60 protein-coding genes and 1 pseudogene (1 of these 61 cut by a window edge) are annotated in these 53,914 nt (G+C 71.5%); 41 read left to right on the top strand and 20 right to left on the bottom strand.

Going from position 1 to position 53,914, the window contains the following annotated elements; genetic code table 11:
- Positions 1-473, top strand: partial view of a bifunctional metallophosphatase/5'-nucleotidase gene (locus Mam01_RS05720; RefSeq protein ID WP_204284378.1) — the final stretch only. The gene continues 1,351 nt to the left of window position 1, outside the view; only the last 473 of its 1,824 coding nucleotides appear in the window; its start codon lies off the left edge, out of view; its stop codon occupies positions 471-473.
- A 57-nt stretch (positions 474-530) separates the two neighbouring features.
- On the opposite strand, the gene Mam01_RS05715 is transcribed toward Mam01_RS05720, so the two are convergent.
- Entirely contained in the window at positions 531-1,244 is a 714-nt protein-coding gene (locus Mam01_RS05715; protein ID WP_182888052.1) for a winged helix-turn-helix transcriptional regulator, read from the bottom strand.
- Between the two features lie 273 nt (positions 1,245-1,517).
- Here Mam01_RS05715 and Mam01_RS05710 point away from each other — a divergent pair, with 273 nt between their 5' ends.
- The 10 genes from Mam01_RS05710 to Mam01_RS05665 all read left to right on the top strand — a co-directional run bounded on the left by Mam01_RS05710 (position 1,518) and on the right by Mam01_RS05665 (position 8,417).
- A complete protein-coding gene (locus tag Mam01_RS05710) occupies positions 1,518-1,766 on the top strand; it encodes a MoaD/ThiS family protein (protein ID WP_204284377.1) in 249 nt (82 codons plus the stop codon).
- 142 nt (positions 1,767-1,908) lie between these two features.
- Positions 1,909-2,589 carry an LmeA family phospholipid-binding protein gene (locus tag Mam01_RS05705; protein ID WP_204284376.1) on the top strand — a complete coding sequence of 227 codons (681 nt, stop codon included), beginning with the start codon at positions 1,909-1,911 and terminating at the stop codon, positions 2,587-2,589.
- 73 nt (positions 2,590-2,662) lie between these two features.
- Complete coding sequence (locus Mam01_RS05700; protein ID WP_225311128.1) at positions 2,663-3,175, top strand: sigma-70 family RNA polymerase sigma factor; 513 nt, start codon at positions 2,663-2,665, stop codon at positions 3,173-3,175.
- Entirely contained in the window at positions 3,172-4,041 is an 870-nt protein-coding gene (locus Mam01_RS05695) for a zf-HC2 domain-containing protein (protein ID WP_204284375.1), read from the top strand. Before Mam01_RS05700 ends, Mam01_RS05695 begins: the two co-directional genes overlap by 4 nt.
- Positions 4,042-4,238: 197 nt before the next feature.
- Positions 4,239-4,580 carry a thioredoxin family protein gene (locus Mam01_RS05690; RefSeq protein ID WP_225311153.1) on the top strand — a complete coding sequence of 114 codons (342 nt, stop codon included), beginning with the start codon at positions 4,239-4,241 and terminating at the stop codon, positions 4,578-4,580.
- A gap of 435 nt (positions 4,581-5,015) precedes the next feature.
- On the top strand, positions 5,016-5,855 hold the full coding sequence (locus Mam01_RS05685) for a sulfurtransferase (RefSeq protein WP_150931070.1): 840 nt from the start codon (positions 5,016-5,018) through the stop codon (positions 5,853-5,855).
- Positions 5,855-6,157: a DUF1416 domain-containing protein gene (locus tag Mam01_RS05680; RefSeq protein WP_150931067.1), complete on the top strand. Its 303-nt coding sequence runs from the start codon at positions 5,855-5,857 to the stop codon at positions 6,155-6,157. Before Mam01_RS05685 ends, Mam01_RS05680 begins: the two co-directional genes overlap by 1 nt.
- A 112-nt stretch (positions 6,158-6,269) precedes the next feature.
- The gene (locus Mam01_RS05675; protein WP_204284374.1) at positions 6,270-6,542 is read left to right on the top strand and encodes a hypothetical protein; all 273 of its coding nucleotides are present in this window, start codon (positions 6,270-6,272) and stop codon (positions 6,540-6,542) included.
- A 1-nt stretch (position 6,543) separates the two neighbouring features.
- Complete coding sequence (locus tag Mam01_RS05670) at positions 6,544-6,813, top strand: ribbon-helix-helix domain-containing protein (protein WP_204284373.1); 270 nt, start codon at positions 6,544-6,546, stop codon at positions 6,811-6,813.
- A 269-nt stretch (positions 6,814-7,082) separates the two neighbouring features.
- The gene (locus tag Mam01_RS05665) at positions 7,083-8,417 is read left to right on the top strand and encodes a hypothetical protein (RefSeq protein WP_204284372.1); all 1,335 of its coding nucleotides are present in this window, start codon (positions 7,083-7,085) and stop codon (positions 8,415-8,417) included.
- Here Mam01_RS05665 and Mam01_RS05660 read toward each other — a convergent pair.
- From Mam01_RS05660 to Mam01_RS05650, 3 genes are read right to left on the bottom strand one after another with little or no spacing between them, the layout of a single operon-like run.
- Positions 8,371-9,393, bottom strand: coding sequence for a hypothetical protein (locus tag Mam01_RS05660; RefSeq protein WP_204284371.1), 1,023 nt, complete (start codon positions 9,391-9,393; stop codon positions 8,371-8,373). The genes Mam01_RS05665 and Mam01_RS05660 overlap by 47 nt on opposite strands.
- Complete coding sequence (locus Mam01_RS05655) at positions 9,390-10,067, bottom strand: DUF4352 domain-containing protein (protein ID WP_204284370.1); 678 nt, start codon at positions 10,065-10,067, stop codon at positions 9,390-9,392. The genes Mam01_RS05660 and Mam01_RS05655 overlap by 4 nt, the downstream gene beginning before the upstream one ends.
- Complete coding sequence (locus tag Mam01_RS05650; protein ID WP_204284369.1) at positions 10,067-10,726, bottom strand: hypothetical protein; 660 nt, start codon at positions 10,724-10,726, stop codon at positions 10,067-10,069. Before Mam01_RS05650 ends, Mam01_RS05655 begins: the two co-directional genes overlap by 1 nt.
- Positions 10,727-10,872: 146 nt before the next feature.
- Here Mam01_RS05650 and Mam01_RS05645 point away from each other — a divergent pair, with 146 nt between their 5' ends.
- The 4 genes from Mam01_RS05645 to Mam01_RS05630 all read left to right on the top strand — a co-directional run bounded on the left by Mam01_RS05645 (position 10,873) and on the right by Mam01_RS05630 (position 18,009).
- On the top strand, positions 10,873-12,810 hold the full coding sequence (locus Mam01_RS05645; RefSeq protein ID WP_204284368.1) for a hypothetical protein: 1,938 nt from the start codon (positions 10,873-10,875) through the stop codon (positions 12,808-12,810).
- Between the two features lie 97 nt (positions 12,811-12,907).
- Positions 12,908-16,009, top strand: a complete 3,102-nt coding sequence (locus Mam01_RS05640; RefSeq protein ID WP_239101055.1) for an ATP-binding protein — start codon at positions 12,908-12,910, stop codon at positions 16,007-16,009.
- A 28-nt stretch (positions 16,010-16,037) separates the two neighbouring features.
- Entirely contained in the window at positions 16,038-17,312 is a 1,275-nt protein-coding gene (locus tag Mam01_RS05635) for a MurT ligase domain-containing protein (RefSeq protein ID WP_150931051.1), read from the top strand.
- Positions 17,302-18,009: a type 1 glutamine amidotransferase gene (locus Mam01_RS05630; protein ID WP_204284367.1), complete on the top strand. Its 708-nt coding sequence runs from the start codon at positions 17,302-17,304 to the stop codon at positions 18,007-18,009. Before Mam01_RS05635 ends, Mam01_RS05630 begins: the two co-directional genes overlap by 11 nt.
- Positions 18,010-18,069: 60 nt before the next feature.
- On the opposite strand, the gene Mam01_RS05625 is transcribed toward Mam01_RS05630, so the two are convergent.
- A complete protein-coding gene (locus Mam01_RS05625; protein WP_150931047.1) occupies positions 18,070-18,432 on the bottom strand; it encodes a DsrE family protein in 363 nt (120 codons plus the stop codon).
- Between the two features lie 37 nt (positions 18,433-18,469).
- Positions 18,470-19,114 carry a hypothetical protein gene (locus tag Mam01_RS05620; protein WP_204284366.1) on the bottom strand — a complete coding sequence of 215 codons (645 nt, stop codon included), beginning with the start codon at positions 19,112-19,114 and terminating at the stop codon, positions 18,470-18,472.
- 185 nt (positions 19,115-19,299) lie between these two features.
- Between Mam01_RS05620 and Mam01_RS05615 the strand changes: the two are divergent.
- The 14 genes and pseudogenes from Mam01_RS05615 to ygfZ form a co-directional block, all read left to right on the top strand.
- Positions 19,300-19,413: pseudogene (locus tag Mam01_RS05615) on the top strand (IS5/IS1182 family transposase); the annotation flags it as partial.
- A 154-nt stretch (positions 19,414-19,567) separates the two neighbouring features.
- On the top strand, positions 19,568-19,699 hold the full coding sequence (locus Mam01_RS37220; protein WP_275408903.1) for a hypothetical protein: 132 nt from the start codon (positions 19,568-19,570) through the stop codon (positions 19,697-19,699).
- Between the two features lie 93 nt (positions 19,700-19,792).
- The gene (locus Mam01_RS05610) at positions 19,793-20,770 is read left to right on the top strand and encodes an AraC-like ligand-binding domain-containing protein (RefSeq protein WP_204284365.1); all 978 of its coding nucleotides are present in this window, start codon (positions 19,793-19,795) and stop codon (positions 20,768-20,770) included.
- An 844-nt stretch (positions 20,771-21,614) separates the two neighbouring features.
- A complete protein-coding gene (locus Mam01_RS05605; RefSeq protein WP_204284364.1) occupies positions 21,615-23,735 on the top strand; it encodes a sensor histidine kinase in 2,121 nt (706 codons plus the stop codon).
- Positions 23,732-24,391, top strand: coding sequence for a response regulator (locus Mam01_RS05600; protein ID WP_204284363.1), 660 nt, complete (start codon positions 23,732-23,734; stop codon positions 24,389-24,391). The genes Mam01_RS05605 and Mam01_RS05600 overlap by 4 nt, the downstream gene beginning before the upstream one ends.
- A 28-nt stretch (positions 24,392-24,419) precedes the next feature.
- Positions 24,420-24,917 (top strand): heme-binding beta-barrel domain-containing protein, encoded by a 498-nt coding sequence (locus Mam01_RS05595; protein ID WP_150931033.1) that lies wholly within the window; start codon positions 24,420-24,422, stop codon positions 24,915-24,917.
- 363 nt (positions 24,918-25,280) lie between these two features.
- On the top strand, positions 25,281-25,691 hold the full coding sequence (locus Mam01_RS05590; RefSeq protein WP_111697701.1) for a Fur family transcriptional regulator: 411 nt from the start codon (positions 25,281-25,283) through the stop codon (positions 25,689-25,691).
- A gap of 98 nt (positions 25,692-25,789) precedes the next feature.
- The gene (locus Mam01_RS05585; protein WP_239101054.1) at positions 25,790-26,623 is read left to right on the top strand and encodes an STAS domain-containing protein; all 834 of its coding nucleotides are present in this window, start codon (positions 25,790-25,792) and stop codon (positions 26,621-26,623) included.
- Positions 26,623-26,988 carry an STAS domain-containing protein gene (locus tag Mam01_RS05580; protein WP_191909924.1) on the top strand — a complete coding sequence of 122 codons (366 nt, stop codon included), beginning with the start codon at positions 26,623-26,625 and terminating at the stop codon, positions 26,986-26,988. Before Mam01_RS05585 ends, Mam01_RS05580 begins: the two co-directional genes overlap by 1 nt.
- A 14-nt stretch (positions 26,989-27,002) precedes the next feature.
- Complete coding sequence (locus Mam01_RS05575) at positions 27,003-27,386, top strand: anti-sigma regulatory factor (RefSeq protein WP_150931307.1); 384 nt, start codon at positions 27,003-27,005, stop codon at positions 27,384-27,386.
- 44 nt (positions 27,387-27,430) lie between these two features.
- Positions 27,431-28,426: an ATP-binding SpoIIE family protein phosphatase gene (locus Mam01_RS05570; protein WP_204284362.1), complete on the top strand. Its 996-nt coding sequence runs from the start codon at positions 27,431-27,433 to the stop codon at positions 28,424-28,426.
- The gene (locus tag Mam01_RS05565; RefSeq protein ID WP_239101053.1) at positions 28,423-30,120 is read left to right on the top strand and encodes an ATP-binding response regulator; all 1,698 of its coding nucleotides are present in this window, start codon (positions 28,423-28,425) and stop codon (positions 30,118-30,120) included. Before Mam01_RS05570 ends, Mam01_RS05565 begins: the two co-directional genes overlap by 4 nt.
- Positions 30,113-31,687, top strand: a complete 1,575-nt coding sequence (locus Mam01_RS05560; RefSeq protein WP_204284361.1) for a fused response regulator/phosphatase — start codon at positions 30,113-30,115, stop codon at positions 31,685-31,687. The genes Mam01_RS05565 and Mam01_RS05560 overlap by 8 nt, the downstream gene beginning before the upstream one ends.
- Before the next feature lie 116 nt (positions 31,688-31,803).
- On the top strand, positions 31,804-32,880 hold the full coding sequence (gene ygfZ / locus Mam01_RS05555) for a CAF17-like 4Fe-4S cluster assembly/insertion protein YgfZ (RefSeq protein ID WP_204284360.1): 1,077 nt from the start codon (positions 31,804-31,806) through the stop codon (positions 32,878-32,880).
- A gap of 140 nt (positions 32,881-33,020) precedes the next feature.
- Here ygfZ and dtd read toward each other — a convergent pair whose 3' ends face one another.
- Positions 33,021-33,446 (bottom strand): D-aminoacyl-tRNA deacylase, encoded by a 426-nt coding sequence (gene dtd / locus Mam01_RS05550; protein ID WP_150931022.1) that lies wholly within the window; start codon positions 33,444-33,446, stop codon positions 33,021-33,023.
- 45 nt (positions 33,447-33,491) lie between these two features.
- Between dtd and Mam01_RS05545 the strand changes: the two genes are divergently transcribed.
- Positions 33,492-34,433, top strand: coding sequence for an asparaginase (locus Mam01_RS05545; protein WP_204284359.1), 942 nt, complete (start codon positions 33,492-33,494; stop codon positions 34,431-34,433).
- Positions 34,434-34,493: 60 nt separating this feature from the next.
- On the opposite strand, the gene Mam01_RS05540 is transcribed toward Mam01_RS05545, so the two are convergent.
- Positions 34,494-35,369, bottom strand: a complete 876-nt coding sequence (locus Mam01_RS05540) for an alpha/beta fold hydrolase (RefSeq protein ID WP_204284358.1) — start codon at positions 35,367-35,369, stop codon at positions 34,494-34,496.
- A gap of 91 nt (positions 35,370-35,460) precedes the next feature.
- Here Mam01_RS05540 and Mam01_RS05535 point away from each other — a divergent pair, with 91 nt between their 5' ends.
- Entirely contained in the window at positions 35,461-36,045 is a 585-nt protein-coding gene (locus Mam01_RS05535) for a CGNR zinc finger domain-containing protein (RefSeq protein WP_204284357.1), read from the top strand.
- A 12-nt stretch (positions 36,046-36,057) separates the two neighbouring features.
- Here the strand turns inward: Mam01_RS05535 and Mam01_RS05530 are convergent, their stop codons facing one another.
- Positions 36,058-37,749 (bottom strand): DUF2207 domain-containing protein, encoded by a 1,692-nt coding sequence (locus Mam01_RS05530; RefSeq protein WP_204284356.1) that lies wholly within the window; start codon positions 37,747-37,749, stop codon positions 36,058-36,060.
- Between the two features lie 60 nt (positions 37,750-37,809).
- Here Mam01_RS05530 and Mam01_RS05525 point away from each other — a divergent pair, with 60 nt between their 5' ends.
- Complete coding sequence (locus Mam01_RS05525; RefSeq protein ID WP_204284355.1) at positions 37,810-38,781, top strand: magnesium transporter CorA family protein; 972 nt, start codon at positions 37,810-37,812, stop codon at positions 38,779-38,781.
- Between the two features lie 35 nt (positions 38,782-38,816).
- Here the strand turns inward: Mam01_RS05525 and Mam01_RS05520 are convergent, their stop codons facing one another.
- The 5 genes from Mam01_RS05520 to Mam01_RS05500 all read right to left on the bottom strand — a co-directional run bounded on the left by Mam01_RS05520 (position 38,817) and on the right by Mam01_RS05500 (position 41,558).
- Positions 38,817-39,143 (bottom strand): DUF2516 family protein, encoded by a 327-nt coding sequence (locus tag Mam01_RS05520; RefSeq protein WP_204284354.1) that lies wholly within the window; start codon positions 39,141-39,143, stop codon positions 38,817-38,819.
- A gap of 131 nt (positions 39,144-39,274) precedes the next feature.
- Positions 39,275-39,739, bottom strand: a complete 465-nt coding sequence (locus Mam01_RS05515) for a hypothetical protein (protein ID WP_204284353.1) — start codon at positions 39,737-39,739, stop codon at positions 39,275-39,277.
- Positions 39,740-39,742: 3 nt separating this feature from the next.
- Positions 39,743-40,177: a helix-turn-helix domain-containing protein gene (locus Mam01_RS05510; RefSeq protein WP_204284352.1), complete on the bottom strand. Its 435-nt coding sequence runs from the start codon at positions 40,175-40,177 to the stop codon at positions 39,743-39,745.
- Between the two features lie 101 nt (positions 40,178-40,278).
- Complete coding sequence (locus Mam01_RS05505; protein WP_150931006.1) at positions 40,279-41,205, bottom strand: M56 family metallopeptidase; 927 nt, start codon at positions 41,203-41,205, stop codon at positions 40,279-40,281.
- Positions 41,202-41,558, bottom strand: a complete 357-nt coding sequence (locus tag Mam01_RS05500; protein WP_150931004.1) for a BlaI/MecI/CopY family transcriptional regulator — start codon at positions 41,556-41,558, stop codon at positions 41,202-41,204. Before Mam01_RS05500 ends, Mam01_RS05505 begins: the two co-directional genes overlap by 4 nt.
- A gap of 51 nt (positions 41,559-41,609) precedes the next feature.
- Here Mam01_RS05500 and Mam01_RS05495 point away from each other — a divergent pair, with 51 nt between their 5' ends.
- Positions 41,610-42,140 carry an O-acetyl-ADP-ribose deacetylase gene (locus Mam01_RS05495; protein ID WP_150931002.1) on the top strand — a complete coding sequence of 177 codons (531 nt, stop codon included), beginning with the start codon at positions 41,610-41,612 and terminating at the stop codon, positions 42,138-42,140.
- A gap of 15 nt (positions 42,141-42,155) precedes the next feature.
- On the opposite strand, the gene Mam01_RS05490 is transcribed toward Mam01_RS05495, so the two are convergent.
- Genes Mam01_RS05490 through Mam01_RS05480 form a run of 3 tightly spaced genes read right to left on the bottom strand, consistent with a single transcriptional unit; the run spans position 42,156 to position 44,297 of the window.
- Positions 42,156-42,683: a GNAT family N-acetyltransferase gene (locus Mam01_RS05490; protein WP_204284351.1), complete on the bottom strand. Its 528-nt coding sequence runs from the start codon at positions 42,681-42,683 to the stop codon at positions 42,156-42,158.
- A gap of 10 nt (positions 42,684-42,693) precedes the next feature.
- Positions 42,694-43,539 (bottom strand): class I SAM-dependent methyltransferase, encoded by an 846-nt coding sequence (locus Mam01_RS05485; protein ID WP_204284350.1) that lies wholly within the window; start codon positions 43,537-43,539, stop codon positions 42,694-42,696.
- Positions 43,536-44,297, bottom strand: coding sequence for an SDR family NAD(P)-dependent oxidoreductase (locus Mam01_RS05480; protein ID WP_204284349.1), 762 nt, complete (start codon positions 44,295-44,297; stop codon positions 43,536-43,538). Before Mam01_RS05480 ends, Mam01_RS05485 begins: the two co-directional genes overlap by 4 nt.
- Positions 44,298-44,449: 152 nt before the next feature.
- Between Mam01_RS05480 and mshA the strand changes: the two genes are divergently transcribed.
- The 3 genes from mshA to Mam01_RS05465 are packed head-to-tail and all read left to right on the top strand — an operon-like array spanning position 44,450 to position 47,011.
- Positions 44,450-45,733: a D-inositol-3-phosphate glycosyltransferase gene (gene mshA, locus Mam01_RS05475; protein WP_239101052.1), complete on the top strand. Its 1,284-nt coding sequence runs from the start codon at positions 44,450-44,452 to the stop codon at positions 45,731-45,733.
- 9 nt (positions 45,734-45,742) lie between these two features.
- Positions 45,743-46,228 (top strand): type III secretion system chaperone family protein, encoded by a 486-nt coding sequence (locus tag Mam01_RS05470; RefSeq protein ID WP_204284347.1) that lies wholly within the window; start codon positions 45,743-45,745, stop codon positions 46,226-46,228.
- 39 nt (positions 46,229-46,267) lie between these two features.
- On the top strand, positions 46,268-47,011 hold the full coding sequence (locus tag Mam01_RS05465) for a phosphoglyceromutase (RefSeq protein WP_204284346.1): 744 nt from the start codon (positions 46,268-46,270) through the stop codon (positions 47,009-47,011).
- Between the two features lie 129 nt (positions 47,012-47,140).
- Here Mam01_RS05465 and Mam01_RS05460 read toward each other — a convergent pair whose 3' ends face one another.
- Both Mam01_RS05460 and phoU read right to left on the bottom strand, forming a co-directional pair.
- Positions 47,141-48,586, bottom strand: coding sequence for a hypothetical protein (locus Mam01_RS05460; protein WP_204284345.1), 1,446 nt, complete (start codon positions 48,584-48,586; stop codon positions 47,141-47,143).
- A 111-nt stretch (positions 48,587-48,697) separates the two neighbouring features.
- The gene (gene phoU / locus Mam01_RS05455; RefSeq protein WP_204284344.1) at positions 48,698-49,357 is read right to left on the bottom strand and encodes a phosphate signaling complex protein PhoU; all 660 of its coding nucleotides are present in this window, start codon (positions 49,355-49,357) and stop codon (positions 48,698-48,700) included.
- Between the two features lie 104 nt (positions 49,358-49,461).
- On the opposite strand from phoU, the gene Mam01_RS05450 reads away from it, so the two are divergent.
- Both Mam01_RS05450 and Mam01_RS05445 read left to right on the top strand, forming a co-directional pair.
- Positions 49,462-50,652, top strand: a complete 1,191-nt coding sequence (locus Mam01_RS05450; protein ID WP_150930989.1) for a sensor histidine kinase — start codon at positions 49,462-49,464, stop codon at positions 50,650-50,652.
- Positions 50,649-51,338: a response regulator gene (locus tag Mam01_RS05445; protein WP_111697679.1), complete on the top strand. Its 690-nt coding sequence runs from the start codon at positions 50,649-50,651 to the stop codon at positions 51,336-51,338. The genes Mam01_RS05450 and Mam01_RS05445 overlap by 4 nt, the downstream gene beginning before the upstream one ends.
- 76 nt (positions 51,339-51,414) lie before the next feature.
- Here the strand turns inward: Mam01_RS05445 and Mam01_RS05440 are convergent, their stop codons facing one another.
- Positions 51,415-52,071 (bottom strand): copper chaperone PCu(A)C domain-containing protein, encoded by a 657-nt coding sequence (locus Mam01_RS05440; RefSeq protein ID WP_204284343.1) that lies wholly within the window; start codon positions 52,069-52,071, stop codon positions 51,415-51,417.
- 256 nt (positions 52,072-52,327) lie between these two features.
- Between Mam01_RS05440 and Mam01_RS05435 the strand changes: the two genes are divergently transcribed.
- The 3 genes from Mam01_RS05435 (at position 52,328) to Mam01_RS05425 (ending at position 53,749) form a co-directional block, all read left to right on the top strand.
- A complete protein-coding gene (locus tag Mam01_RS05435; protein ID WP_030510364.1) occupies positions 52,328-52,810 on the top strand; it encodes a CarD family transcriptional regulator in 483 nt (160 codons plus the stop codon).
- Positions 52,811-52,812: 2 nt separating this feature from the next.
- Entirely contained in the window at positions 52,813-53,286 is a 474-nt protein-coding gene (gene ispF, locus Mam01_RS05430) for a 2-C-methyl-D-erythritol 2,4-cyclodiphosphate synthase (RefSeq protein WP_204284342.1), read from the top strand.
- Between the two features lie 193 nt (positions 53,287-53,479).
- The gene (locus Mam01_RS05425; RefSeq protein ID WP_204284341.1) at positions 53,480-53,749 is read left to right on the top strand and encodes a GlsB/YeaQ/YmgE family stress response membrane protein; all 270 of its coding nucleotides are present in this window, start codon (positions 53,480-53,482) and stop codon (positions 53,747-53,749) included.
- Positions 53,750-53,914 lie beyond the last annotated feature (165 nt).

Raw genomic sequence — 53,914 nt, 5'->3', positions numbered from 1 at the left:
GCGCCGACCTGACCTTCCCGCAGAGCGGCGCGGAGGGCGACGGGGTCGTGACGTACGGCGAGGCCTTCACGGTGCAGCCGTTCAACAACCTCATGCAGGTGGTCACGCTCACCGGGGCCCAGTTCAAGGCGCTGCTTGAGCAGCAGATCTGGAAGGTCGACCCGACCACGGGCGGCATCACCCAGCGGATCCTGCAGCCGTCCTCGTCGCTGACCTACACCTTCGACACCACCAAGCCGGAGGGCTCGCGGGTCTCCGACATCAAGATCAACGGAACCGCGGTGACCGACGCCCAGCAGATCCGGGTGGCCGCCAACAACTTCCTCGTCGGCGGCGGCGACGGCTTCACCGTCTTCACCCAGGGCACCAACCTGTGGAGCGGCCCGCTGGACATCGACGCGTTCGTCGCCTACATGGGCGCGCACTCGCCGATCGCCCCGCCGGCCACCGGACGGATCAACCTCGTCCGGTAGGAAGCGGACGCCAGAAGGCCCGCCCCCCGCCGCGGGGGCGGGCCTTCAGGCCCGGAGTCAGCGTCTGGCGGGCTCGGCCTCGGCCTGCTGCTCGCCGCCGCGGTCGGGCACGAACCGGTAGCCGACGTTGCGGACCGTGCCGATGAGCGCCTCGTACTCCGCTCCCAGCTTCGCCCGCAGCCGCCGTACGTGGACGTCCACGGTCCGGGTGCCGCCGAAGTAGTCGTAGCCCCAGACCTCCTGGAGCAGCTGGGCCCGGGTGAAGACCCGGCCCGGGTGCTGGGCGAGATACTTGAGCAGCTCGAACTCCTTGAACGTGAGGTCGAGCGCGCGGCCGCGCAGCCTGGCCGTGTAGGTGGCCTCGTCGATCGACAGGTCACCGCTGCGGATCTCGTCGGGGACGTCCTCCGTGGCGGCCAGGGACAGCCGCCCGACGGACATCCGCAGCCGGGCCTCCACCTCCGCGGGGCCGGCGGTGTCGAGGATGACGTCGTCCACGCCCCACTCCGCCGTCATCGCCGCCAGGCCGCCCTCGGTCACGATCGCCATCAGCGGACAGGTGACACCGGTCGTGCGCAGCAGCCGGCACAGGCTCTTGGCCTGCACGAGCTCACGGCGCGCGTCGACCAGGATGGCGTCCGCGGGCGGCGCGTCGATCAGAGCGGAGGCCTCGGCCGGGGCGACCCGCACCGAGTGGAGAAGCAGTCCGAGGGCCGGGAGCACCTCCGCCGACGGCTCCAGAGCGTTGGTCAGCAGGAGCAGATTGCTCACATGAGCCTCCTCGCACCATGTCGGCTCGGCGCCGTTTGCAGCACTGGAAACCGCGACAGCCGTACAAACATGTAAGGACCCGGGGGCCACATCGCCCGAGTCCATTAATTCGTAGGGTAGCCCACACGAACTTTGCGTCCAATCCGCGTCACCCGTGTGAACAACACGTCACGTGGTTTAAGACCGTAACGTGACGGTGACGGAGAGCTTTCATGGAGGTGACATGGATCGGACGCCTGCCGAGACACGGCGTACGAGGGGAGCGGGCTGACCATGGCCACGGGGACGATTCGCTACTGGGCGGCGGCCAAGGAGGCCGCCGGTGTGCCGGAGGAGGCCGCCGCCGCGGACACGCTGGCGGACCTGCTCGCGGGGATCGGGCGGAACGCGGCCCTGGAACGCGTGCTGCGCCGGTCGTCCTTCCTGGTCGACGGCGCCCCGGCGGGCACCCGCGACCCTGCCGCGATCATGTTGCCCGAGGGATTTGTGGTAGAGGTTTTGCCCCCATTCGCCGGGGGATGAGCGGCACGTGCCTCTCCCGTCAAGCTTTACCCCTCGCGGCGTACGCAGCGAATGGGCGCGACTCCGGACATTGTCCGTTCTCGGGCAAATCTCGCGGGCAGGGGCACTACGCTGATCGTACGGGCGCTTTCGGAGGAGTCGGATGCGCAAGCTGGTCGTGGCCGTGGTTCTGCTCGCCATCCTGCTCGTCGTGCTCGACCGGGTGGCCGTCGTCGGCGTGCAGCGGGAGATCGCCCGCCAGATCGAGGCGCAGTACGACCTGGCGCAGCCGCCCTCGGTGCAGGTGAAGGGCCTTCCGTTCCTCACGCAGGCGTTCTCCGGGCGCTACGAGGAGATCGCCATCGGCATCGGCCAGGTGGAGCGGGAGGGTGTCCGGCTCGAACGCATCGACGCCACGCTCTACGGCGTGACCGCCCCGCTCGCCGACCTGATCCAGAACGCCGCGGCCACCAAGATCAAGGCCGACCGGGTGGCGGGGACCGTGGTCATCTCGCGCCGGACCCTGTCCGCCCACGCGCCGGCCGGCATCAAGGTCGAGGGCACCGGCGACGACAAGCTCCGCGTCTCGGGCAACGTGACCGTGCTCGGGAACCAGGTGCCGGTCACCGCCGACATGAAGATCGAGACGATCAAGGACGGGATCCGGCTCACGCCGGCGAACGTGCGGCTCGCGGGCGCGATTCCGGTGCCCAACCCCGAGCGGCTCATCTCCTTCACGGTCCCGGTGAAGAACCTGCCGCTGAACCTGCGGGTCACCCGCGTCACCTCGACCAGTGAAGGACTCGCGGTCCAGGGCACCGCAAGTGATGTCTCCTTCAGGTGACGGCTCACGTGACGGCTCGCGTGAGGCTGGTCACACCGCCGAACCACTCCGCCGCTTCGTACGTGAAGAAGGTGTGAGTCCAGCCGGAACCGCCGACGAGGAACTCGTGCGCGCGCTTTTCGATGACCACGCAGGGCCGTTGTACGGCTACGTGCTGCGGCTGACCGGCGATCCGGGCAGAGCGGAGGACGTGGTGCAGGAGACGCTGCTCCGGGCCTGGCGCAACCCCGGGGTGCTCGAAGGACGCCCGGTGCGCGCCTGGCTGTTCACCGTCGCCCGCAACATCGTTGTCGACCAGCACCGGGCCCGCCGGTCCAGGCCGCAGGAGACGGGGGACGAGGCGCTCGCCGTGCTGCCCGCCGACGACGAGCTCGACCGCGCCGTCGAGTCGTGGGGGGTGGCGGAGGCGCTGGCCTCGCTCAGGCCGGAGCACCGTGAGGTGCTCATGGAGACGTACTACCGGGGGAGATCGGTGAAGGAGGCGTCGGAGGTCCTCGGCATCCCGCAGGGGACGGTCAAGTCGCGGACCTACTACGCCCTCCGAGCGCTCAAACTCGCCCTGGAGGAACGGGGGCTGGCACCATGACCTGCGAGGAGGTGCGGATCTCACTCGGCGTGCACGTCCTCGGGGCGCTTGACGCGGAGGAGGCCGCCGAGGTCGAGGCCCACCTGGAGACCTGCGCGGAGTGCCGGGCGGAGCTGGCCGCGCTGTCGGGGCTGCCGCCCCTGCTGGCGCTCGTGTCGGCCGAGGACGTCGAGCGCGCCGCCGCGCCGCCGCGCGCCGTGCTCGACCGGCTGGTCGCCGCATCGGCGAAGAGAGGGCGTCGGTCCCGCGTGCTGCTGGCGCTCGCCGCGTCCGTCGTCGTCGCGGCCGTGGGCGGCACGGCCTGGCTGTCGGCGGCGCAGACCGCGTCGCAGGACACCGTGGCGGGGTCGGCCGTCGCCGCACCGGAGTACGCGACCGCGCCCGACGCCGGGGCGGGTAGCGCGGCCGCCGCCGGCGCCGCCTCTGACGCCGCCGCGGCCCAGGCGCCCAAGGTGGGCAACGACGAGATCCCGCAGATCTTCAACGCCCAGGCCTCACCTGTGCCGTCGCCCGGCACCGTGGCGAGGAAGGTCGAGCAGCCGCCCGCGGAGGCGACCGTCACCGCCTCACCGGAGGCCCGCGGCAGCAACGGCGACATGCGGCTGACCGTACGGTTCGTCCCGCACGAGGGCGGGACGCAGGTCGTCGCGAGGGTCGCCGGGGTGCCCGCGGGGACGGTGTGCGCGCTCCGCGTGATCGGGAAGGACGGCACCGTCTCGGTCCTCGGCACCTGGACGGTCGAGCGCGGGGAGTACCGCGGGCCGAAGATGGTCTTCGAGGGCTCGACGGCGCTGAGCCCCGGCCAGATCGAGCGCGTGGAACTCGCCGGCGCCGACGGCCGCACACTGGTCGCCGCGAGGCTCTGAGCGTCCTGTGACCTTTCCGTGACCCGGGCCGGGAATCAGCCCCGGCGTACGGAGGGTTGCAGACGGCGATGGCAGGCATCGCGACCCGGATGGTCACGCTCGTCCCGAACGTGGCCGCCGGGCCGGTTCTCGGACGGCGCGACGGGAGGACGCGGGCAGTGGAACACGCCCCGGCGACGAGAGGCGAGCTCGGCCTGATCCTGGCCGCCGACCTCGGCGCCGAGCTGGGGGAGCGGGCCACGCTCGTGCAGTTCTCCACCGCGTTCTGCCAGCCCTGCCGGGCGACCCGCCGGATCCTCGGCGAGGTGGCCGGCCTGGTGCCGGGCGTGCGCCACGTCGAGATCGACGCGGAGTCGCGCCTGGATCTGGTCCGGCGGTTCGAGGTGCGGAGCACCCCCACGGTGCTCGTCCTCGACGGCGCGGGAAACGTGGTGAAAAAGGCGTCCGGCCAGCCGCGCAAGGCCGACGTGATCGCCGCTCTCGGCGTCGCCGTGGATGGAACGTCTCATGGCTCATCTCATCCATCGGACAAGGTGTGACAGATGTCGAGACGGAAGGTACTGTCGTGGCCATGACTCCCACGACAGAGCTGCTCACGAAGCGGCGGGCGGTGGACTTCTGCCGCGTCGCGACATCGCTCTGTCGCATGGCCTGAGGGTGATTCCTGCGGCGTGACGCCGCGCTCCGAGAATCCTTCAGGAGTTTCCCACGATGCACATCGACCCTCGTGGCTCCCGATCCGACGCGGCCGCGTCCACGGCCGCCCTCGCGTGCCGAAACCTCGGCGCCGCCGGGGTGGATCGCCGGGCTGGGGCACGCGCTCGTGGGACTGATCGGGTTCGCGTGGAGGATCACCGTACAGGCCCTGGGTGCGGCAGCGGCACCGCCGGCCGCCTTCCCCAACGCAGCGTCCGGGTCCGCCCGGGCTGCGCAACGTACCTGCTCATCCGCCGTCTACAACCTGGGAGAATCCAATGAGCCGCTCCGCCGTTCTGGTGGACGCCGACTGGGTCGAGGCCAACCTCGACACACCGGGTGTCGTGCTCGTCGAGGTCGACGAGGACACCAGCGCCTACGACAAGGGCCACATCCGCGGCGCCGTGAGGATCGACTGGAGGACCGACCTGCAGGACCCGGTCCGCCGCGACTTCGTCGACAAGGCCGGCTTCGAGGCGCTGCTCTCGTCCCGCGGCATCGCCAACGACGACACCGTGATCCTCTACGGTGGCAACAACAACTGGTTCGCCTCCTACGCCTACTGGTACTTCAAGGTGTACGGCCACGCGAACGTCAAGCTGCTCGACGGCGGGCGCAAGAAGTGGGAGCTGGAGTCCCGCGAGCTGGTCAAGGACGCGGTCGAGCGTCCCGCCACCCAGTACACCGCGCAGGAGCCGGACAACGACATCCGCGCCTTCCGCGACGACGTCGTCGCCGCGATCGGCAAGCAGAACCTGGTCGACGTGCGCTCGCCCGACGAGTTCACCGGCAAGCTGCTCGCCCCGGCCCACCTGCCGCAGGAGCAGGCGCAGCGCGGCGGCCACGTGCCGACCGCCCGCAACATCCCGTGGTCGAAGGCGGCCAACGACGACGGCACCTTCCGCTCCGACGACGAGCTCCGCGAGCTCTACTCCGGCGCCGGCGTGGACCTCGCCAAGGACACCATCGCCTACTGCCGCATCGGCGAGCGCTCCGCGCACACCTGGTTCGTGCTGCACGAGCTGCTCGACCAGCCCAACGTCAAGAACTACGACGGATCGTGGACCGAGTACGGCTCGCTCGTGGGCGTGCCGATCGAGTTGGGAGAGGCCCGCTGATGACCACCACACAGGGTTGCGCTGCTCCTGAGCAGACCGTCGCGCTGCCGGCCGGCATCGACCTGTCCAACCAGGCCGTGATCCAGGGCGTCGTCACCGGCGCCGGCACGGCGTACGCCCGCCTGCTGGACCACAGCGGCGAGTTCACCGGCGAGGTCGTCGTCTCCGACGAGGGCGTCTTCCGCTTCTTCGCCGCTCCCGGCCAGTGGACCGTCCGCATCATCGCCGGCGGCGGCGTCACCAAGGACGTCGCCGTCGAGGCCAAGCTCGGCGAGGTCGCCCAGCTCTCGGTCGCCGTCTGATCCACCTCTTCACCCCGAAGGCCGGTGCGTTCCCGCGAACGCACCGGCCTTCCGGCTTAGTAGTCGGTCATTTACCCTCCGTGGCCATGCGTTTCGTATTACGTTTGCTACCATGGAGGTGCACAAGGCCGCGCTCAAGCACGGCATCGCCTACGAAGATGTCGTCCACGCGACAAGGGGGTTCCTTATCGCCTACCCCCTCGCTGACGAGGATGAAGAGGGGCCGCGGCGGGAGCTGCGACTTGGGCCGGACCGTGCGGGAAACTTGCTGGAAACTATCGTGCTCTGCCTTGATGACGGCCGAGAGCTGGCGATACATGCGATGCCGATGAGGCGCAAGTACCGAAGTCTCTTGCGAGGAGGAGTGAGGAGGGAGCATGTCTAGGATGGATGAGGATCTCCCGACCTCGGGCGGTGTACCGGTTACGGACGAGCTGATAGCCGCACTGGCGGAAGAAGCCGAAGCCGGATATGACGTGGACACCCTTCGCCGCCGGGGGGGTAGGCGACCCATCGGTTCCGCGCCTGCCGACGTGGTTCCGGTGAGGCTCGATCCCGAGTTGCGCTCCGCGCTGATCACAAGGGCCAAGCGCGATCAAACGAGCGCCAGCGAAGTCATTCGCCGAGCACTGCGCGCGTGGCTTCACGTGGCCTGACATGGTAGGGCGCGCCAAGAGGACGGTCGGACGGTGAGAGGCGAATCCACCGAATGTGGTGAGGCGACCAGCCGCGGAGGGCTGGCTGCCCGTCGGCTGCTGGGAAGCGCCACGACAACCATGACGACTCACGAGATCATTAGCCTGCTGCGCGATGAGCAGGGGAGCGTTGGGATGCTTCTCGTGGCAGGCAGTGAAGCTTCGGGTCAATGCCGGTGATACGGCTTCATGAGCCGTAGGGGGAAGCGGGAGCCGATAACATGCGGCAGGTGTCCGGAACGTCCGCACTGCCCGCCCCCCGCAGGTTCGCCTGGATGCTGTCGCCGTACGCGTTGCCGCTGCACGCCCTGCGGATCCTCGCGAAGTGCGCGCTCCCGCTGATCATCTGGTTCTCGCTCGGACGGCTCGTCCGGTGGGGCCTGCTCCTGCTGGCCGCGACCGTCTCGCACGGCTCGTGGTACCAGGCCCGGCTGGTCCTGGTGATGTTCCTGTTCACGCTCGTCGTGATGACGTCTCTCGCCACGACCGTCGGCATGCTGTACGTCGTCCGCGAGGCGCTGCTGGAGACCCGGGCACGGCGTGCCGGCGGTGAGGCCAAGGAGAGCCTGCTGGGCGCCCTCAACCGGACCGCGCTCGTCTTCGCCGGCATCTACACCACCTGGGGGTTCGTCAAGGAGGACGCCCACGACTTCATGAACATCGACATGATGCGGCAGCCGGACCGCCTCGTGCTCGACGGCGGCAGCGGCGACAAGAGCGGGGTGATGGCCGGGCTGATGAACCTGGACCCGAAGGTCTCCCTCGCGACGATGGTGGTCGCCTACGGGGTGAAGTGGTACTTCGGCCGCCGCCACGAGGCGGGGAACGGCCGGTTCTCCGGCGTGCTCGCCACCTTCGGCGAGCTGGCGTTCGCCTTCTACGGCATCAACGCGGTCGGCGCCGTCGTGGGGGCGCGCTCCGACTGGATCGGCGGCCGGTCCGCCGTCGCCGCCTGGCACGACCTCGTGGCCGGAGCGGAGGGGGGCATCCCCGGGTGGCAGCAGGTCTCGGAGTGGCTGGGGGAGGTCTGGCCGTACGTGATCGAGGCCCTGGCCGTCCCGCTCGCGTGGCTGACGGTCGGCATCCTCGTGTACGGCGCGTACGCGGAGGACACCCAGACGACGATCAGAGGGACGCGCCTGGAGCAGGCGGCGGTGCACCTGGAGCGCACGCACGACTGGACGAGGCGGGCGCTGGCCAAGCTGAGCGCCGGGTGGACGGGCCGCTGGATCCCGCTGCTGAACTCCCTGCGCCTGACGGCCCGTGGAGGCGCGCCGCTGTTCGGCCTCTTCGCGCTGTGTTACGTCGGCCTGCACATCGGCGGTGACTTCCTCGGGAGGGCGGGCCGTTATCTCACCGCGAGTGAGGAGCCATACCTCTGGTTCGCGACCGGTGAGCCGGTCGGTTACGTGACGGATCTGGTCGTGACCCTGGTGACCATGTGCCTGATCGCCGCCACGTTCGACCTCGCCGCGACCCGGGCCCGGACGGAGGGTAGAGCGGAGGGCCGGGAGCCGGTCACCGCCGGAAGCGCAGAACCTGGTCGTCCTTCTCCGTCGAGCTGAAGGCGTCCTTGACGAAGTCCGCCGCCGACTGCCCGGGCACGTCCCGGTAGGTGCTCGGGCGGATGGTGACCTCGACCTGGTCGGCCACCGAGGGCGGGACCACCCCCAGCATCTCCATCCGGTACGGCGTGCCGACCTTGTTGTCATTGACGTCGGGCGGCGTCTCGTTGTTCAGCGTCTCCACCTGCCAGGTGCGCCCGGCCCGGTCGGTGAGCTTGACATCCGCCGGCGCTCCGTGGCGGATGGCGCCCTCGGCGTCGAGCGCGGTCCTGGTGGCCACGATCTTCATCCACTGCCGGTCGGACCGGTCCGGCTTGCCGCTGGGGTCCTTGATCTTCTCGACGGTGGCCTGCCATGACACGTGCTGCACGGTCCCGGCCTGGCCGGGCGGCACGACGTGGACGGTGTAGTCCGGACGGCCGTACTCGAAGGCCCGGTAGCCGAAGACCGAGGGGGCCGCGACGGTGAGCGCGACGGACAGCACCGCGCCGCCGATCAGCAGGCCCGTCCGCCGCCGTGCGGGCGAAGCGGGCGCGTCCGTGGCCACGGCGAGGTCCACGCCGGGCGCTTCCGCCGGCACGCCGTACGCCGGGGCACCGAGCGGCATCACGGCGGAGGGGTCCGGAGGGGCGGCGAGGGGAGGCGCTGTGGGGGGAGGCACCGCGGAGGGAGGGGCCGTGGGCACGAGCGCCCGGGGCGGCGGCTGCCGGTTCGTCCGCAGCGCGGGGAACGGCTGGGTGGACCTGTCCTCGCCCTCGGGCTCCGGAGGCGGCCACACGCGCAGGTCCGTCGGCGGGGCCAGCTTCCCGGGGATCGGGATGGACGGCGGCGCCGTCGGCATGGGCCGCGGCGGCAACGCGCCGCTGTAGGTGATGTCCGAGGCGATGTCGGTGGGCTGGTCGGCCGGGGGCGCGAACCAGTCGCGGGCGTCCTGGTCGTTCCTCGGCGGATTTCCGTCCATGGGCGTCTCGGTCATCGGCTCGGGCCCGCCAGTGTGTGGTAGTCCTCCGCCTGCGCGATCAGCCGGTCGGCGGCGGCGCCGGACAGATCCAGGTCGACCTGCGCCTCGGGCGCGAAGTTGTCGACGACCAGCGGGCTGACGGGCGGGATGAAGACGAGGCTCGCGCCCGGCACCGCGTCCTTGGGCACCTCGAAGACGAGCGGTCCGCTCGTCCAGAATCCCGGCTGGATGTACCGGTTGAACAGGGTCAGGCTCTCGTCGACCTTGTCGGTGGGCAGGTAACGCCGGCCATCCCGGGTGAGGAGGAGGGGCGGACTGTACTTGCTCAGCTTCATGGGCTCACGGGCGCTGGTCGCGGTGACGTCGATCAGCAGGAACAGATGGCTCGTCCCCACCTTGGTCACCTTGCCGGAGTAGTCCGCCGTGTCCACGGCGCGGGCGGCGGTGACCGACACGACCTTCACGGAGAAGCGCTTGGTCGCCACCGTTTCACCGATCCGGCCCTTGTAGGTCAGGAACGAGGTGCGCTGCTCGAAGGACATCGCGAAGTTCTGCTGCGCGTAGACGGCCGCCGCCGCGAGCACGATGCCCGCCACCCCGGCGGCGAGACGCCTGCCCAGCCCGCGCCTGCGAGGCCGGCCGGCGGGGGCCCGGCGGGACGTACGGCTCTCTGCCTGTACCAATGCCATCAGCTGCTCTCCTTCCGCACCGGAAGGGTGATCCGCGTGGCGACCTCGGGCTCGAACGGGCCGTCTTTGTCCCCGCCTTCGCCCTTGAGCATCCAGCTGCGGGTCTGGTCGCGGCCGCCCAGCGCCCGGTACTCGAACGAACCCAGGTCGAGGCTGATCTCCTCGGGCGCGGTCGCGGTGGGCTGGAGCTCGTACTTCACCACGACCGTGGTGGTGATCCCCGGATGAAGCTGCTGGCTCTCGATCCCGTAGCTCAGCACCGAGGCCCGCGGGCCGTACTCGCTCTTCATCTCGGGGCGGGTCCGCAGCAGCGAGCCGGCGAAGGTGCCGGTCTGGCTGAAGCCCTTCCCGGGCTGCGGCACCATGCCGACCGAGGCGGTCTCGTCGCCCATGTTGGTGACCTTGACGACGAGCTCCAGATAGCGCTTGGCGTCGCCGAAGCTGCCCTTCTCCGTGGTGTCGATCGCCTTGATGAACTGGGTGCGGAACTGCCCCTGGTCGATCGTGTCGCCGGGCGAGGCCGTGGGCGGAGGCTTGTCCGGTGCGTCGCGCAGGCCGCCGAAGGCGGCGGTGACGCCGATGCCCACCACGGCCAGCGCGGAGGCGACCGGGACCAGCACCGGGCGTCGTCGGCCGCCGCCATTGGGGGATGACGTCATGGCAAGCGATGGTAGTACGATCACAATCGCCCCATGGGCCCCATAGGTTCCAGGCGCCGGCGGGAAATAGGTCCGAATGGCGAGAAGCTCGCCCTGACAGGGCTTCCAGATCCTACGCTGTGACCTTAGGCGGACATGGAGGGCCCGTGGGCGACCCGCACCCCGAGCATGCCCAGTTGCAGGCGGACCGGATCTACCTGGGCTGGCAGTACGCTCTGCTGTACCCCGATCCGGGGCCGCCGCCGAAGCGGCCGGCGCGCGAGGACGTCGCCGAGCCTCCCGCCGACACCACCGACTGGGTTCACCGGGAGCGCCTGCAGAAGGACCTGCTGAACCATCCGGTCCGGCTGTTCCGCACGTTCATGGCCGTGCTGGCCACCGGGATCCTCGTCCTCGGCGTGAGCGGCCTGCTCACCTGGTCGTTCGTGCTGCTCGGGCTGGTCGCCGCGGGCGGCGTGGCCGCCATCTGCACCTACGCCATCCGGCAGGGCGACCGTACGGTCAACGAGCGGCTCGACGAGCGCCGCCGTAAGGCGCTGCGGGAGCAGGAGCGGCGGCAGCGGGAGATCGTCACCGCCCAGGAGGAGCACGCCGCGAAGTACCGCGACTGGGCCGAGAAGAAGAACCGCTTCGACAAGCAGATCACCTGGTACGCCGTGGCGGTGCCGGACGACATCGACCGGGTCGACGTGGCCGGCGGCACGCTGGCCGGCTGGTCGGCCCTGGTCACGCTGATCGGCGCGACCCGCCTCTACAGTGGCGGCCACCTCACCGTGCTCGACCTGTCCGAGGGCGCGATCGCCAAGGACCTCATCGAGCTGGCCCGCCGGGGCGGGGACGACCCGCTCGTCTGGGTGCTCCCGGTCGACCTGCCCAAGCTCGACCTGGGGGCGACGCTCAAGCCCGAGGCGTTCGCCGACGTGCTCGCCCACGTGGTGAGCGTCAGCGAGGAGACCAGCAGGGACATCGGCTTCGACAACGCGATCCTGGAGCGCGTGCTGGAGGTCCTCGGCGAGAACGCCACGATCAGCCAGGTGACCGCCGCGCTGCGGGCGCTCGCGCAGGTGGGCGACCCGCGCGACGACATGAAGTACGGCCTGCTGACCGCCTCCCAGCTCGAACGCATCGGCACGCTGTTCGGCCGGGGCGTGGCCGACCGGGTGGTCATCGAGCGGGCCTGGGCGCTGGAGTCCCAGCTGCGCAAGCTGGAGACGCTGGGCTCCGAGGCCGTACGGCTGCCGCCCGCGCGGTTGCGGGTGGTCAGCATGGACCGGCAGGCGGGCGTGTTCGGCAACCGGGTGCTCGGCACGTACGTCGCGACCGCGCTCACGCACATCCTGCGCCAGTCGCCGGCCAGCGAGCGGCCCTGGTACCACACGATCATCGTCGCGGGCGCGGACAAGCTCCGCGGCGACGTGCTCGACCGGCTGATGGACGCCTGCGAGACCTCGCGCACCGGGCTCGTCCTCACCTACCGCAGCCTCACCCCGACCGTACGTGAACGGCTCGGCCGGGGGCACGCGGCCGTCGCGTTCATGCGGCTGGGCAACGCCGAGGACGCCCGGGTGGCCAGCGAGCACGTCGGCACCGAACACCGCCTCGAACTCGCCCAGCTCACCGAGACGTTCAGCACGGCGGTCCACGCCCCGAGCGGGTTCTACACCTCCACCGTCGGCGAGGGCCGTACGGAGGGGGAGGACATGCGGGAGGGCGACCTGCGCGAGGACATCACGGAGTCGACCGAGTGGGGCCGGCGCGCACCCACGGTGGCCGACGGGGTGCTGCAGCGGTCGCGGGAGTTCCTGGTCGAGCCGCACCAGCTCCAACAGCTTCCCACGACGTCGGTGATCGTCACCTACTCGACGGCGGAGGGACGCCAGGTGCGCCTGGCGGACGCGAACCCGGCGATACTCACCTTCCCGAAGACGACGCTGGGGGAGTTCGAGGAGATCCGCCGGGCCGCCCTGACGCCGCGCGAACCCGAGCCCGAGCCGGAGCCGGAGCCCGCCGAGCCCACGCTGCCCGAGGTCCCCCCGAACCTCGGCCCCCCGCCGCCCCGCCTCGACTGGCGCAAGCGGCCATGACACGGTCCGCGGCCGGTAAGGGCATCGTCAACCACGGTGTGCGGGACTGATCGTTGAAGGAGTCTCTTCCCTGTTCGTCGTCGACTGAGGGGTCTCATTGCATCCGTTCCCTCTGAGCGGGCCGTGGTACCGGATCCAGGCGATCACCGCTCCCTCGCGCACTTCGTCCGCGGAGTGGGACTTCGTCACGGTGCTCCCCGCGGTCCTGTCCGCCGCGCAGCGCAACCGGCCGTTCGTCATCGGCTGGCTGTCGCGTGGGTCGGGTGCCCCGCTGGAGCTGATCACCAACGCGGGACCGCTCACGCCGCCCAAGCCGCCGCGCCGGGCGGCCTCGGCCCCGGAGCCGCCGGTCACCGGCCCGCAGCCGCTGCTGTTCCCCGGCGGCGCGCGGGGTGTGGAGATCGGCGACGAGTGGCTGGCCGATCTCGCCGACCTGGTCTGGACGCCGTGCCCCGGCCGCCAGGCCCCGCCGCTCTACGGCAGGCGCGAGCCGGAGCCGGACGAGCCCAAGCGGCCCACGCTCTTCGAGTCGACGCTGGTCACGCTCATGTCCCGGCCGTTCGCCTGGGTGGTCGTCGCCGAGCCGACCGACCTGCTCGACGCCGAGGTGGCCCACCTGCGCACCCAGCTCAACGTGCTGCGGCAGTACGGCGACGCCTCCGAGCGGTCGCGGTTCGACGCCGAGCGGGCCGAGCGCCGGATGCAGGAGCTGGACGCGTTCCGCGAGGCCGGTCTGTGGAACGTACGGGTGCTGGCCGGCGCGGCGGGCCCGGACGAACTGCGCCAGATCGCGCCGGTGCTGGTCGGCTCGGTGGAGATGAGCCATCACCCCTACCGGCTGCGCAGCGCCATGACGCTGCCCGCCCTGTCGGGGGACGGCGCGAGCGAGTCGGTGTACGGCTTCGCCGAGGCGCTCGCCGTCGACCTGCAGGACTCGGCCGACGGCGCGGCGGCGCCGTTCGCGGCGACGGCGGGGGCCCTCGCCGCGCTCGCCGGGCTGCCGCGCCGGGAGGTGCCGGGGGTCCGGGTGCTCGACGCCGGCTTCTTCGACGTGACGAGCGAGGCCGACGTGGAGGGCTCGGCGGAGTCGATCGACCTCGGCGCGATCGTCGACGGGCAGGACCGCGCCGTCGGCGCGTTCCGCGTGCCGCTCGCGACGCTGAACCGCCACGCCTTCGTCACCGGCGCCACCGGCTCCGGCAAGTCCCAGACCGTACGGCACCTGCTGGAGCAGCTCACGATCGCGGGCATCCCCTGGCTGGCCATCGAACCGGCCAAGTCGGAATACGCCGCGATGGCCGGCCGGGTCGAGCACCTGGCCCCGCTGACCGTCATCAACCCCTCGGCGCCGGACAACGTGCCGATCAGCGTCAACCCGCTCGCGCCCGAGCCCGGCTATCCCGTGCAGGCGCACATCGACATGGTCAGGGCGCTGTTCCAGGCGGCCTTCGACGCCGAGGAGCCGTTCCCGCAGATCATGTCGCTGGCGCTGCAGCGCGTCTACGAGGCCAACGGCTGGGACGTGGTGACCGGCGGCGGCATCCCGGGGGCCGCCGTGCAGCCGGCCGTGCCGACGCTGGAGCAGCTTCAGCAGCACGCGCTGGAGGTCATCCAGGAGATCGGCTACGGCAACGAGGTCCAGGCCGACGTCGAGGGCTTCATCAGCCTGCGCCTGCGCAGCCTGCGTGTCGGCAGCGCGGGCCGGTTCTTCGAGGGCGGCCACCCGGCCGACATCGGCGGCCTGCTCCAGCGCAACGTGGTGCTCGCGATCGAGGACGTCGCCAACGACGAGGACAAGGCGTTCCTCATGGGCACGCTGATCATCCGGATCGTCGAGCACCTGCGGATGCGGGCCCGCTCCGAACCGCGCTCCGAACCCCGGGCCGAGGACGGCGTCGGCGGCCTGCGGCACGTCATCGTGATCGAGGAGGCCCACCGGCTGCTGCGCGACCGGGGTTCCCAGCGGGCCTCCACCCACGCCGTCGAACTGCTGGCCGGGATGCTCGCCGAGATCAGGGCGTACGGCGAGGGCATCGTCGTGGCCGAGCAGATCCCGACCAAGCTCGTCTCCGACGTGGTGAAGAACACCGCGCTCAAGGTCGTGCACCGGCTCCCGGCCGAGGACGACCGCGCGCTGGTCGGCGCGGCGATGAACCTGAGCGAGGACCAGTCGCGTCAGGTCGTGTCGCTCCAGCCGGGCTTCGCCGCGGTGTTCGCCGACGGCATGGACCGCCCGCTGCGCGTGCAGGTGCCGCTGGGGGAGGACCGCGAGCGCGAGACGCTCGGCCCGGTCCCGCCGATCTGCGGCCGCCGCTCGGCCGCCTGCGGGCGCGAGTGCCGTACGGGCAAGGCCTGCACGCTGGTGGAGTTGCGCGAGGCCGACCTGCTCGCGGTGGCCCCCGAGTGGGCCTGGCTGCGCATCTGGACCGACACGGCCGTCCTGGCGTTCGTGACGAACCGGTCGCTGCCGGGCGTGCCGCGCGTGCTCGCCGACATCTGGGCGGAGCTGCCGGTCAAGCGGCGCGAGTGCCTGCTGGCCACGCTGGTCGAGCGGTCGGTGTCGCGCCGGGCCTGGTCGCTGCGCACCTGGTTCGACCCCGCGCTGCTCACCGAGAAGGCCGCCGAGGTCGCGGCCGGGCTGCTCGCGGCCGGTCAGGCGGACGGCGCGGAGGGCGAGCCGCCGATGCGCGCCGGCGAGCGGCCGGGCGCGGCCTGGGTCATTCCGCAGGTCCGCTGGCTGCACGAGGTGGACCGGTTGTTCCCGTTCGGGCATCCCGCGCCCAACCTGCGCAGTCCGGCTCCGGCGATGGAGTATCCGCTGTTCGGCACCGACCCCTCCGGGCGGCCGTACCCCCACCAGGGGGTCAACGGCGCCGAGCCGGCCGAGGGCGCGGTGGCGGTCGGCGTGCGCACGGAGCTGCTGGGCCACCGGGCCAAGGCGCTGCGCCACCACCCGCTGTCGATGGAGGTGGACCGCAACCGTGCGCTCGCCTGGCGGGTCATCCTCGGCGACGACGAGCACGAGGGCATCCAGCGTGACGTGACGACGGTCGCCATCGGCGTCGAGCCCCGCGAGCGGGTCAAGTACGTCGCCCAGACGATGAGCGCGGGCTGGCTGGAGACCGTCCTGTCCTGGCCCCGCCGGTTCGTGCTGCCCTTCGACGGCGACACCCCCGCCGAGCTGTCCTTCGGATCGTGATTTCAAGGAGGGGCACTAGGATCTGGGCATGAGTCAGCTTCCGTTGCGGGCCCAGCTCGCCAGTGCTCTGGGCCGTACGGCCGCGACGCTGTCCAGGGCCACCGGGCGCGGCGACGGCTCGGTGATCGGCGGCAGGGTGGGCCTGATGCTGGAGCCCGACCTGCTGCGCAAGCTCGCGGCCGACCGCAAGCTCGTCCTGGTCAGCGCGACGAACGGCAAGACCACGACGACCCGTCTCATCACCTCGGCGCTGCAGGAGCTCGGCGACGTGGCGACGAACGCGTTCGGCGCCAACATGCCCGCCGGGCACGTGTCGGCGCTCGCCTCCAGCAAGGGCGCGCCGTACGGCGTGCTGGAGGTGGACGAGAAGTACCTCCCCGAGGTGCTGGACACCACCGAGGCCGGGATCGTCGCCCTGATGAACCTGAGCCGCGACCAGATGGACCGGGCGGCCGAGATCTGGCTGCTGGCCCAGAAGTGGCGCCGCGCGCTCGCGGGCCGGCCCGCCCACGTGATCGCCAACTGCGACGACCCGCTGGTCACCTGGGGCGCCTCCACGGCCGCCCGGGTGACGTGGGTGGCGGCCGGGCAGCGCTGGCGGGAGGACTCCTGGTGCTGCCCCGAGTGCGGCGGCCCGCTCGACCGGGCCGGGTTCGGCAACGGCGGGCAGAATCTGACCGCCGCCCAGCTCGCCGACACCAGCTGGGCCTGCCGCGAGTGCACCTTCCACCGTCCCGAGCCCAACTGGGTGCTCGACGGCGAGGACGTGATCGACCCCCGCGGGCAGCGCTGGCGGCTGGACCTCCAGCTTCCCGGCCAGGCGAACCGGGCGAACGCCGCCGTCGCGCTGGCGGTCGCCGAGACGCTGGGCCTCGACCCCGGCCGGGCGCTGCCCCGGCTGCGTACGGTCACCTCGGTCGCGGGCCGCTACACCACCGTCGAGCGGGAGGGCAGGTCGCTGCGGCTGCTGCTGGCCAAGAACCCGGCCGGCTGGCTGGAGGCGTTCGACGTCGCCGACCCGGCGCTGCCGATCATCCTGTCGGTGAACGCGCAGGGGCCGGACGGCCGCGACACCTCCTGGCTGTGGGACGTCGACTACCGCATCCTGCGGGGGCGGCCGGTGCTGGTCACCGGCGAGCGCCGGCTCGACCTCGCGCTGCGGCTCGCCGTCGCGGAGGTGCCCTTCCAGCTCTGCGACTCGTTCGAGCAGGCGGTGGCAGTCCTCGCCCCCGGCAAGATCGACGTGATCGCCAACTACACCGCGTTCCAGCAGATCCGAGCGGAGTTCGGCCGTGCCGTCTGAATTGTCCATCGTCTGGATCTATCCCGACCTGCTCAGCACGTACGGGGACCAGGGGAACGTCCTGGTGCTGGAGCAGCGGGCCCGGGCCAGGGGGATCCCCACCCGGACCATCCACGTGCGCTCCTCCGACCCCGTGCCGCAGCAGGGCGACGTCTACCTGATCGGCGGCGGCGAGGACCGGCCGCAGATCCTCGGCGCCGAGCGGCTGCGCCGCGACGGCGGCCTGCACGCCGCGATCCAGCGGGGCGCGGCCCTGCTGGCGGTCTGCGCCGGCTACCAGATCATGGGCACGGTGTTCGGCGGCGAGGAGGGCCAGCCGGTGTCCGGCGTCGGCCTGCTCGACATCAGCTCGGGGCGGGGCGAGCGGCGCGCGGTCGGCGAACTGGCCGCCGATGTCGACCCCGCGCTGGGGCTGCCCACGCTGACCGGGTTCGAGAACCACATGGGCGTGACCAGGCTGGGTCCGGGGGTGCGCCCGCTGTCCCGGACGGTCGTCGGCACCGGTAACGGCGACGGCACCGAGGGCTGCTACGCGGGCCGGATCATCGGCACCTACCTGCACGGCCCGGCGCTCGCCCGCAACCCCGCGCTGGCCGACCTGCTGCTGGGCTGGGTGACCGGGCCGCTGCCCGCGATCGACGACGGCTGGTACCAGGCGCTGCGCGACGAGCGCCTGCGCGCGGTGCTGCCCGCCTGACACGCCAGCGCCCCCGGTCCCTGAGGGACCGGGGGGTTGCTCAGAGAGCCCGGAGCAGTATCAGTAGACGAGCGCCTGCACGCCCTCGCCCAGGATCTCCTCGACGAACGTGGGGGCCCCCGCGATGCGGACCCCGTCGATGACGTCGTCCACCGTGATGTCCCTGCGGGCGGCGCACTGCGTGCAGAGCGTGACCCGGCCCGCCGCGAGGACGGCGGCGAGCAGGTCCTCCAGCGGTGCGGCCTCGGCCAGGGCGAACTCCTTGGCCCGTCCCGGCAGGGCGAACCAGGAGGACTCGCCGGTCAGCCAGAGCGAGACCGGGACACCGCTCGCCAGCGCCGCCGCCGCGACCGTGAAGGCCTGGTTGCAGCGCTCCGGGGCGTCCGCCCCGGCCGTCACCTTGATCACCAAAGATCGTGCCATGACGGAAGCCTAGTCCGCCGGGCCGGTCTGCCGTCACTCACTTCCCGCCGCGCACCAGGTCGGGGCGGAAGGCGAGGATGAGTCCGAGGGTGGTGTATCCCACCAGCAGGTGGGTCGCGCCGACGACGTCGGAGACGGGAGTGCCGAAGATCGCCAGAGTCGGGAGGGTCACGACCACCCAGCTCTCGGCGACGAGCGGCCACAGGCGGGCCGCCCCGCGCCACCGGCCGGTGATGGCGATCTTGACGCCGAGCACGAACATGCCCAGCATCGACAGCGGCCAGAACGCGTCGAGGATCCCGAGCCAGACCGTGTCACGCGCGGCCGGGAAGAGCCCGTGGACCAAGCTCCACACCATGGCCAGGGACATCAGCACCCGCTCGACCTGCACCATGCCGCGCGCCACCCGGCTCACGCCGGTCGCGCCGGTACGGAGCATGATCGTGAGGAGGCACTGGGCGCCGATCTGGAACGCCAGGGCGCCGAGATCGGTGATCATCGTGGCCGGGTCGCCCGCGACGTCGAAGCCGTAGACGAAGCTGACGGCCGACCAGGTCAGGGCGCCGGTGGAGAGGCCCAGGGCCAGCCGGCGCACCGTCGATTCGGCGATGCCCTTGGCGGGAGCGGCGGCGGAGGAGGCGGTGGGAGCGGCGGCGCCCGGGACACGGGAGGTGCTGGTCATCGGGATTCCTTCGATTCGGGGGGAGCGGCGGTGGGGATCACCGCGGCGACGAGGACGATCCTGCTGGGCCGCCGCCCCAGGCCGTCAGGGCGCGGCGTCCCGATTCCGGGCCCGCGTCGTGTCCCAGGACGGACGGGACGCGCGTCCTGGACGAGACGGTTCGAATGCGATCCGCGAGCGACCCTGTGAAAGCGTGGAAGCTGCTGTCAAAGCTCCGCTGCTGCCCTCACCGCGCCACCCCGATCGTGCAGGCCGTCCTCGTCCTGCAAGCCGTCGAAGACGACCGCTACTCAGGATGAAAAAGGCTAAATGGCATATACCGGCGCCTTTACCAGTGCCTTTACGGCACCTTTGCTAGCGCATACAATGTTTCCCGGGCTGTTCCCAGCTCGATCTCCGCCCCATGGGCCGATAAGCAGGCGCTCAGGGACCGATCCCAAGGGAGGCTCCAGGATGCGAACCAGGAAGGTCTCCGCGATCGCGGCCGCCGGCCTCGACGTCACCGGCGCCACCTACGGCAACGGCAAACCGCTGCAGGTCTGGGAGTGCGGCGGAAACTGGAACCAGCGCTTCAACGTCTCCTGACGGTGCCGTGTGGCGGCTCGGCCGGAGTGAGTGCCGGGCGCCCCAGGCCCTGAGCGGCGCGGCAGCCGTCCGCACGTACGGACTCCGAAATCCATGGAGAAGGTTTTCGACAGCAACGACTTCCCGGCGCGGGATGCTCTTTCAGTGTGGGAGGAAGTCGTCGCGGATGCGCTGATGCCGACATCGTTCAAGTTGCTCGATACAGATGTCTTCCGCGGATGGTTCAGCATGATGCCGCTGGGAGCGGTCCAGGTATCGGCGATGGCGTACTCGTCCTTCCTCACACGGAGAACCCCGAAGTTGATCCGCGCCTCGGACCCGGAAATTCTTGGCCTCGGCGTCACGAGCTCCGGTCGCCATGTGATCGAGCAGAATCGCAATCGCGCTGCGCTCCGGCCGGGTGAACTCGTGCTTTTCGAAAGCTCGCGCCCCTTCGATATCCACGCCGACGGCGGGAACATCCTCATCCAGTTCCCCCGTACGCTGGTTCCCTTACCAGCCCGCTACATCAATCAGCTCATCTGCCGGCCCCTTCCCGGAGATCAGGGCATGGGACGCTTGCTGACAGGCTTCCTCACCCACCTGGCAGGAGACAGCACGAGCTATACGCCACATGACGCCGTACGACTCGGCACCGTCGGCCTGGACCTGGTCACCGCTACATTGGCGCACTTCCTGGAGCGTGAGGGTGATATTCCCGCCGACTCCCGTCAACGCGCCCTGTACATGCGCATCACCTCGTTCATCGAGCGCCACCTCGGCGACACCGCCCTTACTGCGGGCGAGATAGCAGGAGCCCACCACATCTCGGTCCGCTCACTGCACAGGCTTTTCCAACAGCACGGCGTGACCGTCCGCTCCTGGATACGCGGCCAACGCCTTGAACATTGTCGCCGAGACCTGGCTGACCCTTCGAAGCGCCACATGTCCATCCAGGCCATCGCAGCACGCTGGGGCTTCCCCCACCCCGCAGATTTCACCCGCGCCTTCCGCGCCCTGCACGGCATCACCCCCAGCGATTACCGGAACCAAGCACACCACCACAGCACCCAGGCTGGCACACACAGCTAAGTACCTGGCGCACCCAGCTAAGGCACTGTGAATAGCTTCCCGTGATGATCGAGGGGCCGAAGCTGAGCCGGCACCGATCGAAGACGAGAAGGGAGTGCGTTGTGGTGGTTACGGAAAAGATCGCCGTCATCCTGTCCGCAGTAGCGCTAGTGACTGGTGCCAACGCCGTTCAGGCAGACGCAAGCACCACTTCGAGACCAGCGGTCGTCCAATCACAGCGGAGTAGCGGCCATTGGGGACCGCATAAGCACAGTCCTACCAAATACTGGCCTACGAAAGACTTCGTCCCCACCGGAAGGCACCTCTATGGCAGGGCGAAGTGCTCGAACGGAGGTGACGGCACGCGATACCGAGTCCAGCTGGTACGCACGAAAGACAAGCATGTCCGAGCGACCTCGAGCTGGTACTTCTGCGGCGGAACCTACCACGGGACCTCCGTCACTGTGAGGCCCGGCGAGGCCTACTACATGCGCATCAGTCTGAAGGGAAAGGCCCACACGATCGAGGCATATGCATCATGGTCATGATCTGAATCCCGCGTCCATGCCGGTCGTGGACATGCTCCGCCGCGACGGGGCACTCTCATGGGTGGCGGCCGGGTGACCTATGGGCTTCCATGGAGGTCGACGGTTGCCGTCGACCTCCATGGGGCCGCCCGGCTCATTGGGGCATGCATAGGTCCCGCCCAGGCGGTCTCAGCGGACGGTCGCAGCCACGGCTACACCAAGAAGATCGAGGACTTCCTCGGCCACGACGAGTGATCGCCCGGCCCTTCGCTCACCACCCGATACGCACTAGGGACATCCCGCGCCGGCTGCGGCACACTGCTTTGGTGCAGTTTGTGATGGTTCGTTGGCCTGCGCGCCTGAACATCGCGGGGCTCGCGTTCCTCGTGGTCGCGGTGGCCGCCGCGGTGACGGCGGCGCTGGTGGGCCTGCGGGTGCCGCAGGCCCACCGGGCCCTGCTCGACCTGCCTCCGGCGGGTCCCGACGCGTTGGTGGGCGTCGCGCTGGCCACCGCCGGCACGGCGGTGCTCACCCGGCACCCGCGCCATCCCCTGGGCCGGCTCATGGCGGTCTTCGGCGCCTGGTGGGCGATGGACGACGCGGCCGCCTCCTGGCTCGCCTACGCCACCATGCACCACCCCGCGCTCCCGGGCGGATCGGCGGCCCACTTCGTCTACCAGCGGCTCGGCGCGGGCCTGTTGCTGCTGCTGCCGCTGGTGCTCCTGCTCTACCCCGATGGGAAGATGCCCACGGGCTGGTGGCGGGGGATCACGCTGGTCAGCCTGGCCCTGACGAGCCTGCTCCCGCTGGTCCTGGTCGCGGCGCCGTCCGCCGTCGCGCAGGCGACCTCCGACTCCCGCCCCATCCCCGCGCCGCTGACCTCCCTCGACCTCGATCCGCTCCACGTCCCGCTGCCGGACGCCGTCTGGACCGGGGTGCTCCTGGTGGCGCAACTGTGCGTCCCGCTGAGCCTCGTCGCGCCGTTCGTCGTGGTGGTGCGGCGTTACCGGAGCTCGGCCGGCATCGGCCGGGCGCGCATGCGCTGGCTGCTGTGGGCGGCCGTGGCCGATCTGCTGGTCATGCTGACCATCCGGCTGCTGCCGAACGAGTTCGGCACCGTCGGCCTCGACACCGCCCTGGCCATCACGGCCGCATCGGTCGCGGTCGGGATCGTCAAGCCGGACCTCGTCGACATCGACCGGCTGCTCGGCGGGACGGTGGTGTACGGCGCCCTGCTCGCCCTGACCCTCCTGCTCGACCTGCTGGTGCTCGGCGGCGCGGGCCGCCTGCTCGGGCCGCGCCTGAACGAGGGGGAGCGGCTGGTCATCGCCGTCTTCGCGGTGGCCATCCTGTACGCGCAGCTACGGCACCGGCTGTGGCGGCTGGTGCGGCGCTGGGTCGTCGGCGAACGGGACGATCCCTACCGGGTGATCTCCGGGCTCGCAGAGAGGCTTGAGCGCGCCGACGACTCCGGGACGCAGCTTCTCACGCTGGCACGGACGGTCGCGCGGGCCTTCCGGACGCCGTACGTCGGGGTAGAAATCGAGCAGGTCAACGGCGAACGGCTGCTGGTCGAGGACGGCGAGCGTCCCGCCGGCACACGCGCCCTGCCCATCACCTACCGCGGCGAGGAGATCGGCCGGCTGCTGCTGCCCCGCCAGGCGCCCTCCCGCACCCGGCTCTCCTCGAACGACGAACGGCTGCTGGCCGACCTGGTCCGGCAGGCCGCCGCGGCCGCCCGCGCCGTACGCCTCGCGGAGGAGTTGCAGGCCGGCCGCGAGCGCCTGGTCGCGGCGGTGGAGGACGAACGCCGCCGCCTGCGCCGCGAGTTGCACGACGGTCTCGGGCCGGCCCTGGCCGCGGTCGCCTCCCGGATCGACACCGCGCGGATCACCGGCCGCCGCTCGCCGGAGGAGGCCGACCGGATCCTCGGCCTGGCCCGGCAGGAGCTCAGCGGGATGCTCACCGAGGTGCGGCGCCTGGTGCACGGCCTGCGGCCGCCCGCGCTCGACGACGTCGGCCTGGTCGGAGCGATCCGGCAGCAGGCGGAGCGGCTGCGGACCCCGGGGCTGACCATCCGGGTCGAGGAGCACGGCGACCTGTCCGACCTCCCGGCGGCGGTCGAGGTGGCGGCGTACCGGATCGCGTCCGAAGCCCTCACGAACGTGGTCCGGCACGCGCGGGCCACGGAGTGCGTGATCACCCTCACCCGCGACGGCGAGGAGGGGTGCCTGGACGTCGCGACGACCGACGACGGGGTCGGCCTCGGCGCCGGAGCGGTGAGCGGCGTGGGCCTCGTCTCCCTGCGCGAACGGGCCGCCGAACTCGGCGGGTCGTGCAGCGTGACCTCAGCCGGATCCGGCGGCACCCTGGTGCGGGCGAGGCTGCCCGTCGGACCGCCCGCCCCGAGGCGAGAGGCCGCGCCGCAAGAGGAGACGACGGAAGAGGTAGGGATATGACGGGAAAGCCCCCGGTGAGGGTGCTCGTGGTGGACGACCACCCGGTGTTCCGCGAGGGCTTCGCGGCCCTGCTGGGCAGCATCGACGAGGTCGAGGTCGTCGGGACCGCCGCGACCGGCGCCGAGGCCGTCGAGCAGGCCGCCCGGAACGAGCCCGACGTGGTGGTCATGGACGTCTCGATGCCCGGCATGGACGGCATCGAGGCCACCCGCCACATCCTGCGGGAACGCCCGGAGACCGGTGTCGTGGTGCTGACCATGTCGGAGGAGGACGGCACGATCTTCGAGGCGCTCCGCGCCGGCGCGCGCGGCTACCTGCTCAAGGGCGCCGAGCCCGAGGAGGTGGTGCGCGCGATCACCACCGTGTCCGGCGGCGGCGTGGTGTTCGGGGCGGTCCTCGCCGGGCGGATCACCGAGTTCCTGGCCCCGAGGCCGCAGAGCGGCGCCGCCGCCGCGGCGTTCCCCGGCCTCACCGCCCGCGAGCACGAGGTGCTCGACCTGGTGGCCGCCGGGCTGTCGAACGGCGACATCGCCGCGCGGCTGTTCCTGTCCCAGAAGACCGTGCGCAACCACGTGCACGCGGTGCTCGGCAAGATCCAGGCGGCCGACCGGGCGGAGGCGATCATCCGGGCGCGGGACGCCGGTCTCGGCCGCTGAGCCTCCCGCCGCCTCTAAGCTCGTCTCCATGGACGTACACCCCGACCTTGAGCCGATCGCCTTCCTCCTGGGCCGCTGGGAGGGGGCCGGCGTGATCGGCTATCCCACCATGGAGAGCGCCAACTTCGGCCAGGAGGTCGTGTTCGGGCACAACGGGAAGCCGTTCCTGAGCTACCGGAGCCGCAGCTGGCTGCTGGACGCCGAGGGCAACAAGGTCAGGCCGCTGTCCACCGAGTCCGGCTTCTGGCGCATCCAGCCCGGCCGCCAGATCGAGGTGTGCCTCGCGCATCCCACCGGCATCGTCGAGATCTACGTGGGAGAGGTCGTCTTCCACAAGATCGAGTTGCGTACGGACGTGGTCGCGCGCACCACGACGGCCAAGGAGTACAACGCGGGCCACCGGCTCTACGGCCTGGTGAACGGCAACCTCATGTACGCCTACGACATGGCGGCGGTGGGGCACCCGCTGCAGTCGCACGCCTCCGCGGAGCTCAGGAGGACCGGCGACTTCGACGAGCAGGCCTGACGGGAGCAGAGGTCGCGTCAGCCGGGGAAAAGAGAAACCCCGGGCGCGCTCCGCCTCCTGAGGAGACGGGCCGGCTGGACCATGGCCGGGGACATTCGTCCGCGGCCGCCGGCTGCCCGGGGTTCCGGTGACTGTCGAGGATTCGCCGGGACGTCGTACGACATCCAGACGGAAGGTCCAGATGGACGAGTCCTAGCGGACAGCCACCTCGCTAGCCCAATAATGATCAACCATTGTTTGGACCACCTCCCTTCTGCGTGCCTTCAAGTTATGCGAGCGATCCGCGAAGGGGCAAGCGGATTATCGGCCGCCCCGGTGGCGTGGCGGAGCCCGATCTTGACGCCACGACCTAAACTTCTGGTCATGGCCGAGACTTGGCACGAGGAGCTGCGGGCCCGCGGCTACCGGATCACCCCCCAGCGCCAGCTCGTGCTGGAAGCGGTCACCGAGCTGGGGCACGCGACGCCGGAGGACATCTGCGCCCGGGTGCAGCGGACGGCCAGAGGGGTCAACATCTCGACGGTCTACCGGACCCTCGAACTGCTGGAGGAGCTCGGGCTCGTCACCCACACCCACCTCGGCCACGGCGCACCGACGTATCACCTCGCCTCCGAGGCCGATCACGTCCACCTCGTCTGCCGGGGCTGCGGCGAGGTCACCGAGGTGGCACCTCCGCTGGTGGACGGCCTCGTCTCGGCCCTCGACGCGGAGCTGGGCTTCGCGACCGACGTGCGCCATCTCACCGTCTTCGGCACCTGCCGGAAGTGCCGCTGACCTTCCGGTACGCCGGGAATGTCCCAGTTGTGGGCGGTACTACGTCCTCATGACGGTAGCGTTGCGATGAGACATCTTGGCCGTTGTCAGGAGTACATGTGACCGTTCCCGCGGACGCCGCCCGGCGGCGCATCGTTGAGATATTCATATCCGAGGAGGGGCCGCTGCTGCGGCGGTGGAGCCAGATATCCGGCGCTCCGATCGACGAGCTCCGGGACCTGCACCAGGCGTTGCGCACGGCCCTCGCCGGCGACGCCGACCTCGCGGACGTACGCGGTCTGCTCGGCGAGCTGTCCCGCGCCCGCGCCCGGCAGGGCTACACCCCCTCCGACACCGCCCGGGTCGTGTTCTCGCTGAAGGAAGCGGTGTACGAACAGGTCGAGGCCGACGGGCAGGGCGACGCGCTTCGGGGCTTCGCCTGGCTGTCGCGGCTAATCGACGATCTTGGACTGTTCACCTTCGAGACCTACTCCGCCGCCCGCGAGAAGATCATCATTGATCAGGCCGAGCAGCTTCTCGAACTCTCGACGCCCGTCGTGAAGCTGTGGGAGGGGATCGTCGCGGTGCCGCTGGTCGGCACGCTCGACTCCGCCCGCACGCAGGTGGTGATGGAGAAGCTGCTGCAGACCCTGGTGGACACCGGCTCGGAGCACGCGGTGATCGACATCACCGGCGTGCCCGCGGTGGACACCGAGGTCGCGCAGCACCTGCTCAAGACCGTCGTCGCGGCCCGGCTGATGGGCGCGGAGTGTGTGATCTCCGGCATCCGCCCGCAGATCGCGCACACCATCGTCACGCTGGGCATCGAGTTCGGCGACATCGTCACGAAGGCGTCGCTCGCCGACGCCCTCGCGTACGCGCTGTCGCGCAGCGGCGTGCAGCTCAAGGGCGCCGCGACCACCCGGGTCGCGGTCAGGGCGGAGCGCGACTGATGGAGCGCGTGCCGATCCTCAAGCTCGGCGACATCCTGATCGTCTCCATCCAGATCGATCTGGACGACCAGAGCGTGCTCACCCTCCAGGAGGACCTGGCCGACACGGTCGTGTCCAGAGGGGCACGCGGGGTGATCATCGACATCACCGCCGTGGAGATCGTCGACTCGTTCATCGGCCGGATGCTGTCCACCATCGCCGCGATGACGCGCATGCTCGACGCCGAGACCGTGGTGGTCGGGATGCGGCCCGCCGTGGCGATCACGCTGGTGGAGCTGGGGCTGTCGCTCGGCGGCGTGCGTACGGCCCTCAACCTCGAAAAGGGAGTCGTGATGCTGGAGCACGCGAGGAGCGCCGAGGGGTGAGCGGGCCGCAGGAGATGCCCATCGCCACCAACGGTGACGTCGTACTGGTCCGCCAGAAGGTCAGGAGCGTGGCGGCCGAGATCGGGCTCTCCCTGGTCGACCAAACCAAGATCGTGACCGCCGCAAGCGAGCTGGCCAGGAACGTCCTGGTGCACGCCGGTGGCGGGCGGGTGGAGGTCGAGAAGGTCTCCACCGGACTGCGGCCGGGCCTGCGGCTGGTCTTCTCCGACGAGGGCCCCGGCATCTCCGACATCGCGCAGGCGATGACCGACGGCTTCACCACCGGAGGCGGTCTCGGGCTCGGCCTGAGCGGGTCGCGGCGGCTCGTCGACGAGTTCGACCTGGTCTCCGCCCCCGGAGAGGGCACCCGCATCACGGTGACCAAGTGGTCCCGTTGAGTGGCCCAGTGGCAGGACCGTCAGGCGAACCGGGTGAGGGCCGCGTGGCCGGCCGTCACGAGGACGTCTGGGTCCGCGCCACCGATCCCAGCGTGATCGGCGCCGTCCGCAGGTCGGCGGTCGCGCTCGCGACCGCCGCCGGGTTCGACCAGAACCGCACGGGCCAGGTGGCTGTCGCGGTCACCGAGGCGGTCTCGAACCTGGTCAAGCACGCCGAGGACGGCGTCGTCCTGGTGCGCGCGCACGGCGAGCGGCCGGGCGTGGTCGAGCTGGTGACCGTCGACCGCGGACCGGGAATCGCCGACCTCGCCCGCGCCCTGCGGGACGGCTTCTCCACCTCGGGAACCCTCGGCATCGGGCTGGGCGCCATCGCCCGCATGGCCTCGGCCTGGGACGTCCACAGCATGCCGGGCCGGGGCACCGTCCTGGTGACGCACTTCACCGCGGACGGCCCGCCCGAGCCGCCGCTGCGCGCGAGCGGGATCCGCCGCCCGATCGGCGAGGAGACGGTCTGCGGCGACTCCTACGCCGTGGTCGACACCGGCGGCGTGATCACGGCCGTCCTCTGCGACGGGCTCGGCCACGGCGCCGCCGCCGCGCACGCCTCCCGCGAGGCGGTCCGGCTGTTCCTGGAGGACCCCCTCGCCCCGCCCGTCGCCGCGCTGGAACGCGTGCACCGCGGGCTGGGCCACACCAGAGGGGGCGCGGTGGCCGTCGTCAGGGTCGAGCGCGAGACCGTGTCGTACGCCGGGCTGGGCAACATCTCGGGCTGGATCGCGCACGCCGAGGGCCGCCAGGGCATGATCTCCCTGCCGGGCATCGCCGGGCACAAGGGCCGGCGCCCGCAGCAGTACGAGTACGCGCTGCCGTCGCACGCCACGGTGGTGCTGCACTCCGACGGCCTCACCGACCGGTGGGACCCCGCGTCCTTCCCCGGCCTGTTCGCCCGTACCCCGGCCGTGATCGGCGCCACCCTGCTGCGCGACGCCGGCAGCCGAAGGGACGACGCCTGCGTCGTGACGCTGAGGCAGCGGCCGTGACGGGCGAGGTGCTCACCCGCGCGGACATCAGCGGAGACCAGGACGTCTTCGCGGTCCGGCGGCTCGGCAGGCGGATCGCCGAGCTCGTGGGCATGGAGTCGCAGGACCAGATCCGCATGGCGACCGCGCTCAGCGAGATCGGCCGCGAGGTGCTGGCCTCGGGCGCGGCAGGACACGTGACCTTCAGCCTGGCCGAGGACCGGGTGGTCGTCACCGTCGAGTACGGCGACGGGCACGGCATGCGGCGCAGCGAGGGCCTGACGCTCGCCGGCCGCCTGGTCGACGAGGTCACCCTGGCCGCGGAGGAGGGGCGCGTCACGCTGGTGAAGCGGGTGCCGGGGCACCGGCGGAGCCCCTCGGCCGCCGACATCCGGGCCGAGCTGGCGCCGCTGGCGCCCGCCACCGCGCTGGACGAGCTGCGCGAGCAGAACAAGGAGCTGGCCCGCACGCTGGAGGAGGTCCTGCGGCTCAACGGCGAGCTGGAGGAGACCAACCAGGGCGTGATGGCGCTGTACAACCAGCTGTCGGCGGAGCTGGAGGAGACCAACCGGGGGGTCGTGGCGCTCTACGCCGAGCTGGACGAGAAGTCGTCCCAGCTGCGCAGCGCCGCCGAGGCCAGACAGCGGTTCTGGGCCAGCGTGAGCCACGAGCTGCGGCTGCCGCTGACCTCGATCATCGGGCTGGTCCGGCTCATGGTCGGCCAGGGGGGCCAGCCGCTGAGCGAGGAGCAGGAGCACCAGGTGAACCTCATCGGCAGCAGCGCGGAGACGCTGCTCGGCCTGGTGGGGGAGCTGCTCGACCTGGCCAAGGCCGAGTCGGGCCGGCTCGACCCGGAGCCGTCGCTGGTGGACGTCGTCGCACTGGCCGAGGCGCTGCGCGGGACACTGCACACCGCCGTACGGGCGGAGGGGGTCGGCCTGGTCATCGAGGTGTCCCCCGAGGTCGGCGAGATGCTCGTCGACGAGGTCATGCTCACCCGGATCCTGCGCAACCTGCTCAGCAACGCGCTGAAATTCACCCAGGAGGGTGAGGTGCGGCTGAGCGCCGAGGTCGACCCGGAGATGGCCGAAGTCGTCTTCACCATCTCCGACACCGGCGTCGGCATCCCCGAGGAGTTCCTGGAGCGCGTCTTCGAGGAGTTCTTCCAGGTGCCCGGGCCGCTCCAGCTCAAGGCGAAGGGGACCGGCCTCGGCCTGCCGTACGCCCGCAGGCTCGCGGAGGCGCTCGGTGGCACGCTGGAGCTGTCGAGCAGGCAGGGGGAGGGGACGACGGTGGAGCTGCGGGTGCCGCACCGGATGGCGAGCCCCGAGATCGGCCATGTGCTGGTGGCCGACGACGACGCGGGGTTCCGCGCGCTCGCCCGGCGTCTGCTGTTCGGCTTCGCCGCCGTAGTGGACGAGGCCGCCGACGGGTACGAAGCCCTCGAACGGATGCGTGAGCACGTCCCGGACGTCGCCCTGGTCGACCTGTTCATGCCTCGCCTCGACGGCGCCGCCCTGCGGCAGCGGATGGCCGAGGACGAGATCCTCCGGGAGGTGCCCGTGGTCACGGTGTCGGGAGCGCTGGACGAGCAGGAGAGCGCGCATCTGTCGCTGAGCAAGCACGGGCTGCGCCGCGACCGGCTGCTGGAGACGGTCAGGGAGGCGGTCAGGGAGGCGGTCGCCGCGCGGCGCGGAGGTGGGGCCGATGATTGACGCCGCGGCGACCGTGCTCGTGGTCGACGACCTCCCGACCAAGCGCTACATCCTGTCCAGCTGGCTGCGGCGGGCGGGGCACCGCGTGGTGGAGGCCGGCGGCGGCGAGGAGGCGCTGGCCCTCGTCGGGACGCTCAGGCCGGACCTGGTCGTCCTCGACGTGCGGATGCCCGACCTCGGGGGCATGGAGGTCTGCGAGAAGATCAAAGCCAACCCCGAGACCGCCTCGATCCCGGTGATCCAGGTGTCCGGCAACGCGATCACGCCGGCCGACCGCGCCGAGGGGCTGGAGCGCGGGGCCGACGCGTACCTCTCCGAGCCGATCCAGCCCGACGAGTTCGCGGCGACGGTCCGGGCGATGCTGCGCTACTACCGGGCGCGGCAGCGGGCCGAGCGGATGGCGGCCCGGCTGAGCATGCTCGCCGAGATCACGCTGCTGCTGAACGAGGCGGACGACTTCGAGCGGCTGCTGTCGGTGGCCGCCGAGGGCTGCTCCCGGCTGGTGGACCGGTTCGCGCGGGTGCTGGCGGTGTCGCCGGACGGGACGCTGCGCAGGTTCGCCGCCAGGCCCGGCGAGGCCGCCTCGGCCCGGCCGGTGCGGCCCGACACTCTCGACAAGCTCACCGCCATCGCCGTCGGTGACTCCACCGGGGTGTGGACGTTCGACCTGGACAATTCGAGATGGGCCGCCATCGTCCCCGACAGCGAGGTGGCCGGGGGCGTGTCGGGCGTGCTGTGCCGTACGAAGTCGGGCAGGCCGCCGGTCTTCCTGGGCGTGGAGTCGGACCGGCCGCTCGACGGCGACGAGATGAGCCTGCTGCGGCAGTTCGGGCAGGCGATCGCCCTGGCCGTCGACGCGGCCCGCGCGTACGCCGAGGAGCACACGATCGCGCTGACGCTGCAGCGCAGCCTGCTGCCCGAGACGATCCCGCCCGTGCCGGGCATGCGGATCGCCGTGCGGTATCAGCCCGCGGTGGACAACGTGGAGGTGGGCGGGGACTTCTACGAGGTCCTGCGACTGGGCGACCGGGTGCTGATCGCGCTCGGCGACGTGCAGGGCCACTCGCTGCACGCCGCCACCGTGATGGCGGAGCTCCGATACGCGCTGCGGGCGTCGGTGATCGAGGCGGTCGACCCGGCCCGGTCGATGAGCCTGCTCAACGCGGTCCTGCGGCGCTATCACCCCCGGATGACGGCGACCGTCTGCATCCTCCTGCTCGACCCGGAGACGGGTGAGATCGAACTCGTGAACGCCGGGCACATCCCGCCGCTGATGGCGGGCCGGGAGGCGGCCTATCACCGGTTCGGGAACCTGCTGCTGGGCGTGGCCGAGGAGCGGTACCGGGTGGACCGGCTTCACCTGGCCGAGGGCGCCACGATGGTGCTGTTCACCGACGGGCTGATCGAGGACCGCGACAAACTGCTCGACGAGAGCCTGGAGATCGCCCGCCAGCAGGCCGAAGACGTGGGCGAGGACCTGGAGAGCTTCTGCGACCGGCTCATCGCCACGTTCGGGGCCCGCGAGGACGACGTGGCGCTGGTCGCCATCTGCCGCGCGCCGTGCTGACGTCACCCCTGCCGCTCACCGCCCGGTTGTCCGCAGCTCCGTTGTCCACAGCTCCGTTGTCCACAGGGGGCGAGCCGGGGCCGCGACGGGAGCGGGGGACCGAATAGCCTTGGGGCATGCGGAGCCCTTTGCTTGACACATCCGGCGCGGTGGCCGCGCAGGCGCCGGACGAGACGGTGGCGGCCCACTACGGCGACCCCTACGCCGAGCAGCGCGCGCTCGCGGCGGGGCAGGCGCTGGTCGACCGGAGCGACCGCGAGGTCGTGCGCGTCGCCGGGCCCGACCGGCTCGGCTGGCTCAACGACCTCAGCTCCCAGAAGCTGGACACGCTCCGGCCGGGCACGCCCGCCCAGGCGCTGCTGCTGGACGGCCAGGGCCGCGTCGAGCACCACCTGACCCTGGTGGACGACGGCGAGGCCGTGTGGGCGCACGTGGAGCCGGGCACCGCGGCGGAGCTGGTCGCCTTCCTGGAGAAGATGCGGTTCATGCTGCGGGTCGAGATCGCCGAGGTCACCTCGGACTACGCGGTGGTCTCCGTCGCCCCGCCCGCCCCCGCGGGTGAGCCCGTGGCTCTGGAGGAGGGCCGCGCGCTTCCCGAGGGGACCGTCGTGATGGGCGGCGATCTGCTCGTGCCGCGCGACCGGCTGGCCGGTCTCCCGGAGGAGCTGGGCCTGCGCCCCGCCGGGCTGTGGGCCTACGAGGCGCTGCGCATCGCGGCCCACGTGCCCAGGCTCGGGTTCGAGACCGACCACAAGACGATCCCCCACGAGGTCGGCTGGATCGGCGTGGCGGTCCACCTGAACAAGGGCTGTTACCGGGGGCAGGAGACGGTCGCCCGGGTGCACAACCTCGGCCACCCGCCCCGCCGCCTGGTCTTCCTGCACCTCGACGGCAGCGTCGACGACCTGCCGCCCCATGGCGCCCCGGTGACGCTCGGCGTGAGCACCCCGGTCGAGGCGGAGCCGGAGGCGGCCGTGGAGGGCGCCGCCGAGCCCGGCCAGCTCGGGTTCGTGGGCTCCTCGGCCCGCCACTACGAGCTGGGCCCGATCGCCCTCGCGGTCGTCAAGCGGACGGTGCCGGTGGACATCGACCTGCTGGCCGGTGGGGTGGCGGCGAGCCAGGAGGTCGTCGTGCCGCCGGACGCGGGCCGCAACGTGCACATCGACCCCGCCCTGCGCCGCCGCGTCCGCTGACGGTTCCCCCGCCGATCAGCCCTGCTGGTCATCCGCGTCGACCGGCCGGGCAGATCCCCCGGCCGGTGCGGATCAGGCCTCGTCCGGAACCTGTGCCCCGGAGGCCCACGTGGAGGCTCTCGTGGGGGCTTGCGCGGGGCTCAGACGTCGAGGACGAGGGTGATCGGGCCGTCGTTGGTGAGGGTCACCTTCATGTCGGCGCCGAAGAGGCCGGTCTCGACCCGCGCGCCGAGCGTCCGCAGTTCGGCCACCACCGCCTCCACCAGCGGCTCGGCCACCGGGCCGGGAGCGGCCGACTGCCAGGTGGGCCTGCGGCCCCTGCGGGCGTCGCCGTACAGGGTGAACTGGCTGATGACCAGCAGCGGGGCGCCGACGTCGGAACACGACTTCTCGCCGTGCAGGATCCGCAGCCCCCAGAGTTTGGCGGCGAGCCGCGCCGCCTCGGTCCGGCCGTCGGTGTGGGTGACGCCCACGAGCACCAGCAGGCCGGGTTCGTCGATCGCTCCGACGACACGGCCCTCCACCACAACCGACGCGGAACTGACCCGCTGTACGACCGCACGCATGCCCCCGGATTCTGCCATGTCCGGGGGCTTCGTAGACTGCGCCCCATGTCGGAGATAGTGGTAGAGGTCGTCCGTTCGGGATTCGTCGAGTCGGTGCACCGCGCACGCGTGCACGTGATCGGGGCGGACGGTTCCCCGGCCCTCGTGCGCGGGGACACGGCGAGCCTCGCCTCGCCGCGCTCCGCGATGAAGCCGCTGCAGGCGCTCGCGATGGTCCGGGCCGGCCTGCCGCTGGAGGGGGAGCTGCTCGCGCTGGCCGCCGCCAGCCACAGCGGGGAGTCCTTCCACGTCGACGGCACCCGGAAGATCCTCGCGGGCGCGGGGCTGGACGAGTCCTTCCTGCGCTGCCCCGAGGACCTGCCGCTGGACGAGGAGGCGAGCCGCCAGGTCCTGCGGCAGTACGGCGAGGCCCGCCGGGTCTTCATGAACTGCTCGGGCAAGCACGCGGCGATGCTCGCCACCTGCGTGGTCAACGGCTGGCCGGTGGACGACTACCTGCATCCCGGGCACCCGTTGCAGCGCGCGATCCGCGCCACGGTGGAGGAGCTCACCGGTGAACGGGTCGCGGCGACCGGTGTGGACGGCTGCGGCGCGCCGCTGTTCTTCGTCTCGATGGCGGCGGTGGCCCGCGCCTTCCGCCGCCTCACGCTCGCCCCGGACGGCAGCCCCGAGCGGCGCGTCGCCGACGCGATGCGCGCGCACCCCGAGTGGACGAGCGGCACAACCCGGGCCGAGGCCGTGCTGATGCGGGCCGTCCCCGGGCTGCTGGTGAAGTCGGGCGCGGAGGCGTTCGACGCCTTCGCCGACGCCGAGGGCCGGGCCGGTGCGGTGAAGATCGTGGACGGCGGCGGCCGGGCCCGCGTGCCCGTCACCGTCGCCGCCCTGCGCGCGGCCGGGATCGACGCCCCCGAGCTCGCCGGGCTCGCGACCACGCCGCTGTTCGGCGGCGGGGTCCCGGTCGGGGAGGTCCGCGTCCACGCCGTCTGACCGGCCGCCGTCGCTTTCCGCCGCCGTCGCTTTCCGGCCGCTGTCGCTTTCCGGCCGCCGTCACTTCCAGATGCGGTCGAGGAAGGCGGCGATCAGGGGAGCGATTTCGGGAAGCCGGTCCTCCAGCGCGAAGTGACCGGTGTCGAGTACGTGCAGTTCGGCGTCGGGCAGGTCGCGCAGGTAGGCGTGGGCTCCGGGCTCGGGGAAGAACGGGTCGTCGCGGCCCCACACGATGAGCGCGGGCGGCCGGTGCCGGCGCAGCCATGCCTGCCAGGTCGGATACCGCTCCACATTGGTGTGGTAGTCGAAAGCCAGGGCGACCTGTGCCTCCTTGCGTCCTGGCAGGTCGAGGAAGTGCTGGTCGAGGGTCCAGCCGTCCGGCGCCACCAGGGTGGGGTCGGCCGTCCCGCCCTCGTACTGGGCGCGCGTCGCCTCCTGCGTCAGCAGCGTGCGCACTCTGTCCTCGTCGCCTTCGACGTCCGGGCGCAGCGCGACGAAGGCGCGGGCGCCCGCCGACAGTCCCTCCTCGTACGCGTTGCCGTTCTGCACGACGAGGCCGGCGATCCGTTCGGGGTGCCGGGCCGCCAGCCGGAAGCCCACCGGGGCGCCGAAGTCGAAGACGTACATGACGAACCGGGTCAGCCCGAGCCGCTCGACGAAGCCCTCCGTCACGTGAGCGAGGTTGTCGAAGGTGTAGATGAAGCCGGTGGGCGCCTCGGTGTGCCCGAAGCCGGGGTAGTCGGGCGCGATCAACCGGTAGCGGGCGCCGAGCACGTCGATCAGCCGGCGGAACTGGTGTGAGGCCGAGGGGAACCCGTGCAGCAGCAGCATCACGGGGACGTCGCCACCGCCCTCGTCCGGGACCGACTCCCGGTAGAAGACCCGTACGCCGTCGACGTCGACGTGCCGGTGACGCGTGCGCGGAACGGCGAACATCGCCATCTCCTAATGCTCCCTTCATTGGCTTAGGCATTAGGTGGGGTGATCGTTAGCCTAATGCCTTTTCATGGGATTTAGCATTAGGCGCATGACCGATTTCGTCCCGCTGACCGGAGAGCCGCTCGCTCTCGATCTGATCAACACCCGGCCGCGCCTGTCGGGAGCCCCGGCCGACCTGATCGCCACGATCGAGGGACTGCGGGCCTGGCTGGCTCTTGAGGCCGATCGGCTCGCCGGAGTATTCGACGCGGACGGCGTCGCGCCGCCACTGACCGGCCGCGATCTCACCGCCGTGCACGAGGTGCGGGATCACGCGCGGGCCGCCATCGAGCAGGTCCGCCGGAGCGGCCGTCCTCCCGAGGCGTCCCTACGAGGCATCAACCAGGCGCAGCGGGCAGCGCCCGCGATCCGGGCGCTGACGTGGGACGGCGCCGCCGTCATCGCGGCGCCGCGCAGGGACGGGCCGCCGGGTGTCCGCCTGGCCGCGGTGCTCGCCGAGGCCGTCGCCGACCTGCTGACCGACCCGGCGGTCACGAACGTGCGCGAATGCGCGGCCGACGACTGCGTGATGCTGTTCCTGCCCGCGCATCCACGCCGGCGCTGGTGCTCGGCGACGCGATGTGGCAACCGTGCCCGGGTCGCCCGCCACTACCGGCGCCACCGCACCGGCTGAGCAGGAATGGGATCAGAGGGAGCGGAACTGGCGGGAGGACGAGATCGCGCCCGAGGTGGTCAGCGTGAACGTCCGCATCGAGTCGGCGAACCTGGACAGGTCCCACTCCGCCGGTCCCTGATACCAGTACAGGTGGTCGGCCTGCCGGCCGTCGCCGGTGAACGCGCCGACGATCCTCGCCCATCGGTCCACGTTGTCGAAGATCACCGCGTACGGCAGGTAGCGGGAGAACAGCTCCACCCGGCGGTCCGGGGGCACGTCGTCGACGCTCGCGTGGGCGAGGTACTCCCGGAAGCCGAGCGTGTGCGCCAGCGCCTCGGCGCCCTTGGCGGTCTTGGCCGGCATGTACTGGCCGCCGAAGGCCAGGGCCGCGCCCGCGATGATCAGAGCCGGTCCCAGCAGGCCGTACGACGTGAACCAGGCGAGCAGGACCGTGGCGACCACCCCGAGCGCGAGCACCGCCACCCCGAGGGTGGTCCAGCGTGACCGCACCGAGTCGGGCCGCCGGGCGAACCAGCCCTGGTCCACCACGTCCTGGTAGAGCGCGTCGCGCACCGCCGTGAGGCGCGCGGCGAAGGACCCGTGCAACTGCGACAGCAGCACCCTGTCGCGGCCGTCGAAGACCGCGTCCCAGAGCGCGCGCTCGTAGGGGAGCAGGTCGCCGATCGGGGCGCCGGGCAGCTTGACCAGGCACCAGTCCGGGGCCTCGTACGTCTGCCGGGGCTGCTCGTCGATCCGCAGGAAGCCGCGCACGGCGAGGTCGACGAGGGTCGCGGTCACGTCGACCACATCGGCCTGCTCGTCGACCAGCGTGCCGATCTGCCCGGGCCGCACCCCGTCCGGCGGGGTGAAGCGCCCGTCGCCGTGCCCGCTGACCTGTCCCATCCAATCGCCTGTGGTTCCGGCGGCCTCACCGCCGATCACCCGGGCGTCGCGCCCGCGCGTCCAGTAGAGCAGCGCCACGCCGCCCAGCAGCAGGACCAGCAGCGCCGCGAGCGACCCGCCGGTCACCGCGTTGAGCGCGAACGCGTTGGAAAGCTCGAACCTGCGCTCCAGGATCGGGGCCGCGCCGGTCGCGCCCTTCGGATAGCCGACGACGACGGTGAGCGTCTGGCCCTGCCGGAGGTCCTGCTGCTCGAACGTGGCGGTCGCGCCGGTCTCGTCGACCGACGCGCCGGTGCAGGCCGTGGCCGCGCCGGGCTCGCCCGCGAAGCAGGACAGGTTCTGCACCCTGCCCGGGCCGGTCACGGTCACCACCGCCTCCCGCACCGGGCCGGACACCGCGAACCAGCGCAGCTCCTCACCTCCGCCGCCCGCGCCGTCGGCGACGGGCGCGACCGCGCCGGTCACGTCGTACTCGACCGTGCCCCCGAACGTCAGGGTCTCCCCGTCGTACGAGCCGCCCTTGACGTTGGAGAGGCGGTAGACGCGGTCGTGGCCGTCGTCGAAACGGGTGCGGGTGATCGGCGTGCGCCGCACCGTCACGCCGGCGGGGGCGACCGTCTCCTTCACGTGGAGCACGCCGTCCCGGCGGAGATCCAGGGTCACCTCGTCCTTCTCGACCGGCGCCGTCGCCGCGGCACGCGCGGGCTGTGCGTACGCGGGCTGGGCGGGTGCGGGGGAGGCGTGCGCGGGGGAGACGGCGAGGACGGCGAGGGCGGCGAGCGGTGCCGCCGGTCCGAGCCGGCGCGCGAGATCCAGCATGAGCCGAAACCTTATCGGTCCCCTCCGACACGTTTCGCGGGGTCGGTAGGGTTACCGTCCATGGGACACACCCGGTTGTACCGGAACGGCGTCCTGGAGGCCGAGGGCTTTCCGGTCGCCGACGTCTCCGAACACGTCAAGGATCCCGCGGCCGTGGTGTGGTTCGACATGTGCGACCCCACGGAGGAGGACCTCCACGCGATCAGCGAGGAGCTCGGGCTGCACGCCCTGGCGGTGGAGGACGCGCTGCAACGCCGGCAGCGGCCCAAGCTGGACGTCTACGACGGCCACATGTTCCTGAGCGTCTACGTTTCGGCCTTCGACGCGGAGTCCGGCCGGGTGCGGGTCACCCCGGCCACCGCCTTCATCACCTCGAACGCGCTGGTCACCGTGCGGCAGTCGGACGAGTTCTCGATCGAGGAGGTGATGCGGCGCTGGGACGACGGGGCGGACCTCGCCCGGCACGGCGTCGCGTTCCTGCTGCACGGCCTGCTCGACTACGTGGTGGACAGCCACTTCGAGGCCGTCGAGGCGATGGACGAACAGGTGGAGGACCTGGAGGACACGGTCTTCGGCGAGCGGCCGGTCAGCCCCGGGGAGCAGCGGCGCACGTTCGAGCTGCGCAAGAGCCTGGTCATGCTCCGCCGGGTCGTGATGCCCATGCGGGAGGCCGTGAGCACGCTCCTGCGCCGCAACGGCACGATCGGCGACGGGGAGATGGCGCCGTACTTCCAGGACGTGTACGACCAGGTCCTGCGCGCGAGTGAATGGACCGAGTCGCTGCGCGACCTGATCGGCAACATCCGTGAGACGCAGCTGACCATGCAGGACAACAGGATGAACCTGATCATGAAGCGGGTGACCAGCTGGGCCGCGATCATCGCGGTGCCGACCTTGATCACCGGATTCTACGGCCAGAACATCCCGTTCCCCGGCTTCGGGCATCACTGGGGCTTCTGGACGTCCAGCGCGCTGATCGTGGTCGTCTCCGCCGCGCTCTACCGGGTGTTCCGGGCGCGCGACTGGCTCTGAGCCGGCTTCGGGGCGGCTTTGGGGCGCCGCCCCCGTCACCAGGGTCCGTACGGGCCCTGGTTGCCGCCGCCCTTCTGCTCGTTGACCGCGGGCTTCACGTCGGCGAGGTAGATGCCCGCCGCGATGACCGCCGCGATCGTGAAGATGCTCAGCGCGCCCAGGTACTGGACCGCCGCGGCGAAGGTGAACAGCGTCGCGAAGCCCAGGATGACCAGCCAGAGCTGCTTGGTCTGCTTGCCCGCCGCCGGGAAGGCCCGGGCCGGGATGCGCACGGCGTGGACCAGCGCCACGACGCACAGCAGGAAGGCCGCCAGGGAGAGCAGCCAGAAGATGATGGAGAGGATTCCGTGCAGCCCGAACATTGGTTCTCCGCATGGTCAAGGTCGCCGACGACCCCAAGACTAATGGGCGCCGCCGACAGGTGGCGTGGACGGCGGCGGCCCGCCTCCCGCAGGGGGAGACGGGCCGCGGTGTCGCTCGCGCGGGCGGGAGATCAGCCACGCTTCGCGGTGGTGGCGCGGGTGCGGCCGGCCGTGGTCCGCTTCCCGGCGGTGGTCCCGGCCGTGGTCCCGGAGGTGACCTCGGCGGCGATCGCCGGCTCGGCGGTCTCCGAGACCTCGGTGAGCTCCAGCGCGGCCTCGCCGCTCACCCGGCTGACGACCTTGCGGCCACGGGTGGCGAGGTCGTCGTACAGCCGGTTGATCTGGGTGGCGGCGGCGTCGGCGTAGCCCTTGGCCCTCTCCGGCAGCTCACGCGCGACGGTCTCGGCCCTGTCCTGCACGGTGAAGGCGTAGGCGCGGGCCTTCTCGGGCAGCTCACGCGCGACGGTCTCGGCCCTGTCCTGCACCGTGGAGGCGTAGGCGCGGGCCTTCTCCACGGCGAAGTCGCCGGCCCCGGTCAGGGCGTAGAACGGCTTGCTCTCGGTGAGCTTCTTGGCCTGGGTGACGATGGTGGTCATGGGTTATCCTTCCTGCGAATCCGGCGTCAAGCCGTCACGCGAGGGAACCGGGTCGTCCCCGAGATGCACAGCCGATTGCGGCGGCTGCGCGGCGCCGGCCCGGTTCTCCTTGCGGAACGACTCGTAGATATCGATGAGCACCTGGCGTTGCCGCGAGGTGAGCGCCACGTCGGCCCGGATCGCGGCCAGCACGTCGCTGTGCGGCTCGCGGTCCTCGATGAGGCCGGCCTGGACGTACAGCGCCTGGGCGGAGATGTGCAGACCCTTGGCGATCTGGTTCAGTATCTCCGCGCTCGGCTTGCGCAAGCCCCGTTCGACCTGGCTCAGGTAAGGGTTCGACACGCCTGCCTGCGCGGCGAGCTGGCGGAGTGAGATCTTCGCCTGCTGCCGCTGCTGGCGGATGTACTCACCGAGCGAGCCGACCTTGGGCAGTTCCATGTCCCCAGTCTGCATCGCACTGCTTGCAATTGCAAACTCGATGGCTAACTTCAGCTAACACCCAAGCGTGCGCAAGGAAACGGTCGAGCCGGGAAGCGGTCTCAGCCGGGGAGCAGCCAGAGCAGCGGCGCGCTGGTCGCGAGCACCACCGACCCCGTCAGGATCAGGAAGCGCTGCGCGGGGGGAAGGGCCACCTCGGGACGCACGAGCCGGTCGACCCTGGCCATCACGCCCGACGACGCGGACGCGCCGAGCGCGCCCTGCGGGGTGGGCAGCGCGGCCGAGGTGCCGAACCGCAGCAGGGCCGTGGCCAGCCTGCGCGGGCAGCAGCGCCGGCGGGCGCGGTCGTCGGCGGCCATCTCGATCAGCAGCTCGACCGACGCCTGCGCGTCGCGGACCAGCTTCGACCACGGCAGGGCGCGGCGCAGGGCGGCGAACGGCAGCAGCACCAGGTCGTGGCGTTCGCGCACGTGCGCGGCCTCGTGCGCGAGCACGGCCTCCAACTCGGCGGACGACAGCAGGTGCAGGGTGCCGTCGCTGATGACGACCTGCGACTTCAGCCCGGGCAGGCAGTAGGCGGCGGCGCCGGGGAAGTCGACCACCCGCACGCCGGGCACGGCCGGTTCGTCCCTGGCCACCAGCGCGAGCAGCAGCCGGTGCCTGCGACGGGCCCGCAGCGTCTGCGCCCCCGCCGCGAGCGGCAGGGCCACCAGCACCGTGAGCAGGGACAGGCCCGCGACCAGCGCGGCCAGCCGGATCGCGTCGTACGGGTCGCGCACGCTGGAGCCCACGCTCGCCAGGAAGCCCGCCAGGAACTCGGCCAGGCCGTGCACGACCCCCTTGCCGTACGGGCCGAGGGCGAAGGCGAGCAGCGCGCCGGTGGAGGCGAGGCCCCAGGTCACCCCGAGCGACTGCCACAGCAGGATCGCCGTGCGCGGGGCACGCCAGGTCCAGCGCGCGAAGGTCAGCCGCCACGCGGCCAGCGCGCAGGTCGTCGCGAGCGCGGCTAGGACCGCCGCCGCGATCACTCTTCCCCCAGCTCCGTGAGCGCTTTCCGGAGAATCTCGGCCTCGGTCCCGGAGACGGCCCGGGCGAAGCGGGTCAGCGCCGCGTCCCGGTCGCCGGTCATGTCGAGGGCTTCGAGCATGAGCTCGGCGACGTACGCGTCGCGGCTCGCGGCGGGCTGGTAGCGCCAGGCGCGCCCGTCCCGGGTGCGGGTGAGGAACCCCTTGCGGGACAGCCGGTCGAGCACGGTCATCACGGTCGTCGGCGCGAGGTCGCGGTCCTCGATGAGACGCCCGACCTCGCGGGCGGTGAGCGGCGCGTTCTCCGCCCAGAGAATGTCCATGATGCTGCGTTCGAGCTCTCCCAGTCCCTTCACACCTCCAAGGCTACCTGGGGTAGTACTACGTCCTGTAGAGAGGTGACGCACATGGACATCGTTCTGGTCGAGGGAGACATCACCGAGCAGCGGGTCGACGCGGTCGTCAACGCGGCCAACTCGTCCCTGCTGGGCGGCGGAGGCGTGGATGGAGCCATCCACCGGCGCGGCGGCCCCGCGATCCTGGAGGAGTGCCGGGCGCTGCGCGCCTCCCGGTACGCGGGAGGACTGCCCGCCGGGCAGGCCGTCGAGACCACCGCCGGACGGCTGCCCGCCCGATGGGTGATCCACACGGTCGGGCCCGTGTACTCGCGGGGTGAGGACCGATCCCATCTGCTGGCCTCCTGCTATCGGGAGTCGCTGGCCGTCGCCGACCGGCTGGGCGCCGCCACCGTGGCCTTCCCCGCCATCTCCACGGGGGTCTACCGGTGGCCGATGGAGGACGCCGCCCGCATCGCGCTGACCACCGTACGGATGACCACCGCGCGGCAGGCCGCGTCCACCGTCCGCGAGGTGCGGTTCGTACTGTTCAGTAACGCAGCCTATGCCGCGTTCGAGACCGCTCTTGCGGAGTCGCCCTGAGCGTTGGGCCGGAATTCACAGCCACCTGATCATGTAGATCTCGTCCCGCTCGTCGCCGGGGGCCAGCCGGATCGAGCGGGGCACCCGGCCGACCTCCTGGTAACCCGCGCTCGCGTAGAAGGCGTCCACTCCGGTGCCGCCGCGGCAGGTGAGCTGCAGCGCCTCCAGGCCGAGGGACCGCGCGGCGTCGTCGGCCGCGCGCAGCAGGGCCCGGCCGTACCCCCTGCCCTGGTGCTTGGGGTGGACCATGACCCGCAGCACCCACCGCCAGTGCGCCCGCAGGCGCGAGTCGTTGTCGGCCAGGATGAGCCAGGCGGCGACCTCGCCGTCGTCGCCGAACCCGGCGAGGAGGCGGTCCGGGGCCGCCGGGCCGCCGCCGGAGCGGGTGCGGGCGAACGCCTTCTCCGCCGTCGGCCTGATGACGTCGGGCGTCACGGGAGGCACGAAGCCCACGGCGCCGTCCGCGTTGGTCACCTCCGCCCAGCAGTGCAGGAGCTGCTCGAAAAGCTCGGGGGTCATCTCCGGGTCGAGGACGAAACGCATGGCCCGGACGTTACCAACCGCCGGAGGAGCCGACGGGGGAGACGCCGCTCCAGGGAAGGGTCAGCTCGCCGAGCCGCCACCGTCCCGGGCCTCCCGTCGGCGGCAGGGTCTCCACCGGCCAGTCCCGCGCCACCAGCTCGGCCGCTTTGATCCAGCGCTGCCGGGCGCCGTACGCGCCGAAGGGGGCGCAGGTCGCCCAGGCGCGGTCCCAGTCCGCCAGGAACGCGTGGACCGGCTGCCCGGGGACGTTGCGGTGGATCAACGTCTTGGGCAGCCGTTCGGCCAGGTCGGACGGCCGCCCGAAGCCGGTGAAGCGGGCCGCGAAGGTCAGCGTCCGCGGCCCCTCGGCGCCGAGCGCCACCCAGGTCGCGCGGTGGCCGATCTCCGAGCAGGTGCCCTCGACGACCACTCCCGAGGGGTGCAGGCCGGCGCGGAGCAGGTCCCAGTGCGCCCACGCCTCGTCCTCGCCGTACTGCCTCAGCACGTTGAACGCGCGGACGATCAGCGGCGGGCGGGGGACCGGCAGCTCGAAACCGCCCCTGACGAACGACAGCCCCTCCCGCTCGTACGGTTTGGCAGCCGCGACCCGCTCGGGGTCGATCTCCACGCCCACCACCTCGACCACCGGGCAGACCCGGCGCAGCCGGGTGAACAGCTCGGTCGTCGTGACGTGGGACGCGCCGTAGCCGAGGTCGACCACCAGCGGCGGCGCCGTCCCCGCGCGGCCCGAGCGCAGCAGCGGGCCGTACACGGCGGCGATCCAGCGGTCGCAGCGGCGCAGCCGGTTGTGCCCGGTGGTGCCGCGGGTGACCGCCCCGACGGGCCGTCCGGGCCGCCCGGGCCGGGCCGGCCTCATGACCCGGACGTGACCCGGTGCACCTTGTGCTGGGCGGCCTGGGCCCGGGGCCGCACGACCAGCCGGTCGATGTTCACGTGGGCCGGGCGGGTCACCGCGAAGGCGATCACGTCGGCGATGTCGTCCGCGGTCAGGGGGTCGGGGACGCCCTCGTACAGCTTGGCCGCCCGCTCGGCGTCGCCGCCGAACCGGGTCAGGGCGAACTCGTCGGTCTTCACCATGCCCGGGGCGACCTCGACCACCCGCACCGGCTCGCCGCACAGCTCCAGGCGGAGGGTCTCGGTCATCGCGGTCTGCGCGTGCTTGGCCGCGCAGTAGCCGCCGCCTCCCTCGTACGACACGAAGGCCGCCGTCGAGGTGAGCATCACCAGCACGCCGTCACCCGACGCGACGAGCTTCGGCAGCAGCGCCCTGGTCACCCGCAGGGCGCCGAGCACGTTCACGTCGTACATCCGCTGCCAGTCGTCCACCCGCGCCTCGGCCACCGGCTCCAGCCCGAACGCGCCACCCGCGTTGTTCACCAGGACGTCGCAGCGGTCGAGCGAGGCGGCCAGCGCGTCCACCGACGCCTGGTCGGTCACGTCGAGCGTCACCGCGCGGACGCCCGGCACCTCGGCCGCCAGCGCGTCGAGCCGGTCCCGCCGCCGCGCCGCGGCCACCACCCGGTATCCCTCCGCGGCGAGCCGCCGGGCCGTCGCCTCGCCGATGCCGCTGCTCGCACCGGTCACCAGCGCGGTCCTGACCGTCGGATCGGTCATCGTCACCGCCATCCTCCCTCTACGCCGCTCCTCAGGCGCCCCCGGGAGTCCCCCTGAGGCAGCCGCCATCCTCTCAGGGCCCCCGATGCTCACACCTGTCGGGGAATCCGGTGATGATTTTGGTGGTTGTAAGCCTTTCGGAGGTGGTTCGGGTGTCGGTCTTTCGGCGTCGGGTCAACCGCGTCGCGACCATAAGCGTGCACACGTCCCCGCTTGACCAGCCGGGCACGGGCGACGCGGGCGGCATGAACGTCTACATCGTCGAGGTCGCCAAGCGGCTCGCCGCGCTCGGCATCGAGGTCGAGATCTTCACGCGGCGCACCGCACGCGATCTGCCCCCGGAGGCCGAGCTGAGCCCCGGCGTGCTGGTCCGTCACGTCACGGCGGGGCCGTACGAGGAGCTCGGCCGCGCCGACCTGCCCGGCCAGCTGTGCGGCTTCCTGTCCGGCGTCCTGCGCACCGAGGCGATGTACGACCCCGGCCGCTACGACGTGATCCACTCCCACTACTGGCTGTCCGGCCAGGTGGGCTGGCTGGCCAAGGAACGCTGGGGCGTGCCGCTCGTGCACACCATGCACACGATGGCCAAGGTCAAGAACGCCCTGCTCGCGGAGGGCGACAAGCCGGAGCCGGCGATGCGGGTGCTGGGCGAGGAACAGGTCGTGGAGGTCGCCGACCGCCTGGTCGCCAACACCGCCGCCGAGGCGGAGGAGCTGATCGACCTCTACAAGGCGCCGCGTGAGCGCGTGGCCGTGGTCAACCCCGGCGTGAACCTCGCCGTCTTCCAGCCCGCGTCGAAGGGCGCCGCCCGGCGCCGCCTCGGCCTGCCGCGGGACGCGCACGTGCTGCTGTTCGTGGGCCGCATCCAGCCGCTCAAGGCCCCCGACGTGCTGCTCAGGGCCGCCGCCCGGATGCTCGTCGAGGACCCCTCGCTGCGGTCGCGGCTCGTCGTCGCCTGCGTCGGCGGGCCCAGCGGCAACGGCCTCGCCCGTCCCGCGCTGCTCAGCGACCTCGCCGCCGAGCTCGGCATCGCCGACGTCGTACGGCTCGCGCCGCCCGCCCCGCAGCAGGAGCTCGCCGACTGGTACCGGGCCGCCGACGTGACCGTCGTGCCCTCGCACAACGAGTCGTTCGGGCTGGTGGCGCTGGAGTCGCAGGCGTGCGGCACCCCCGTCGTCGCGGCGGCGGTCGGCGGGCTGCGCACCGCCGTCCGGGACGGCGTGTCCGGCGTACTGGTCGACGGGCACGACCCGCACGACTGGGCGCGGGAGCTGGGCCTGCTGACCGGGCGTCCCGACCGGCTCGCCGCGCTCGCCGCCAACGCCGTGGAGCACGCGACCGCCTTCGGCTGGTCGGCGACCGCCGCCCGCCTCGCCGAGGTCTACGCCGGCGCCAAGGCCCAGCTCCACCGGACCCCCATCGCGGTCAGCTCGTAGGCTGGCGGGATGAGAACCGAGCTCGAAGCCGTGATCGAGTCGGCGCTGGAGTCCGCCGAGCTGTCCTACGAACAGCCCAAACCGGGTGCGTTCCTGGTCAAGCTGCCGGGCCGGCACAAGCTCGCCACCATGACCTGGCTCGTCGTCGGCGACCAGGCGCTGACCGTCGAGGCGTTCTTCTGCCGGCAGCCGGACGAGAACCACGCCGAGTTCTACCGCTGGCTGCTGCACAAGAACGGCTCGATGTACGGCGTCCACTTCGCCGTCGACGCCGTGGGCGACGTGCACCTGGTCGGCCGGCTGCCGCTCGGCGCGGTGACCGGCGAGGAGATCGACCGCATCCTCGGCTGCGTGCTCACCTACTCGGACGAGTCGTTCGACCGCGCTCTCGAGCTGGGCTTCGCGTCGTCCATCAGGCGCGAGTGGGAGTGGCGGGTCAAGCGCGGCGAGTCGCTGGCGAACCTCCAGGCCTTCGCCCGGGTCGTCGACTCCTGACCAACGGGCCGTCAACCGTACGCCGATAGGATTGGCCGCATGGCTACTTTGGTGCTGCTGCGGCACGGTGAGAGCGAATGGAACGTCAAGGGCCTGTTCACCGGTTGGGTGGACGTCACCCTCTCACCGACCGGCGAGGAGGAGGCGCGGCGCGGCGGGCAGCTGCTCCTCGAGGCCGGCATCCGGCCCGACGTGGTGCACACCTCGGTGCTCACCCGGGCCATCAGGACCGCGAACATCGCCCTTGAGGCGGCCGACCTGCTGTGGCTCCCGGTGAAGCGTTCCTGGCGGCTCAACGAGCGCCACTACGGCGCGCTCCAGGGCAAGGACAAGGCGCAGACCCGCGCCGAGTTCGGCGACGAGCAGTTCATGCTGTGGCGCCGGTCGTACGACGTGCCGCCGCCGCCGATCGCCGACGACGACGAGTACTCCCAGCTCGGCGATGGCCGCTACTCGCTGCTGCCGTCGGAGCTGGTGCCGCGCACCGAGTGCCTCAAGGACGTCGTCGGCCGGATGCTGCCGTACTGGTACGACGAGATCGTCCCCGACCTGGCGGCCGGCCGCGACGTGCTGGTGGTGGCGCACGGCAACTCCCTGCGCGCGCTGGTCAAGCACCTGGAGGGCATCAGCGACGCCGAGATCGCGGGCCTGAACATCCCCACCGGCATCCCGCTGCGCTACGAGCTCGACGCCGACTTCCGCCCGGTCGGCAAGGGCGAGTACCTCGACCCCGCCGCCGCCGCGGCCGCCATCGAGGCCGTCGCCAACCAGGGCAAGAAGTAACCCCCACATCCGTCACCACGGCCGCGCCCCTCCCCGAGGGGCGCGGCCGTGTCCGTGTGCACGACAGCGGACGTGCGCGCCCCGAGCCCGCCGTGCCGAAGGCGCGGCAAAGCAACGCAGCGGCGCGGCCTACTTGTAGACGACGGTCTTCTTCGCCCTGCCGGGGAAGACCTCGACCAGGATCCGTACGGCGCCGTCCGGGGGATCGGGCACCTGGGTGACGAGCTCGCGGCCGCGCAGGTGGACCCTGACCCGGTAGGAGCCCGGCCCGCGCGTGGTGAGCCCCGTCAATCTCTGTCCATAGCCGTCGACGAGCTCCAGGGAGCCGGTCGGGCTCTCGTACGCCACCTCGACCACCTCCTCCCAGCCTCTGGTCTCCACGGGCGGCCGCCGGGTGTAGGACTCGACGGTCACGCAGGCGTGCCCGACCTCGTCGGCGGCCCAGATCGCGAGTGCGCCCCGGTCGCTTCCCACCAGGTTCCGCACCAGGTCCGGGGCACTGCCCTCGTAGCCGTCCTCCCAGCCGTCGATGGTCCAGAACTCGGTCCACATCGTGGCCCGGCGCTGCCGTACGGGCCTGATCTCGGGCCGGTGCCGCGGCAGCGCCGCGCACACCTTCTCCTTCCCGGCGACGTACGCGTCCGACTCCGCCTGTTGCCGATCTTCCTCCGCCTGCCGCGCGCCGGCCACGGCCGGGCACAGGCTCGCGAGCTTGACCGCCAGCGACGCCTCCGGTGCCTCCTGGACGGCCCGCGCGTCGATGTCGCCTCCGTGCCGGGTCGCCAGCGCACACAGGTGCCGCCCCTGGGCCAGGACGACCTCGTCCGTGACCTCGTCCCACTCCTCGACACCGGAGCCGTACGAGGGGTCGGTCGGGAGGCCGTGGCCGCGGACCGCGCAGAGGAAGAGCCGTTCCGCCGTGGTCAGCCCCGTGACGGTGCCGTCGCCGTATCCGGCGCAGCCGAGTTCCCGAGCGGTGCTCACCCTGCCGGCGGCGGCCGACGCCGTCGGCAGCAGGACGACCGCGGCCACCGTCAGGACGGCCGCCGCCGTACGGGCGACCGGTCCGCGCCGCACGAACCCGCGCCGGGGAGCGCGTACGGCGAGCAGGATGAGCAGCGGCGGAAGGGAGTCGTAGAGCCCCCACCCGACCAGTGAGTCGAACAGCCCGGGCGGCCCCCACTGCTGCCGGCACGCGGGGCCGAGGGCGGCGTCCAGCGTGGGGAGCAGGAACTCGGGGAGGTAGCGGACGAGCAGGACGACGGCGACGCTACGGCCGATGATCCCGCCGAGCCGGAGCCGCCCTTTCCGGACGCTGAGCCACCAGCCTGCGAAGCCCAGGACGACCAGCGGGGCTCCGTCGGTCGCGAGGAGGGGAAAGCCGATGACCGAATACGCCGGGAAGTAGACCCGGTCGTAGATCGCCCACCCCGGGCACTCGGACGAGACCGCCGTGACGAAGCCTTCGACGGTCTCGCCACCGCCGGTCAGGATCGACGCGACCAAGAAGTAAAGGGTGGGAGCCGCCGCGGTCAGCACCGCCGCCGCCCAGAGGATCCATGATCGTCTCGGCACGGGAGCGCAGACTACGCGACCGGTGCGACAGAACGGATGCGAGAGCCCCGGCCCCCCGAGGACCGGGGCTTTCGCGGCTTCTGTACGCCGTCCCCCGTACGCTGTGGCGCGTCAGCCGGTGAGGGCGTCCGTGTCGCGGGTGCCCGTGACGAGGTACACCACGTCGCGGGCGACGCGTACGGCGTGGTCCGCGTACCGCTCGTAGTAGCGGCCGGCCAGCGTGATGTCGATCGCGGCCTCGATGCCGTGCTCCCAGTCCTTGGAGAGCAGGACGCGGAACAGGCGGCGGTGCCGCCGGTCCATCGCGTCGTCGTCCGCCTCCAGCTCCTTGGCGAGCTCGAGGTCGCGGGAGACGATGCAGCTGCCCGTCTTGGTGATCAGGTTCTCGGCGATGGCGCCCATCTCGACGAACGTGTCGCGCAGCTCGGCCGGGATGGCCGACTCCGGGTGACGCATCCGGGCGATCTTCGCGATGTGCTCGGCCAGGTCGCCCATCCGCTCCAGGTCGGCGGCCATCCGCAGCGCCGTGATGACGGTGCGCAGGTCGACCGCCACCGGCTGCTGGGTGGCCATCAGTTCGTAGATCGAGGTTTCCAGCTCCATGTGCAGCCGGTCGACCTCGGCGTCCTGGGCGATGACGCTCTCCGCCAGCTGCAGGTCGGAGTCGAGCAGGGCGGTCGTCCCCCTCGACATGGCCGACCGCACCAGGCGTGTCATCTCCACCAGGCGGTCGGTCAGACCGGCCAGCTCTTCGTGATAGGCGTCGCGCATGGCCGCCACGCTACGCGCGCGCCGATGAACGAATTTCGACCGCCGGATGAACTTTTCCGGAAACAGAAGAGTCGTGCCTGGTCGGACAGGTGGAGGAACCCGAAATGCCGCCTAGGCTGCTGAATGTGAACGAGTTGCTGGCGAGCCTGGCGGCGATGGGCGGATTCGTCCTCGGCTCCTTCGTCATGCTCGCGATCCGACGGCAGACGTACAAGCCACCCGAGCCGGACCCGGTGGACGACACCCTGCCTCCGGGCGTGGCGTCGGTGCTGGCCGTGCTGCCCTCCTCGGCGGTCGTGCTCGACCGCGAGGACCGGGTGCTGCGTGCGAGCTCGGCGGCGCGCGCCTTCGGCCTCGTACGCGGAGAGTCGCTGATGGCCGCCGAACTGCTCGCGCTGGCCCGGAAGGTCCGCCGGGACGGCGAGATCCGCGAGAGCGAGATCGAGACCGCCGGGCGCAAGTTCGGGCAGGAGTCCACGTCGTTCGCGGTCCGGGTGGCCCCGCTGGGCTCCCACGGGCAGGTGCTCGTGCTCGCCGAGGACCAGACCGAGCGCCAGCGGGTCGAGGCCGTACGCCGGGACTTCGTGGCCAACGTCAGCCACGAGCTGAAGACGCCGGTCGGCGCGCTGAGCCTGCTCGCCGAGACCATAGAGGACGCCGCCGACGACCCCGAGGCCGTCAAGAGGTTCTCCGGCCGGATGCAGCACGAGGCCGCCCGGCTGACCTACCTGGTGCAGGACCTCATCACGCTGTCGCGGATCCAGGGCGGCGAGCCCATCCCCGCGCCGGAGCAGGTGCCGGTGGACGAGACCGTCCACGAGGCCATCGACCGGTGCAACACCAAGGCGGCGGCGAAGGACATCACGCTGGTGGCGGGCGGCACCGAGGGGCTCAAGGTCTGGGGCGACGAGGAGCTTCTCGTCACCGCCCTGCGCAACCTCATCGACAACGCCGTCGCCTACAGCCCCGAGCACACCCGGGTCGTCATCAGCGCCAGACCGGCCGGGAACGCCGTCGAGGTGAGCGTGAGCGACCAGGGCATCGGCATCCCCGAGAGCGCCCAGGAACGCATCTTCGAGCGGTTCTTCCGCGTCGACGCGGCGAGGTCGCGGGCCACCGGCGGCACCGGGCTGGGGCTCGCGATAGTCAAACACGTGGCCGGCGCCCACGGGGGCGAGGTCACCGTGTGGAGCAAGGAAGGCTCCGGATCCACCTTCACGCTTCGCCTTCCCGCGTTCGGCGGTCAGGCGGTCCCCGTACCAAGCACGACCATCCCCCAGGAGGCCGCTAAATGACTCGGGTACTCGTCGTCGAGGACGAGGAGTCGTTCTCGGACGCCCTGTCGTACATGCTCAGGAAGGAGGGGTTCGAGGTCGCCGTGGCGGCCACCGGCCCCGAGGCCCTGGAGACGTTCGACCGCAACGGAGCCGATCTCGTCCTGCTCGACCTGATGCTGCCGGGCCTGCCCGGAACCGAGGTCTGCCGGTCGCTCCGGCAGCGCTCCAAGGTGCCCGTCATCATGCTGACGGCCAAGGACAGTGAGATCGACAAGGTCGTCGGCCTGGAGCTGGGCGCCGACGACTACGTGACCAAGCCGTTCTCGTCCCGCGAGCTGGTGGCGCGCATCCGCGCGGTGCTGCGCCGTCAGGGCGACGTCGAGGAGATGGAGTCGGCGGTGCTGACCGGCGGGCCGGTCCGCATGGACGTCGACCGGCACATCGTGGCCGTGCGCGGCCGGCAGGTGCAGCTTCCGCTCAAGGAGTTCGAGCTGCTGGAGGTGCTGCTGCGCAACGCCGGCCGGGTGCTCACCCGCGGCCAGCTCATCGACCGGGTCTGGGGCGCCGACTACGTGGGCGACACCAAGACGCTCGACGTCCACGTCAAGCGGCTGCGCGCCAAGGTCGAGGCCGACCCGTCCAACCCCCGCTGCATCCTGACCGTACGCGGACTGGGCTACAAGTTCGACCCGGCCGAGGAGTGATCCGTACGGCATGAGCCCCTGTCCGGTCGCGGACAGGGGCTCTCGTGTTTTCCTCTCAGGCGCGCCTTCTGGGCCCTCACCCGGCAGGGGCGCTCGGGGAGCCGGAGGGCGCGGCCTGGCCGGCCTCGGGCAGCGTGGCGTCCGCCGGCGCCGGGCTCTCGCCGGCCGGGGCCGAGGCCGCCGGCGTGGGCGTCGTCTGGGGGGCCGGGGACAGCGTGGCGTACTCCCGGCTGCGGGTGACGACGGGCGCGACGACCGGGATGTCGCCGGCCTTCTGGAACTGCAGGGTGAGCTGGATGGTCTCGCCACCGCGCAGCGGCGTCTTCAGCCCCTCGACCGTGACGCCGGTGGTCTTGGCGAGTGCGCCGGGCTCCAGCGTGATGGGGCTCGGCACCTTCGCCGAGGTGGCCTTCTGCTCCTCGGGCACGATGCCGACGAGCTGGTCCGCGGCCCCCGTGCCGTTCAGGACGGTGAGGTGGATCGGCGCCGATCCACCGGCGGCGATCTGCTCGCCGGAGTCCGGCCCGAGGATGAACGCCTGCGGGATCTTGATGCCGTTCATGCCGTAGGCCTGGCCGGAACCGTCATCGGAGATGAGGACCCCGGCCTCGCCGGGGGCGTACGGCACATTGGTGTTGGCGTCGAAACCGGCGCCACACGCGGCCAGCGCAGGGATGGCGGCGGCGAGGAGCGCGGCAACGGCGATCGCCCTGCGACGGCTGCTGCTGGTCACGGTACGAGGTCTCCTTGGTACGCACGTGTATGGGCAGCAATCACCTTATCCGCGCCGGTCTCCGGTCCGGCGTCGGCTCCCGCCCGTGACCCGTAGCACCGCAGGTCACCCCTTGTGTCGCATAGGCCCATTCACAGAGTGGATGGCTTGTCAAGCCCCAAAACGAGGCTTTGACCTGCAGTTATGTTTCTTTCACTGTTCCGGGAGGCGGGAACCGCGTGGTACTCTGGAGTACAGCGGAAGGGGTACTCGTCACATGACTTTCCAGGTCGGCGACACTGTCGTCTACCCCCACCATGGGGCTGCTCGGATCGAGGCCATCACGACCCGAACCATCAAGGGTGAGGAAAAGACCTACCTGGTGCTCAAGGTCGACAAGGGCGACCTGACCGTACAGGTACCAGCAGAGAATGCCGAGCTCGTCGGGGTGCGCGACGTCGTCGGCCAAGAAGGACTCGAGCGGGTCTTCGACGTGCTGCGCATGCCGCACACGGAGGAGCCCACCAACTGGTCCCGCCGCTACAAGGCCAACCTTGAGAAGCTGGCGTCGGGAGACGTCAACAAGGTGGCCGAAGTCGTGCGCGACCTGTGGCGGCGCGACAAGGAGCGCGGCCTGTCCGCCGGTGAGAAGCGCATGCTCGCCAAGGCGCGCCAGATCCTCGTCAGCGAGCTCGCGCTGGCCGAGAAGACCAACGAGGACAAGGCCGAGGCCCTGCTCGACGAGGTGCTCAACTCCTGAACATGACATTGCCAAGGGTGGGCGTCGGGGTCGACGTCCACCCTTTCGCTTCGGGAAGAGATCTTCATCTCGCCGGGCTGTTCTGGCCGGGCGAGACCGGGCTGGCCGGCCACTCGGACGGTGACGCGGCGGCCCACGCGTGCTGCGACGCGCTGCTGTCGGCGGCCGGGCTCGGAGACGTCGGCGCGCTCTTCGGGACCGCCGACCCCCGCTGGGCCGGCGCCGCGGGCGTCACGCTCCTGGAGGAGGCGGCACGGCAGGTGCGGGCGGCCGGTTTCGAGATCGGCAACCTGGCGGTGCAGATCATCGGGAACCGGCCGAAGGTCGCACCCCGCCGCGCGGAGGCGGAGAAGGCCCTGGGGGCCGCCGCGGGGGCTCCGGTGAGCGTCAGCGCCACCACGACCGACGGTCTCGGGCTCACCGGCAGGGGCGAAGGCATCGCGGCCATCGCGACCGCCCTGATTGTGCCGGCGTGAATGTCCCGTTCCAATCGGACATGCCAACCTGATTGAGACCCGGCGCGTCTCACTATCACGTGGGCGGCGGCACGAACCAGGCGCGGAGTCGAGCCGCCGCCCCCTTTTTTTTCTTTCGTGGGATGCATATTCCCGTCCCATGGGGTAGCCCACAGTTCGAGGATGAAAGGGTCACCCTCAACGGGAGGTCGATATGACAATCGCATCCATTCTCGGCGCTATCATCATCGGCGCGATCATCGGCGCGGTGGGTCGCCTGCTCCTGCCCGGGCGGCAGCCGATCGGTTGGGTCCTGACGATCGTCGTCGGCATCGTCGCGGCCCTCATCGGTACCGCGATCGCCCAGGCCATGGGCGTTGCCACGACGGATGGCATCGACTGGATCGAACTGGTCATGCAGGTCGTACTGGCCGTCGTCGGTGTCGGCATCGTCGCCGGCCTGAAGCGAGGGTCGCGGGTGTAAGGCACTCGCAAGGTAGGGCGGCTCCCGCCCCAATCAACGGCGCAGGCCCGCCCGGCTCCCCAGCCGGGCGGGCCTGCACCGCGTTCGTGGCCTGCACCGCGTTCGTGGCCTGCACCGCGTTCGTGGCCTGCACCGCGTTCGTGGCCTGCACCGCGTTCGTGGCCT

Origin of the sequence: Microbispora amethystogenes (genome assembly GCF_016863015.1) — a bacterium.
Classification (GTDB): domain Bacteria; phylum Actinomycetota; class Actinomycetes; order Streptosporangiales; family Streptosporangiaceae; genus Microbispora; species Microbispora amethystogenes.
This window is presented reverse-complemented; position numbering and strand designations above follow the sequence as displayed.

What these genes read in the sequence shown, in the direction of transcription:
- Mam01_RS05710 (WP_204284377.1), top strand. Translation starts at nt 1,518, where the DNA reads ATGGCCACGGGGACGATTCGCTACTGGGCGGCGGCCAAGGAGGCCGCC.
- Mam01_RS05705 (WP_204284376.1), top strand. Translation starts at nt 1,909, where the DNA reads ATGCGCAAGCTGGTCGTGGCCGTGGTTCTGCTCGCCATCCTGCTCGTC.
- Mam01_RS05695 (WP_204284375.1), top strand. Translation starts at nt 3,172, where the DNA reads ATGACCTGCGAGGAGGTGCGGATCTCACTCGGCGTGCACGTCCTCGGG.
- Mam01_RS05685 (WP_150931070.1), top strand. Translation starts at nt 5,016, where the DNA reads ATGAGCCGCTCCGCCGTTCTGGTGGACGCCGACTGGGTCGAGGCCAAC.
- Mam01_RS05680 (WP_150931067.1), top strand. Translation starts at nt 5,855, where the DNA reads ATGACCACCACACAGGGTTGCGCTGCTCCTGAGCAGACCGTCGCGCTG.
- Mam01_RS05675 (WP_204284374.1), top strand. Translation starts at nt 6,270, where the DNA reads ATGGAGGTGCACAAGGCCGCGCTCAAGCACGGCATCGCCTACGAAGAT.
- Mam01_RS05670 (WP_204284373.1), top strand. Translation starts at nt 6,544, where the DNA reads ATGGATGAGGATCTCCCGACCTCGGGCGGTGTACCGGTTACGGACGAG.
- Mam01_RS05660 (WP_204284371.1), bottom strand. Translation starts at nt 9,393, where the DNA reads ATGACCGAGACGCCCATGGACGGAAATCCGCCGAGGAACGACCAGGAC.
- Mam01_RS05655 (WP_204284370.1), bottom strand. Translation starts at nt 10,067, where the DNA reads ATGGCATTGGTACAGGCAGAGAGCCGTACGTCCCGCCGGGCCCCCGCC.
- Mam01_RS05650 (WP_204284369.1), bottom strand. Translation starts at nt 10,726, where the DNA reads ATGACGTCATCCCCCAATGGCGGCGGCCGACGACGCCCGGTGCTGGTC.
- Mam01_RS05635 (WP_150931051.1), top strand. Translation starts at nt 16,038, where the DNA reads ATGAGTCAGCTTCCGTTGCGGGCCCAGCTCGCCAGTGCTCTGGGCCGT.
- Mam01_RS05625 (WP_150931047.1), bottom strand. Translation starts at nt 18,432, where the DNA reads ATGGCACGATCTTTGGTGATCAAGGTGACGGCCGGGGCGGACGCCCCG.
- Mam01_RS05620 (WP_204284366.1), bottom strand. Translation starts at nt 19,114, where the DNA reads ATGACCAGCACCTCCCGTGTCCCGGGCGCCGCCGCTCCCACCGCCTCC.
- Mam01_RS37220 (WP_275408903.1), top strand. Translation starts at nt 19,568, where the DNA reads ATGCGAACCAGGAAGGTCTCCGCGATCGCGGCCGCCGGCCTCGACGTC.
- Mam01_RS05610 (WP_204284365.1), top strand. Translation starts at nt 19,793, where the DNA reads ATGGAGAAGGTTTTCGACAGCAACGACTTCCCGGCGCGGGATGCTCTT.
- Mam01_RS05605 (WP_204284364.1), top strand. Translation starts at nt 21,615, where the DNA reads ATGGTTCGTTGGCCTGCGCGCCTGAACATCGCGGGGCTCGCGTTCCTC.
- Mam01_RS05600 (WP_204284363.1), top strand. Translation starts at nt 23,732, where the DNA reads ATGACGGGAAAGCCCCCGGTGAGGGTGCTCGTGGTGGACGACCACCCG.
- Mam01_RS05595 (WP_150931033.1), top strand. Translation starts at nt 24,420, where the DNA reads ATGGACGTACACCCCGACCTTGAGCCGATCGCCTTCCTCCTGGGCCGC.
- Mam01_RS05590 (WP_111697701.1), top strand. Translation starts at nt 25,281, where the DNA reads ATGGCCGAGACTTGGCACGAGGAGCTGCGGGCCCGCGGCTACCGGATC.
- Mam01_RS05580 (WP_191909924.1), top strand. Translation starts at nt 26,623, where the DNA reads ATGGAGCGCGTGCCGATCCTCAAGCTCGGCGACATCCTGATCGTCTCC.
- Mam01_RS05575 (WP_150931307.1), top strand. Translation starts at nt 27,003, where the DNA reads ATGCCCATCGCCACCAACGGTGACGTCGTACTGGTCCGCCAGAAGGTC.
- Mam01_RS05560 (WP_204284361.1), top strand. Translation starts at nt 30,113, where the DNA reads ATGATTGACGCCGCGGCGACCGTGCTCGTGGTCGACGACCTCCCGACC.
- ygfZ (WP_204284360.1), top strand. Translation starts at nt 31,804, where the DNA reads ATGCGGAGCCCTTTGCTTGACACATCCGGCGCGGTGGCCGCGCAGGCG.
- dtd (WP_150931022.1), bottom strand. Translation starts at nt 33,446, where the DNA reads ATGCGTGCGGTCGTACAGCGGGTCAGTTCCGCGTCGGTTGTGGTGGAG.
- Mam01_RS05545 (WP_204284359.1), top strand. Translation starts at nt 33,492, where the DNA reads ATGTCGGAGATAGTGGTAGAGGTCGTCCGTTCGGGATTCGTCGAGTCG.
- Mam01_RS05540 (WP_204284358.1), bottom strand. Translation starts at nt 35,369, where the DNA reads ATGTTCGCCGTTCCGCGCACGCGTCACCGGCACGTCGACGTCGACGGC.
- Mam01_RS05535 (WP_204284357.1), top strand. Translation starts at nt 35,461, where the DNA reads ATGACCGATTTCGTCCCGCTGACCGGAGAGCCGCTCGCTCTCGATCTG.
- Mam01_RS05530 (WP_204284356.1), bottom strand. Translation starts at nt 37,749, where the DNA reads ATGCTGGATCTCGCGCGCCGGCTCGGACCGGCGGCACCGCTCGCCGCC.
- Mam01_RS05525 (WP_204284355.1), top strand. Translation starts at nt 37,810, where the DNA reads ATGGGACACACCCGGTTGTACCGGAACGGCGTCCTGGAGGCCGAGGGC.
- Mam01_RS05520 (WP_204284354.1), bottom strand. Translation starts at nt 39,143, where the DNA reads ATGTTCGGGCTGCACGGAATCCTCTCCATCATCTTCTGGCTGCTCTCC.
- Mam01_RS05515 (WP_204284353.1), bottom strand. Translation starts at nt 39,739, where the DNA reads ATGACCACCATCGTCACCCAGGCCAAGAAGCTCACCGAGAGCAAGCCG.
- Mam01_RS05510 (WP_204284352.1), bottom strand. Translation starts at nt 40,177, where the DNA reads ATGGAACTGCCCAAGGTCGGCTCGCTCGGTGAGTACATCCGCCAGCAG.
- Mam01_RS05495 (WP_150931002.1), top strand. Translation starts at nt 41,610, where the DNA reads ATGGACATCGTTCTGGTCGAGGGAGACATCACCGAGCAGCGGGTCGAC.
- Mam01_RS05490 (WP_204284351.1), bottom strand. Translation starts at nt 42,683, where the DNA reads ATGCGTTTCGTCCTCGACCCGGAGATGACCCCCGAGCTTTTCGAGCAG.
- Mam01_RS05485 (WP_204284350.1), bottom strand. Translation starts at nt 43,539, where the DNA reads ATGAGGCCGGCCCGGCCCGGGCGGCCCGGACGGCCCGTCGGGGCGGTC.
- Mam01_RS05480 (WP_204284349.1), bottom strand. Translation starts at nt 44,297, where the DNA reads ATGACCGATCCGACGGTCAGGACCGCGCTGGTGACCGGTGCGAGCAGC.
- Mam01_RS05470 (WP_204284347.1), top strand. Translation starts at nt 45,743, where the DNA reads ATGAGAACCGAGCTCGAAGCCGTGATCGAGTCGGCGCTGGAGTCCGCC.
- Mam01_RS05465 (WP_204284346.1), top strand. Translation starts at nt 46,268, where the DNA reads ATGGCTACTTTGGTGCTGCTGCGGCACGGTGAGAGCGAATGGAACGTC.
- phoU (WP_204284344.1), bottom strand. Translation starts at nt 49,357, where the DNA reads ATGCGCGACGCCTATCACGAAGAGCTGGCCGGTCTGACCGACCGCCTG.
- Mam01_RS05450 (WP_150930989.1), top strand. Translation starts at nt 49,462, where the DNA reads ATGCCGCCTAGGCTGCTGAATGTGAACGAGTTGCTGGCGAGCCTGGCG.
- Mam01_RS05445 (WP_111697679.1), top strand. Translation starts at nt 50,649, where the DNA reads ATGACTCGGGTACTCGTCGTCGAGGACGAGGAGTCGTTCTCGGACGCC.
- Mam01_RS05435 (WP_030510364.1), top strand. Translation starts at nt 52,328, where the DNA reads ATGACTTTCCAGGTCGGCGACACTGTCGTCTACCCCCACCATGGGGCT.
- ispF (WP_204284342.1), top strand. Translation starts at nt 52,813, where the DNA reads ATGACATTGCCAAGGGTGGGCGTCGGGGTCGACGTCCACCCTTTCGCT.
- Mam01_RS05425 (WP_204284341.1), top strand. Translation starts at nt 53,480, where the DNA reads ATGACAATCGCATCCATTCTCGGCGCTATCATCATCGGCGCGATCATC.